The sequence below is a fragment of the Streptosporangium sp. NPDC050148 genome (assembly GCF_055586505.1).
Genome location: NZ_JBVJIA010000048.1, coordinates 1 through 50,005 on the forward strand (window position 1 = coordinate 1; position 50,005 = coordinate 50,005).

Sequence of the window (50,005 nt, forward strand, 5' to 3'; positions counted from 1 at the left end):
CCACCCGGTATGAAAAGACCGCCGAGTCCTACCAGGCCGCAGTCACCCTCGCGTCACTGCTGATGTGGCTATGAAACTTTGACGACACGCCCTAGGGCTATCACGGGGTCCCGGGTCTTCAAGCCGAAGGGCCGAGCCGTCAAAGATCGCGAGTTCTCAAGTCGTCGCTGTTTCACGTGAAACATGGCTCGCCACCGTGCGGGCCATGTTCGTTTCCGAAGGGGAGACGGCGCCCAGCCTCGCACGCCAGGATGTCTGTCTTCGTTCCGGCGAGCATGCCCTCTGTCCGGCTGATCCTTTAAGGAAGCCCGGCTTCTTCGTCCGAGGAGAGCAAGACGATGTCCCCCACGTCTCCCGCCTCTCCTCCGGACGGCAGGAGAACGGCAGCCTTCTCCCCGCTGAATCCCGAGGCGAGCCCTTCTACGGGTGGAGCCCCGGGGAGACCGACGAGAGATCCGAGTCGGGACCAGGAGGGATCCAGATCGGCTTGACCTTTCGGCTTCACGCCTGTCGCTCCGCCTCTTAGGAGGCGCCCTTTCTGTCGATCCATCTCGCACCACGGCTCCCTCCGGCCATGTTTCACGTGAAACATGGCCGTCCAACCGCGCGGGTGGACCGGGTCCGGCCTCCCGGACAGAGGAAAGCATCACTCGTCGCTTACGGAGGCGTCCACCGGGCTCCGGGACAGAAGGCTGGCCCTCTACAGGGAAACGACAGGCCCGATCAAAGGGCCGGCGTCTCTGGCCGCTGTGAGCGCTGGGGACGACGCTCCAGAAGAAGACCTAGTCCTCAGCCGACCCGTCGTTGTTTCACGTGAAACAACGACGGGCGATCCCTGGGCGGGGCGGCCGGGAGATGGTCTGGCCCCGGAACAAGAACTTCGGGCAGAACCCGATGCCGACCGTTCCGGCAAGGCGCGACCCAGGGGAAGATCTCAGAATCGCGGATCATCAGAGGCCGCCCTGAGAAGGGTCCGAAGCAGAGCCGTGAGGACGGAGCCTGGAAGGTAAGAACTTCCGGGGGTGGACCTCGAATGAGAGCGGACCCTCGAACGTCTTCGACGCAAGGACTCCGAAACGGCCGACCGGTGCGCGATCACGGACTACCGAAGGCCGCGCCTGAGAGGAGCCCGAAGGAACCATGGGAGTTGAAGCCTGAAAGGCAGGGGCCTCCGGGAGCGAACCCTCCGACGGGAGCGAGCCCTCAAGGGTGTCGGCGAAGGGACTCCGAAGCGGTCGAGCGGGAGCGATCACGGACGACCTGCCGAGTGGCCGGCCCTCGCCTCCGGATGGTCGAGCGGTCGGCCAGGACCCGCCTCCCTCCGACCGGACAATCGGCCAGGATCCGCCTCCGGTTACCGGCGCGTGGCCATGCCTCGCCTCCGGTGATCGGACCGGTCGGCCTGGACTCGCCTCCGGATGACCGGACGGTCGGCCCGGACTCGCCTCCCGCCGGTCGGGCAATCGGCCAGGACCCCCTTCAGGCCGGAGTCCGGCCCGCGATCGGGCCGGACCACGAGCGCGGGTCACCCCTCCGTCGGCTGCAGCGACCCCGGGGCCATCGTGCCGATGATGCGCTCCAGATCGTCGATGGTCGCGAACTCCACCACGATGCGCCCCTTGCGCCGGCCGAAGTCGACCTTCACCCGGGTCTCGAAGCGGTCGGAGAGGCGGTCGGCCAGGTGCCGCAGGGCGGACTCCTCGGCGGGCTTCGCCCGGGGGGCGCGCGGGGCCGGTGCCGACGCGGCCTTGGCGTCGCCGACCGCGACGATCTCCTCGACCGCGCGGACCGAGAGCAGCTCCGCCACGATCCGGCGGGCGAGGTGCTCCTGGGCGGCGGGATCCTCCAGCCGGAGCAGGGCCCTCGCGTGCCCGGCGCTGATCGTTCCCGCCGCGACGCTGCGCTGTACCGTGGCCGGCAGGTTCAGCAGGCGGATCGTGTTGGTCACGTGCGATCGGGAACGGCCGATACGGGTGGCGAGCTGCTCGTGGGTCGCGCCGAAGTCGTCGAGCAGCTGCCGGTACGCCGCCGCCTCCTCCAGCGCGTTGAGCTGCTCGCGCTGAAGGTTCTCGATCAGGGCGTCGAGCAGGAGCTTGTCCTCCTGGGTGCTCCGGACGATCGCGGGGATCTCCGACAGCCCGGCGAGCTTGGAGGCGCGCCAGCGACGCTCGCCCATGACCAGCTCGTACTTTCCCTCACCGGTCGCGCGCACCACGATCGGCTGCAGCAGGCCGACCTCGCCGATCGAGGTGGCCAGTTCCCTCAGGGCGTCCTCGTCGAAGACGTCCCGGGGCTGGCGGGGGTTGGGGACGATGTCCTCGACCGGGATCTCCATGAAGTAGGCGCCCATGACCGCCCGGGGACCGGGCTGCTCCGGCACCACCGGCTCGGGGGCGGGCAGCGTCACGGTCATCGACGCCGGCGTCTCCGTGACGACGGCGGGACCGGTCGGGATGAGCGCCCCCAGTCCCCTGCCCAGCCCTCTCGGTTGCTTACTCACGGCCCCTCCCGCGGCTCAAGGTGTCACCCAGACTGACATGTCCGCGGCCACGACCGCGATGCTCCCGGTGCTCATACGGTCACGGCGCGGTAAGCGATCTCTCGTGCGGCGTCCATGTAGGCCATCGCACCGCTGGAACCCGGATCGTACGTCATCACGGACTGCCCGTAGCTCGGGGCCTCGGAGACCCGTACGCTCCGGGGGATCAACGTGCTCAGCACGGTGGCTCCGAAGTGGGAGCGGACCTCCTCGGCAACCTGGGAGGCCAGGCGGGTACGCCCGTCGTACATGGTCATCAGGATGGTGGAGAGGTCGAGCGTCGGGTTCAGGTGGGCCCGTACCAGATCGACGTTCCGCAGGAGCTGGCCGAGCCCTTCCAGGGCGTAGTACTCGCACTGGATGGGGATCAGCAGCTCGTTCGCGGCCATCAGCGCGTTGACGGTCAGCAGGCCGAGCGACGGCGGGCAGTCGATGAGGATGTAGTCGAACGTGACGGCGTCGTACGCGGCCAGCGCGCGCTGCAGGCGGGCCTCGCGGGCCACCATGGAGACCAGCTCGATCTCGGCACCGGCCAGATCGATCGTGGCGGGAGCGCAGTAGAGGCCCGGCATGTCCGGGACCTCCTTCACCACCTCCGCGAGCGGCAGGTTCTCCACGAGGACCTTGTACATGTCCGGGACGTCGCCCCGGTGCTCGACGGCCAGGGCCGTGGAGGCGTTGCCCTGCGGGTCGAGGTCGACCACGAGGACCCGCTGGCCGTGCATGGACAGGGCGGCGGCGAGGTTGACCGAGGTGGTGGTCTTGCCGACCCCGCCCTTCTGGTTGGCCACGGTGAAGATCCGCGTCTTGGCGGGCCGTGGCCAGTCCCCGTCCCGGACGCCCGCGGAGGCTCCGGGTGCGGCGGCGGTCTTCTGGGCCGATGTTTCACGTGAAACCACTGAACTGAGTGCCTCTCGTACCAGCGGCGAGTCGCCGGGGTTAAGGGGGGTCTGGGTCACGGTCGTCGTCCTTTCAACCGGCCTGACTGGGGCACCGGGAGTCGGTGCCGGCCAGCCGAGACCGGAAAGGCGTCCATGTGGCGGAGCCGGGGAGTGCTCCGGCCAGCCGAGACCGCCGGTCGCGCTGGCGATCGCACGTGTACGGTCGTTCACTGGCCTCGTACTCGCTTTGCTCGGTTCATCCACTGGCCTCGCGCTTGCCCCGCGAGGCGCGATCCTTCCGGCCAGAGGCCTTCCGCGCTCCCTGGGGAGCCCGACCGGCGACCACCCGGATGAGAGTTGCGGGCGGCTCGACCTTACCGTGCCCGACCGATGCGAGCTCGGCGGTTTGCACCCCACTCGCCCGCAATTGCTCCTCGGCGTCCGCGAGTTCCTCGGTGGCACGCTCGCCCTTCATGGCCAGCAACTCGCCTCCCTCGCGCAACAGCGGTAACGACCATTTCAGCAGACGCCCCAGCGGCGCCACCGCGCGGGCCGAGGCGACGTCGAATTCGCGCTTCCCGGCGAACTCCTCGGCGCGGCCGCGCAGCACCTCGACGTTGCCGAGCTTCAGCGACGTCATGCACTCCTCCAGGAAGACCGTCCGGCGAAGGAGCGGCTCCAGCAGGGTGACGGTGATGTCGGGCCGGACGATCGCCAGGACCAGGCCCGGCAGGCCGGCGCCCGAACCGATGTCGACCAGGCTCACCCCCGGTCGTACGACCTCGGCGACCACCGCGCAGTTGAGCAGGTGGCGATCCCACAGGCGCGGCACCTCCCGCGGGCCGAGCAGTCCGCGCACCACGCCGGGACCGGCCAGCAGCTTCGCGAACGCCTCCGCCTTGCCCCAGGCGTCACCGGTGAAGACCTCGCGCGCGACCTCGGGCGGCTCGGGGATGTGGTCACTCACTCGACGTTCACTCTTCCCTTGGAAATGTCGGGGTCAGGCCGGTCTCAAGGCTAACGGCCCGCCTCGGCGTCGTCGTACAAGCCGCGCGTACGAGTGCCCGTCCGCAAGTGTCCGGCCGGGACCCGAGCAGGGGGAGGACGACGGCCCGGGACAACGAAAAACCGCCGTCCCCGGAAGAACCGGGGACGGCGGCTCGTGGCTCACCGGCGCGACCGTCACGCGGACGGACCGCACGCGGACGGACCGCACGCGGACGGACCGCACGCGGACGGCACCGTCAGGCGGGCAGGATCGTCACGCGGGCAGGACGACCACGAAACGGCGGGGCTCCTCGCCCTCGGACTCGCTCCGCAGGCCCGCCGCCGCGACGGCGTCGTGCACGATCTTCCGCTCGAAAGGCGTCATCGGCTGCAGCGACTTGGGCTCGCCGTCCCGCTTGACGTCCGCCGCGATCTTGGTGCCGAGCTCGCTCAGCTCGCTCCGGCGGCGGTCGCGGTAGCCGCCGATGTCGAGCATGAGGCGTGACCGCTCGCCGGTCTGGCGGTGCACGGCCAGCCGGGTCAGCTCCTGGATGGCCTCCAGGATCTCCCCGTTGGGACCGACCAGGTCGCCGCCCTTGATGTCCACGACCGACACCACGGCGCGGTCACCTTCGACATCCATGTCGATATCACCATCTATGTCGGCGATGTCGAGCAGACCCTCGACGTAGTCCGCCGCGATCTCGCCTTCCTGCTCCAGGGCGGCGAGATCGGGAGCCGCCTTCGCGGGCTCCTTCTCGGCCTCGGCCTCGGTCACGTCCGGCCACTCCTTCGTGCTGTCGGGATGGGACGTCAGGACTTCTTGCTGCCGGTCCGCTTGCTGCGGGGCTGGCGGGTGGGCTGCTGGCGGATGACCTTCGTCTCCGGCACGGGCGGCGCCTCGGGCTCGGGGGCCGGCTTCTTGACCTTGCTCAGCAGTCCCGGCTTGGGGTCGGGGATCGTGACGTTGCCCTTGGCGTCGGTCACTGGGGCGGGGTTACGGCTGTAGAACCAGTGCTGCTGGCCGAGGGTCCAGACGTTCGTCGTCACCCAGTACAGGATCAGCCCGAGGGGGAAGTTCAGCGAGAAGATCGCGAACAGCGGCGAGATGTACATCAGGATCTTCTGCTGCTGCGCCATCGGGTTGTCCGGCATCTGCGCGATCGAGCGGGTCACGCTCTGCCGGACGGTGAGGAAGGTGGTCAGCGAGCTGACCGCCACGAAGATCGCGAGCACGACCTTCGTGATGATCGGGTCGGCGCTCAGCTTGACGATGTCGGCCGAGCTCGTGAAGAACGTCGCGGGGACGGGGGCGCCGAAGATGTGCGCGGCCCGCGCGTCGTTCACCAGTTCCTGCGTCATGCCGAACTTGACCTGCCCGGCGGCCATGGCCTGGAGCACGGTGAACATCGAGATGAAGATCGGGAACTGCGCCAGGATCGGCAGGCAGCCCCCCAGCGGGTTGGCGCCCTGCCCCTGGTAGAGCGCCATGACCTCCTGGTTCATCCGCTGCTTGTCGTTCTTGTAGCGCTTGCGGATCTCCTGGACCTTGGGCGCCAGCTCCTGCATCTTCTTCGAGGAGTTCATCTGCTTGAGGAAGAGCGGGAAGATCAACAGCCGCATCAGCACGGTGAGCGTGATGATGGTCAGCGCCCAGTTGAGCCCGTTGTCCTTCGGGATGAAGGTGCTGTAGCCCTGGTGAATCCAGGTGATTACTTGGGCGACGGCCGTGTACAGCCAGTTCAGCCAGGACAGCTCCACCGAGCTAGCTCCCTTGCGTTTCGTCGGACCGGCCCGGGCGTGGGGGCACCGGGTCAAAGCCTCCGGGATGGAATGGGTGGCAACGCCCGATTCTCCGGATCGTCAACCATGTGCCGCGAAGCGCGCCGTGAACGGCCACGGCCTCGAGGCCGTAGGCGCTGCATGAGGGGTGGAAGCGGCAGCGGGGACCCAGCAGAGGGCTCACGAACGACCGGTAGAACCGGATCGGAGCCATCAGGATCCTGGCAGCCGGAGAAATTCCAGCGGTCTGCTGCGCCGTCATCATCGCCCATCCGTGCGAGCCCCGCGAGGCTCTAGCCGCCTGAGTAAACGATCCAGCGCGGCATCGAGTTCGGCGGCTAGGCGCTCGCTCCGCGCGGACGCGGCCGGTGGGTTGGCGCGTACAACCAGCAGGCTACCTCGCGGAAGCCGTCCGAGACGGTCTCGCATGAGGTGTCTCAGCCGACGTTTGACCCTGTTTCTGGTGACCGCATCCCCAACGGCACGGCTCACCACGAATCCGACCAGGGGGGGAGCGTCGTCGCCTGAGCGCATGCCGAAATGCGCGACCAACGTGGGGCGGCCTGCTCGGCTCCCCTTCTTGATCGCGCCGGCGAACTCGTCGCCCCGGCGCATGCGGGACGCGGGCGGCAACACCGAAGACCTTGTGGATCCTGGGCGGTAGCGCCCGTCGCCCGCCGGCGGTGATGCCGGCGGGCGACGGGCGTACTGCCTCGCGCCCGGGCGGCCCGGGCGCGACGGATACGTCAGACGGTGATCTCGGCGCGGCCCTTACGGCGACGGGCGGCGAGGATGGCGCGGCCGGCGCGGGTGCGCATGCGGAGCCGGAAGCCGTGGGTCTTCGCACGACGGCGGTTGTTCGGCTGGAAAGTACGCTTGCTCACGAGTGGGCTCCAGGCTCAAGACGCATCCCCAGCACATGGGGACGCTCGACAGTGGCTGGCCTGCCGGGTGCGGGGCATGCGAAATAGCCGCCGCGTGGCAAGCCGACCGTCGTACGTTACGGGTCGGGCGCGTCCCAGGTCAAACCGGAGAGCTTCCGGGAACACGTAGAGAACAGGTTATCCACGTTTCCACAGGCACGTTATCCACCGGCGCCCCGCCGTCCACAGGATGTGCGCATCGTCCCACCCGTACTGCCCTAGGCTGTGGACAACGTCTTGTACACAGCTGTGGACGCGGCTACTGTCGTCCCTTCCAGACCTTCTCTCCACTGCAAGGATGCGTTGGACCGCAGGTACGAGACTGTGCACAACCTGTGGATTCGATGTGGATTTCCAGCGGCGCCCGCCGGGGCGCACGGGGGTCCGCGGGGACGCCGACGTGTGGACGACGCCGAGATCCGGTCCGCCCGGCGGCCATCGATGTGGATAAACGGATCGCGTGTGCCGGCGGGGCCGCGTCGGGAGGAGAGGAGCCGGACCATGGACGGAACGGACCTCAGCGCGGTCTGGGCGCGGGCGCTGGAGAACTCCCTCAACGAGAACGTCCCCTCCCAGCAGCGGGTCTGGCTCAACATGACCCGCCCCTTCGGCCTCATGAACGACACCGTGGTGCTCGCCGCGCCGACCGATTTCGCCAGGGATGTCCTGGAGAACAAGCTTCGTCCCCTGATCAGCCACGCGCTCTCCCAGGAGTACGGCCGGCCGATGCGGGTGGCGGTCATGGTCGACCCCAGCGCGGCCGGTCCCGAGCCGGGTCTGGCCTCCCGCCAGGACCCTTATCCCCAGGCTCCGCAGCAGGGTTATCCCCAGGCCGGCGGGAACCAGCAGGGTTATGCACAGCCTCCGTCGCCCCAGCACCACGGGGGTTCCGGCCCCCAGCACCCCTATCCGGGGGGTGCCCCCGGTAATCCGTCGTCCACCGACTATCCACAGCACCAGCCGTTCTCCTACCCGTACCAGCAGCAGGGCGAGGACTCCTCCGCGCCCTACCTGCCCGCGGACGCCTCCCAGCCCTCGCAGGGGGAGCAGAGACCGGGCTACGCCCGCGGCGGCTACCCCTCGCAGCCGTCCCAGGCGCGGTCCGAGCCCGACTCCTTCGACCGGGGCTCACCCGCCGCGGCGCCGCCCGGGGCGGGCGGCGCGGGCGGGGTGGGCGGGTCCGGCGGCGCGGGCACCGTGCAGAACAGGTGGGACGGCCGGGGGAGCCGCACGCAGGGGGAACCGGCCCGGCTGAACCCCAAGTACACCTTCGACACCTTCGTGATCGGCTCCAGCAACCGGTTCGCGCACGCCGCGGCGGTCGCGGTGGCCGAGGCGCCGGCCAAGGCGTACAACCCCCTGTTCATCTACGGCGACTCGGGGCTGGGCAAGACCCACCTGCTGCACGCGATCGGCCACTACGCGCAGAGCCTCTACGACGGCGCGCGGGTGCGGTACGTGAGTTCGGAGGAGTTCACCAACGACTTCATCAACTCCATCCGCGACCACAAGGCCGACAACTTCCGGGGTCGCTACCGGGCCGTGGACATCCTGCTGGTGGACGACATCCAGTTCCTGGAGGGCAAGGAGCAGACGCAGGAGGAGTTCTTCCACACCTTCAACACGCTGCACAACTCCAACAAGCAGATCGTCATCTCCAGCGACCGGGCGCCGAAACAGCTGGTCACACTGGAGGACCGGCTGCGCAACCGGTTCGAGTGGGGCCTGATCACCGACGTCCAGCCGCCCGAGCTGGAGACCCGGATCGCGATCCTGCGCAAGAAGGCGATCCAGGAGGGCCTGGCCGCGCCGCCGGAGGTGCTGGAGTACATCGCCAGCCGCATCTCCACCAACATCCGCGAGCTGGAGGGCGCCCTGATCAGGGTGACCGCGTTCGCGAGCCTGAACCGGCAGTCGGTGGACCTGCAGCTGACCGAGGTGGTGCTGAAGGACCTGATCACCGAGGACGCCGGTTCGGAGATCACGGTCGCCACGATCATGGCGTCGACCGCGGCCTACTTCGGGCTGTCCATCGACGACCTGTGCGGCGGGTCGCGCTCGCGGGTGCTGGTGACGGCCCGTCAGATCGCGATGTACCTGTGCCGGGAGCTGACCGACATGTCGCTTCCGAAGATCGGCCAGCAGTTCGGCGGGCGGGACCACACCACGGTCATGCACGCCGACCGGAAGATCCGTTCCCTCATGGCCGAGCGACGCTCGATCTACAACCAGGTCAACGAACTCACCACGAGGATCAAGCAGCAGTCGCGTAATGGGTGAGATCGTCCCGGGCGTGATGCACAGCCTGTGGAAAACCTTGTGGATCAACGATTCACGGGTGTGGGGGAGTCTCCGGGACCGTCAACCATGATCATCTGCGAAGACGCCGGTCCGAACCGCGTTCGGCACCTGTGGACGACTCTGGGGAGAACATGGGGACAACCTGGGGACAACTCGTGGATAACCTGGGGACGCCCTGTGAAGAGAGTTGTCCACAGGGACAAAAGGGTCTCTTACCCGGTGGATAACCTGGGGAAACCTCGTGGACAACTTGGGGACGAAGACCCCCGGATCTGGGGACGGCCTGTGTGTACCGCGCGGTTCTCCCCAGGCCCAAGAGTTGTCCACAGTGACCGCCCACAGCCCCGGTGGATGAAAAAACAGCACTTGACCTGCGGAAACAACGGCTTTCCACAGTATCCACACCCCCTATTACGATGGCCACTTGTATCTCTAACTAGGAAACCCAAGAGCCATAAGAGGGTTCCGGGAGAGCTCAGGTGCGCGACAGTGAACACTCGAACCCCAGGCACCGAGAACCCAGACGAACCCCAGCGCCGGGCGCACGACGCCCGATGCACAGCTCGACACACAGGAGGCGGATCCACGTGATGTTCCGGGTCGATCGCGACGTGCTCGCCGAGGCGGTGGCGTGGACCGCGCGCAGCCTGCCGGCACGCCCCTCCGTGCCGGTGCTCGCCGGCATGCGTCTCGAGGTCACCGAGACCGGCCAGCTCAAGCTCTCCGGTTTCGACTACGAGGTCTCCGCTCAGGTGACGCTCGAGCTGCAGACCGGGGAACCGGGCGTGGTGCTCGTCTCCGGCAGGCTGCTGGCCGAGATCACCAGGGCGCTTCCCGCACAGCCTGTGGACGTCGTGGTGGAGGGCGCCAAGGCGGTGGTCACCTGTGGAAGCGCCAGGTTCACCCTGCTGACCATGCCCGTGGAGGACTACCCCTCGCTGCCGACGATGCCCCCGGCCGCGGGCCGGGTGGGCAGCGACGTCTTCGCCTCGGCCGTCGGCCAGGTGGCGGTGGCCGCGGGCAAGGACGACACCCTGCCGATGCTCACCGGCGTGCGGGTGGAGATCGAGGGCGACACGGTCACGCTCGCCGCGACCGACCGCTACCGCCTGGCGGTGCGGGAGCTGAAGTGGCAGCCGGGCCAGCCCGACTTCTCGGCGATCGCGATGATCCCGGGCAGGACGCTCGCCGACACGGCCAAGGCCCTGGGCGGCACCGGCGCCGAGGTCGAGATCGCGCTGAGCTCGGCCGGCGGCACCGGTGAGGGCATGATCGGCTTCTCCAGCGCGGGACGCCGTACCACCACCCGGCTGCTCGACCCCGAGTTCCCCAAGTACCGCTCGCTGCTGCCCACCGAGTTCTCGGCCCGCGCGCAGATCCCCACGGCCGCCTTCGTCGAGGCGGTCAAGCGGGTGGCCCTGGTCGCCGAGCGCAACACCCCGGTGCGGCTGGCCTTCCGCGGCGACGAGGTCGTCCTGGAGGCCGGCAGCGGCGACGAGGCCCAGGCGGTCGAGGTGCTCCCGGTGGAGTTCGAGGGCGACGACATCAACATCGCCTTCAACCACCAGTTCCTGCTGGAGGGGCTGGGCGCGATCGACTCGGACGTGGCGCGGCTGCAGATGACCACCTCCACCAAGCCCGCCATCCTCACCGGCGGCAAGCCCGCCGACGACGGCGGCGTCCCCGACTACCGCTACCTGATCATGCCGATCCGGCTGTCCAGCTGATGGCGGACGCCCCCGCGCCCGACCCCGATCGTCCCGGCCGCCCCAACGGCGGCGACCGCGAGGGGCCGGAGGCGTCCCCGGGCCGCGGGGAACGTTCCGCCGCGGCGCCGACATGGCTCAAGGCGTGCCTGAACGGCGCCAGGAGGCCCGACGAGCACCCCGCCCTCCCCGTGACCCCCCTGCAGCTCGCTGAGGCGGCCCGTGAGGCGCGTGGGGCGGGTGCGGACGCTGTGCATCCATCCCCGCGACGAGGCGGGCAGCGAGTCGCTCAGCGCCTCGCACATCGGCGCGGCGGTCCGCGCCGTCCGCGCGGCCTGCCCGGGTCTCCCGGTCGGGGTGAGCACCGGCCTGTGGATGACCGGCGGGGACGCCGACGCCCGCCGGGCCGCGATCCGGGGCTGGGAGGCGCTCGACGCCTCCGGCCTGCCCGACTTCGCCTCGGTCAACCTCGCCGAACCCGGCTTCGCCGACCTGTGGAAGGATCTGCGGCGGCTCGGGGTCGAGGTGGAGGCCGGGGTGTGGACGCCGGAGGGCGCCGAGGCGCTCGCCGCCACCGGGCTCGAGTGCGCGCGGGTGCTCGTCGAGATCATCGGCGGACAGGCCGGCACCGCCCTGGCGCGGGCGCACGCCGTCCTGGACCGCCTCGACGGGCTCGGCGTCCCCGGTCCACGGCTCCTGCACGGAGAGGAGGAGCCGACCTGGATTCTCCTGGACGAGGCGGGGCAGCTTGGACTGGCCACGCGCATCGGCCTGGAGGACGTCCTCCACGGTCCGCAGGGGGACCCGGTGGACGGGAACACCGAGCTGGTGAGGCTCGCGCGGGCGCGTCTGGCATAGGTGGATGACCGAAGACCCTGAAGGGGGTGCTCGTATGCAGATCGGCATGGTCGGACTGGGCAAGATGGGCGGCAAGATGGCCGAGCGGTTGCGCCGCGGCGGTCACGACGTCGTCGGGTACGACCGCGATCCCGCGGTCAGTGACGTCTCCAGCCTGGAAGAGCTCGTCGGACGGCTCCAGGCGCCGCGGGCGGTGTGGGTCATGGTGCCCTCCGGCGAGCCGACCAGGGCCACGATCGAGGCGCTCGCCGGCGTGCTGTCGTCCGGCGACCTGATCGTCGACGGCGGCAACTCGCACTACGTGGACGACCAGAAGCACGGCGCCGCGCTGAGCGCCAAGGGCATCGGCTTCGTCGACTGCGGCGTGAGCGGCGGCGTGTGGGGACTGGAGAACGGCTACGCGCTCATGGTCGGCGGCGAGCCGGCCGACGTCGAGCGGGTGATGCCGATCTTCCAGACCCTCAAGCCCGAGGGCGAGGACGGCTTCGTGCACGCCGGCAGCATCGGCGCCGGCCACTTCGCCAAGATGGTCCACAACGGCATCGAGTACGGCATGATGCAGGCCTTCGCCGAGGGCTGGGAGCTGCTGGAGGCCTCCGACATCGTCAAGGACGTGCCCGGCGCGTTCAAGAGCTGGCGCCAGGGCACGGTCATCCGCTCCTGGCTGCTCGACCTGATGGTCCGGGCGCTGGAGGAGGACCCCGACCTGGAGCGCCTGGAGGGCTACGCCCAGGACTCCGGCGAGGGCCGCTGGACGGTCAAGGCGGCCGTCGACCTGGCCGTCCCGCTGCCGGTGATCACCGCCGCCCTGTACGCCAGGTTCGCCTCCCGTCAGGACGACTCGCCGGCCATGAAGGTCGTCGCGGCCCTGCGCAACCAGTTCGGCGGCCACGCCGTCACCTCCCGGGCGGGCTCGGTCGAGAAGGGCGCCGACTCCCCCGGTGCCGACGTCGCCCCGCCCCCCGAGGCCACCGGCTGAGACGTGCCGGTACGGCCCGCGCCACGCCCGCCGAGGGCCGGACGCGGGCCGTACACGGGCCCGGTGAGCGCGTGTGAGGGTGCGGCGCGGCCGCAGGCACGGCGCGGGCGTGACGGCCACGCGGGCCCGTGCCGAGGGCGTGGCGCGACCCGGCCCGCGGCCGTACCGGGGACGGAACGCCCCGCAGGACGGTGGGGGCGACTAATCTTCCTGGGGTGCATGTCGCCCATCTCTCCCTGACCGACTTCCGGTCCTACGAAACCGTCGATCTCGGCATGGAGCCGGGGATCACGGCCTTCGTCGGGCCCAACGGCATGGGCAAGACCAACCTCGTCGAGGCGCTGGGGTACGTGGCGACGCAGGCGAGCCACCGGGTCGCCAACGACGGGCCGCTGGTCCGCCAGGGCGCGGCGCGCGCGATCGTCCGCTCGGTCGTGGTGCGCGACGACCGGCGCGCGCTGATCGAGCTGGAGATCAACCCCGGCAGGGCCAACCGCGCCAGGCTGAACCGCTCCCCCGTCCCCCGCCCCCGCGAGGTCGTCGGCCTGCTGCGCACCGTGCTGTTCGCCCCCGAGGACCTCGCCATGGTCAAGGGCGACCCCTCCGAGCGCCGCCGCTTCCTGGACGACCTCCTGGTGGCCAGGACGCCCAGGTTCGCCGGGGTGCGCGCCGACTACGACCGGGTGCTCAGGCAGCGCGGCGCCCTGCTGCGCACCGCCGCGCAGGCCCGCCGGGGCCGCGGCCGGAGCACGCGCCGGGCCGAGAGCGACGCGGCGTTCGCCGAGGCCGGCGCCGGGGACCCGCTGAGCACCCTGGAGGTCTGGGACTCCCACCTGGCCGAGCACGGCGCCGAGCTGCTCGCCGCCCGGCTGGAGCTGGTCGAGACGCTGCGCCCGCTGGTCGCCGCCTCCTACGCCCGCCTGGCGCCCGACTCCGCCGCCGCGGACCTGGAGTACCGCGGCACCCTGGCCGCGGGCGCCGGCACCGACCGCGCCAAGCTCGCCGAGCTGCTGCGGTCGGCCCTGCTGGAGGTGCGCGCCTCCGAGCTCGAACGCGGGGTGACCCTCGTCGGGCCGCACCGCGACGACCTGTTCCTGGGCCTGGGAGAGCTGCCCGCGCGCGGCTACGCCAGCCACGGCGAGTCGTGGTCGTTCGCGCTGGCGCTCAGGCTGGCCGCCTACGACCTGCTCAGGGCCGACGGCGGCGATCCGGTCCTGATCCTGGACGACGTCTTCGCCGAGCTGGACAACAGGCGCAGGCGCCGCCTGGCCGAGATGGTCGCCCCCGCCGAGCAGGTGCTGATCACCGCCGCGGTGCCCGACGACGTGCCGGTGGAACTGGTCGGGGGACGCTTCGACGTGACGGAGGGGGGCGTGGCCCGTGTCCGGTGACGACCCGTCCGCCCCGGCCGCGGGTCCCGCGACCGGGCCCGCGGCCTCCGGGACGACAGGGGGCGGCGCGGGCACCCCGACACCCGGCGGCACGGAGGGCGCAGGTCCGGGCGGGGAGCGTACCGGAGGCGACGGGGTGGCGCCGGGGTCGGCGAAGAGCGCGGCCGCCCGGGGGGCGGCGATGGCCAGGGAGAAGCTGGCCCAGGCCAAGGCGGACGCGGCCAAGCGGGGGCAGCTGCCCCGCCGCGAGCCCAGGCGCCGGGCCTCGGGGACGCGCAGGGACTCCGGCGACCCGCAGCTGTTCGGGCGGGCCATCGCCGACCTGCTGGCCGACCGGGGCTGGGAGCAGCCCGTCGCGGTCGGCGGGGTCTTCGGGCGCTGGCAGGAGATCGTCGGCGCGGACATGGCCGCCCACACCAGGCCGGAGACCTTCGCCGAGGGCGAGGTGGTCGTGATCGCCGACTCCACGGCCTGGGCCACCCAGGTCCGGATGCTGGCGCCGACACTGGTGAGAAGGCTGAACGAGGAGCTCGGGGACGGCACGGTGCAGCGCGTCAAGGTCCGCGGGCCGCAGAACGGGCCCCGCCGCAACGGGGGCCTGCGCGTCACCGGAAGCCGCGGCCCGGGCGACACCTACGGGTGACCCGCGGGCCTTCCGGCGGTCGATCCGCCGCCCTGGAACGGATCAGCGGGCCCTCTGACGCGACGGACCCCGTCCGCGTAGGGGGATGTTCACGATGATGATCGTCGCGCGACAGGCCATTCCAGAGGCCGTCAATGCCACAGGATGTGCTCTGAGCCGCTAGAATGAAATCGAATTCCGGACACGTCCGTTTGCGTGTCACCCCCGGCGTCCCTGCCGGTTCCCCTGGGTGAGCGCATCGGGGCATTCACGACGGTGACGGGCACGGCGGGGCAACACGGTCTCCCTGCCGCGTGTCCGCGGCAGGAGGATTTCGCACTTGTCCTACGACGCTAGCTCAATCACCGTTCTCGAAGGGCTCGAGGCGGTCCGCAAACGCCCCGGCATGTACATCGGCTCCACCGGAGAACGCGGTCTGCACCACCTCGTCTACGAGGTCGTGGACAACTCCGTGGACGAGGCCCTGGCCGGTCACGCCGACCGGATCGAGGTGACCCTGCTCGCCGACAACGGCGTCCGGGTCGTCGACAACGGCCGTGGCATCCCGGTCGGCAACGTCCCCGGCGAGAACCGTCCCGCGGTCGAGGTCGTGCTGACCGTGCTGCACGCGGGCGGCAAGTTCGACGACAAGTCCTACGCCGTCTCCGGCGGTCTGCACGGCGTGGGCGTCTCCGTGGTCAACGCCCTCTCCAGCAGGCTGGAGGTGGAGGTCCGCACGGAGGGTCACTGCTGGCGGCAGACCTACGTCGACACCCGGCCGACGGCTCCCCTGGTCAAGGGCGAGAAGACCGACGAGACCGGCACCTCGATCACCTTCTGGGCCGACGAGACCATCTTCGAGACCACCACGTGGCACTTCGAGACGCTCTCGCGCCGCTTCCAGGAGATGGCCTTCCTCAACAAGGGCCTGACGATCTCCATCAAGGACGAGCGGCCCGACTTCGTCAACGGCGAGCCCAAGGAGGTCGTCTACCACTACGAGGGCGGCCTGTCCGACTTCGTCCAGCACCTGAACTCCAAGAAGGAACCCGCGCACGTCTCGGTGATCGACTTCGAGGAGCAGGGCGAGGGCATCGCGGTGGAGATCGCGATGCAGTGGAACAACTCCTACAGCGAGTCGGTCTACACCTTCGCCAACACGATCAACACCGCCGAGGGCGGCACCCACGAGGAGGGCTTCCGCGCGGCCCTGACGTCCATCGTCAACCGCTACGCGCGCGAGCAGAAGTTCCTCAAGGAGGGCAAGGACGACAACCTCGCCGGTGAGGACATCCGCGAGGGCCTGACCGCGATCATCTCGGTGAAGCTGGCCGACCCCCAGTTCGAGGGCCAGACCAAGACCAAGCTGGGCAACACCGAGGCCAAGTCGTTCGTCCAGAAGGCGTGCAACGACCACCTGCGCGACTGGTTCGAGCGCAACCCCGGCGAGGCCAAGGACATCATCACCAAGTCCCTGCAGGCCTCCCGCGCCCGTCTGGCGGCCCGCCAGGCCCGCGACCTGACCCGGCGCAAGTCGCTGCTGGAGTCGGGCTCCGGCCTGCCCGGCAAGCTGGCCGACTGCCAGTGGAGCGACCCGGAGAAGTGCGAGCTGTACATCGTCGAGGGCGATTCGGCGGGCGGCTCGGCCAAGGGCGGCCGCGACTCCAAGTTCCAGGCGATCCTCCCGATCCGCGGCAAGATCCTCAACGTCGAGAAGGCCCGGATCGACAGGGTCCTGCAGAACAACGAGGTCCAGGCGCTGATCACCGCCATGGGCACGGGCGTGCACGACGAGTTCGACATCGCCAAGCTCCGCTACCACAAGCTGATCCTGATGGCGGACGCCGACGTCGACGGCCAGCACATCACGACGCTGCTGCTGACCCTGCTGTTCCGGTTCATGCGCCCGCTGATCGAGGCCGGGCACGTGTACCTCTCCCAGCCCCCGCTCTACAAGATCAAGTGGGACCGCAGGGGCGACGACGCCTCCTACGCCTACTCCGACCGGGAGCGCGACGCGATCATCCAGGCCGGTATCGAGTCGGGCAAGCCCGACCCCCGGCCCCGTGACAACGTGCAGCGCTTCAAGGGTCTGGGCGAGATGAACGCCTCCCAGCTCTGGGAGACGACCATGAACCCCGACACCCGACTGCTCCTCCAGGTCACCCTCGACGACGCGGCCCAGGCCGACGAGCTGTTCAGCGTGCTCATGGGTGAGGACGTCGAAGCCCGCCGTTCCTTCATCATTAGGAATGCCCGGGACGTCCGTTTCCTCGACGTGTAGCGGTAGCCGTACCAGAAAAGGATCTTGACCTGTGACGGAAGTCAACACTCCGCCCGGCCCTCCGGTGGACCGCATCGAGCCGGTCGACATCCAGTCCGAGATGCAGCGCAGCTACATGGACTACGCGATGTCGGTCATCGTCTCGCGTGCGCTGCCGGACGTCCGCGACGGCCTCAAGCCGGTGCACCGCCGCGTGCTGTACGCCATGTACGACGGCGGTTACCGGCCCGACCGCGGCTACTTCAAGTGCTCCCGCGTCGTCGGTGACGTCATGGGCTCCTACCACCCGCACGGCGACTCGCCGATCTACGCGACCGTGGTGCGGATGGCCCAGCCCTGGTCGCTGCGTTACCCGCTGGTCGACGGCCAGGGCAACTTCGGCTCGCCGGGCAACGACCCGCCGGCGGCGATGCGCTACACCGAGTGCAAGCTCGCGCCCATCGCCATGGAGATGCTGCGCGACATCGACAAGGACACCGTCGATCTCGTCCCCAACTACGACGGGCGCTCCCAGGAGCCGACCGTCCTGCCCTCGCGCTTCCCCAACCTCCTGGTCAACGGGGCGACGGGCATCGCGGTCGGCATGGCCACCAACATCCCGTCGCACAACCTGCGGGAGGTGGCCTCCGGCATCACCTGGTGCCTGCAGAACCCCGACGTGACCGACGAGGAACTGCTCGAGGCGCTGATCGCCCGGGTCAAGGGCCCCGACTTCCCGACCGGCGCGCTGATCGTCGGCCGCCGCGGCATCGACGACGCCTACCGCACCGGCCGCGGTTCGATCACCATGCGGGCGATCGTCGAGGTCGAGGAGGACGCCAAGGGCCGCCAGTGCCTGGTCGTCACCGAGCTGCCCTACCAGGTCAACCCGGACAACCTCGCGCTGACCATCGCCGAGGCCGTCAAGGAGGGCCGGATCACCGGCATCGCCGACGTCCGCGACGAGAGCTCCTCGCGCGTCGGCCAGCGCCTGGTGATCGTGCTCAAGCGCGACGCGGTCGCCAAGGTGGTGCTGAACAACCTCTACAAGCACACCCAGCTGCAGACCACCTTCGGCGCCAACATGCTGGCCCTGGTCGACGGCGTGCCGCGCACGCTCAGGCTCGACCAGTTCGTCAAGCACTACGTGGCGCACCAGATCGAGGTCGTGGTCCGCCGGACCCGCTACCTGCTGCGCAAGGCCGAGGAGCGGGCGCACATCCTGCGCGCGCTGCTCAAGGCCCTGGAGCGGATGGACGAGGTCATCGCGCTGATCCGGCGCTCGCCCTCGGCCTCGGCGGCCCAGGGCGGCCTGATGACGCTGCTGGAGATCGACGAGATCCAGGCGCAGGCCATCCTGGACATGCAGCTGCGCAAGCTGGCCGCCCTGGAGCGCCAGCAGATCACCGACGAGTACGACGTGCTGATGGCGCACATCACCGACTACCAGGCCATCCTCGCCTCGCCCGAGCGGCAGCGCACGATCATCCAGGACGAGCTCGCCGAGCTGGTCGGACGCTACGGCGACGAGCGCCGGACGGAGATCATCGCCTACGAGGGCGACATGTCCATCGAGGACCTCCTCGCCGAGGAGGACATGGTCGTCACGATCACCCGGGGCGGCTACGCCAAGCGCACCAACACCGACCTGTACCGGGCGCAGAAGCGCGGCGGCAAGGGCGTGCGGGGCGCGCAGCTGCGCCAGGACGACATCGTCGACCACTTCTTCGTCACCACCACGCACCACTGGCTGCTGTTCTTCACGAACAAGGGCCGCGTCTACCGGGTCAAGGCCTACGAGCTGCCCGACTCCGGACGCGACGCGCGCGGCCAGCACCTGGCGAACCTGCTGGCCATGCAGCCGGACGAGATCGTCATGGAGGTCCTGGACCTGCGCGACTACGAGGTCGCCCCGTACCTCGTGCTCGCCACCCGCAGCGGCCTGGTGAAGAAGACGCGCCTTTCCGAGTACGACTCGCCGCGCACCGGTGGCCTCATCGCGATCAATTTGCGCGAGGATGACGAGGTGATCGCAGCCAGGTTGGTGTCGGAGGAGGACGACCTCCTCCTCGTCTCGCGCGGTGCCCAGTCGATCCGCTTCACGGCCTCGGACGAGGCCCTGCGGCCGATGGGCCGGGCGACCAGCGGTGTGATCGGCATGCGCTTCCTCGACGGTGACGAGCTCCTGTCGATGAACCGCATCGCCGACGGCGACGACGTGCTCGTCGCGACCGAGGGCGGGTACGCCAAGCGCACCCCCGCGGACCAGTACCCCGTCCAGGGACGGGGCGGGAAGGGCGTCCTGACGGCCAAGATCGTCAGCGCCCGTGGCAAGCTTGTGGGTGCGGTCATGGTGAGGCCCGAGGACGAGGTCTTCGCGATCACGTCCGCCGGGGGCGTCATCCGGACCAGTGCCGGAGAGATCAAGCAGTCCGGCCGCCAGACGATGGGGGTTCGGCTGATGAATCTCGCGGAGGGGGACAGCGTCGTGGCGCTGGCCCGTAACGCCGAGGCCATGGAGAACGGCGAGGACGGCATCGGGATCGTCGAGGCGCCACAGGACGGCGCGACCGCCGGGCTCGCAGAGCTCGCGGAGCCCGGGGAAGGGGACAACCCGTGAGCGCTCAGGGAAAGCCGGGCTCACGTCCCGCCGCATCACGACGCGACCAGGCGATGGAGAAGATGGACAAGACCGCCGAAGCCGGTGACGTCGAGACGGCCTCCCCGCAGGTCAACGGCGGTTCGCCCGCACCGGGAACCGAGGAGCCGGCAGCCGACGCCAAGGGCAGGAAGAAGGTGTCGGCGGCCGACGACGGCAAGCAGGCCGAGACCACGGTGCGGATCCGTCCCGGATCCTCGCCCTCGTCCCCGCCTTCGTCCCCGCCTTCGTCCGCGTCCGGGCAGGCCCGGCCGTCCGGGCAGCCGCCCAGGCCGTCCGGACCGGGTGGCCCGCCGCCGCGGTCGTCGGCGCAGCCGTCCGCACCCTCCCAGCCCTCTGTCGCACCGCCGTCCTCCCCGTCCTCCTCGCCGCAGCAGGCAGGGCAGCAGAACCGGGCGGCCTGGTCACCGGGGAGCATGTCGTCCTCCTCGCCCTCACCGGACGGGTCCGGCCGCAAGGCCGGTGACGCTCCCGCCCCGAGGGCGCCCCGCAAGGCACACCTGGTGCTGCGCAGGATCGAGCCGTGGTCGGCCATGAAGTTCAGCTTCGTGGTGTCGCTGGTCTGCTTCGTGGTGCTGTTCATCGCCGTCGCGGTGCTCTACATGGTGCTGTCCGGCCTGGGGGTGTTCGAGAACATCATCCAGCTGGTCAACCAGCTCACCGTCGCCGACGGCAAGTCCACCAGCGGCATCGACGTGGCCTCCTGGTTCGAGCCGGTCCGCATCCTGGGCTACACCGCCCTGATCGGCGCGGTCAACGTGGTGCTCATCACCGCCCTCTCCACCCTCGGAGCGGTGATCTACAACGTCGCCTCCGACCTGGTCGGCGGCGTCGAGGTCACCTTCAGCGAGGCCGAGTAGCCGTTCCCGTCCTCTCCCCGGCCCTGCCGGCCGGGGAGAGCACGGTGACCCCGCCCCGGGCGCCCCGGGAGCGCGACACCGGCACGGTGGGCCCAGGGCGGAAGCCCGGGGCGGTACGGCGAAAAGCATGGCGCAAGCAGGTGCCGAAACAGGGTAAGCTTTTCCCTGTTCGAGCGGACGGGTTCGCCTCCACCAGATGGACGCGGGGCCGTTCACGTGTGTGATGCGGGGCTATAGCTCAGACGGTTAGAGCGCTTCCCTGATAAGGAAGAGGTCCCAGGTTCAAGTCCTGGTAGCCCCACCCAGCTCAGAGGCCATTTCCCGATTCGGGAAGTGGCCTTTTCGGTCTTTCGGGTGACCGGGGTCGTGTCTCGTCCGGCGGTCATGGTCCACAGCCGGAGCGCTGAGCGTCCCTGCCCGGAGAACGAGCGGGGGAGATGATGAAGCACCGCGCGCTGTTGTGCTGGACGGGGGCCGTCCTGCTGTCCACCCTTCCGCACTGGGCCTCGTCACCGGTGGGTGCGGAGATCTCCATCTGCGCCTATTCGAACACCGAAGACGGGCATACCGGTCGTGATGTGCTCGGCCTGGGCTTCGGCGCGATGGCCGCTCTTCTCCCCCTCGCTCTGGTGGCGCTGGCCGTGGCCGCGTGGCGGTCACCGCCCGCGCGGCGTCGGCTCCTGGCCTGGGCGGGCGCGGGCGGAGCCGTCGCGACGGCCGCCTACCACGCGCTGTCGACCGTTGCGTTCTTCTCTCCCTACTGCCCCGAGGATTCGCAGGGTCCCGGGTTCGTGCTCCCGCTCTACGGCGCCGTCGCCGCGCTCGTCCTGATCGCCGGCGTGCCACGAGCCGGCGACGAGCCCGGCGCGGAGACCGGGACACGGTCGTGAACGGCGGGCGAGCCCGCAGGAAGATCTGATCCGTCGCCTCGGCTTCTTCCCGTGGTAGCGGGCGGAGTCGCTCCGTCATCGGCCGGAGATCTGCTCGGCCGGGCACCGTACGGGCGAGGACACCAGCGGCTCCCGTCCGTCGCCCGGGACCGTGCACCGATCGTGCACCGGTGACTCGGCACGGTGGCCGGGCCGGCCGACGCCGGGTGCGCGGCCGGGCGAGGGACCCCTTCCGCAGGAGAAGGACCGTGCCGGTTCCCCGGGAACGCTCTCCCGACCGGAGCGGGAGCGTACTTGATCACGGTTTGGTGTCGTGCGATCAACTGATCTTGACGCGACAGTACCCGTAAGACGTTATTGGAACATATGTTCCCATATGTGCAGGAGGTCTTCGTGCGCCATCGACTGGTTCGCCGATTAGCCGCTCACTGCGGTGCCGTCGGTTTGATCGCCGGCCTGCTCACCGTCGCGGCCCCCGCCGCCTCGGCGGCCGACACCACGACCGACCTGGGGGTGAACTTCGGCTCCTACTCCGCCGATCTGGCTGTCGGCGGCGGCCGGGTGTTCGTCGCCGCCGAGGACCGGATCATCGTGGCCGACACCGGCGGGAACCTCACCGGCGGTGTCGTCACCGGCCTGTCCGACGTCCAGGAACTGGCCATGAACGCGGACCACACCCGCCTGTACGCGGCGCTCACCGGTTCGAACGAGGTGGCCGAGATCGACACCGCGAGCCTCGCCGTCACCCGGCGGATCGACCTGTCGGCCCACCCGTGCCCGTTCACCCTGGCATTGCTGGGCGAGCGGCTGTGGGTGGGGCACGGGTGCGACGACGGCCACGGCGGCGTCGTCGGCCTGGATCTGAGCGCGGCCGCACCGGCGCCGGTGGCGGTCGGGGGCGAGGCACCTGCGCGCTCCCGTGCTCGCGGCCGCCGGCGACACGCTCGTGGTCGGCCGGACCAGCATGCATCACGCCGACATGCTGGTCTACGACATCGGCGGCGACACCCCGGAGCCGCGCGGCACGATCGACGGCAGGAAGTGGCGCATGGACTACCTGCGCGACCTCGCCCTGACCTCCGACGGCACCACCCTGTTCGCCGCGGCCGACACCCCCGGACACTTCACCAGGTACGACACCACGACCCTGGCGGCGACCGGCACCTACGGCGACGGCGACGGCTGGGACGGGTATCCGTCGGCCGTGGCGCTCGGCGCGGACGGCGCCTACGTCGCCGCGGGACGCCAGTGGGGCAGCGCCGACCTCACGCTCTACGACGCCGCGACCGGCGCGGAGATGTTCGCCGCCGACCAGCCGGACGCCGAACTGCTCCCGGACGACGGCGTCGCGTTCTCCGGCACGGACGTCTTCGCGCTGTTGCTGAGCCCCGCGAACCGGCTGCTGCTGTGGCGGGTGACGGGCGTCGCGCTTCCGGCGTCCAGTCTGACGGTGAAGGCCCCGGCGCGCACGTACGCCGGCTCGCCGGTCACCGTCGAGGGGCGGCTCACCCGCACCGACGGCAAGGCGCTCGGGCTCAAGCCGCTCACGGTGACCCGGCGCCCGGTCGACGGGACGAAAAAGCCGATCACCGGTGTGACGACGCAGAAGAACGGCACGTTCACCTTCAAGGACACGCCGCCGGACATCGGTGAGGTGACCTACTCGGTGTTCTGGGACGGCGACGACCAGTACCGCCGGAGCAACGCCTCCGTCACCGTGACGGTCAGGCACGTCTCCACCCTCACCATGGACGGGCCGAAGTCAGGCGTCGTCGGCACGGCCATGGAGCTGACCGGCGTGCTCACGGCGGGTGGCAGGCCGCCCTCGCCGGGGGCCTCGCTCACCGTGCAGCGCAGCGTGTACGTCGACGGCGTCAGCGACGGAGGCGTCAAGCTGCCGCCGGTGAGCGTGAACGCCGACGGCACGTACACGCTCACCGACACGCCCGCCGTCGCCGGCAGGTACAGCTACTTCGCGTCGTGGCCGGGGGAGGTCACGGCCGGACCGGCCAAGGCCACCCATCAGATCGTGGTCGAGTGACCAGACGGCCGTGCTCGTCCTTCGGGCCGGGCACGGCCGTCAGCCCTTCGTCGCATCATCGGCGTCGTCGGCAGTGGCCGGGGCCGGGACACGGCAGGGCTCGCGGCGGACGCGGTGCCCGCCGGGCGGCGTCCGCACGGCCGGTGATGTCCGCCGGGCGAACGGGGTGGGTCAGGGAACCGCGGCGACGGCGGTGATCTCGACGAGCTGGCCCGTGTATCCCAGGCAGGAGACGCCCAGCAGGGTCGAGGTGTGCGGTCCCGCGGCGAGCTCGGAACGGCGCACGACCTCCCACACCCGGCCGAGATCTCCGGGGGTGTCCGCGACGACGTACACGGTGCTGGAGATCACCTGGCTCAGATCGCTGCCGACCGCTGCCAGCGCGGTCTCCAGGTTGGCGAGGACCTGCCGGGTCTGGACCACGGGATCACCGGCCCCGACGAGATCGCCGTCCACGTCCAGGGGGACGGCCCCGGCCATGAAGGCCAGGCGTCGGTTCGCCTCGATCACGGCCGCGTGCGCGTAGTCCGGTGGCGGGAACAGGCCCGCGACGATCGTTCGGTGAACCATGACGTTCCTCCTCGGTGAGCCGACGCGACGATGATCCCGGTGTTCCGCCCGGTGTGTCATGTGGGTTTTCCCGGCGACGTCGTCCGGCGTGGACGCCGTGCGGTGACCCGTGTCGCAGCAGGGCGGACGCCGCCCGGCGCGGCACTAACGCGGCTCGTCCCGGGGCCCGTGGCCGGCCGGCTCGGCAGGGCGCGGGCTTCGCCGTACCCTGCGCCAGGTCAGGGCGGCCAGGGAGAGGACGGCGAGCGCGAGCGCCGTCCCGCCGGCGCCGATGCTCTCGATCCGGTCCGCCAGGATTCCCTGTACGGCGGTCGCGGTGCCGACGATCGGGTCGTCGGTGGAGGCACCGGAGAACACGCGCAGCTCGTACCAGCCGTAGTAGGCGACGTACAGGCCGGCGAGGACGAGCAGGGCGCCACCGGCCCGGGAGACGTACGGCAGGAACCGGCGCAGCCGGGTCACCGCGGCGGCCCTGGCCAGGGCCACGGCCAGGGAGAGGAAGGTGACTACCAGGCCCATGCCCAGCGCGTACGCGGCGAAGACGGCCAGGGCACCGAGGACGCCGTCGCTGGTCAGCGAGGCCGAGGTGATCGCGAGGAAGGGGCCGACCGTGCAGGACAGGGAGGCCACCGCGTAGGACAGGCCGTAGCCGTACAGCGAGACGACGGAGGTGGTGGGGCGGCCACCGGCGAGGGCGTACGTGCGTACCGGCAGTTCGCGACCGGCCAGCAGCCATCCGCCCAGCACCACGAGGGCCGCCCCGATGACGATCGTCACCCATGGCAGGTACCGGCCGATCGAGACCGCCAGCGGGGTGATGACCAGGCCGAACAGGCCGAAGACCGTGACGAATCCGGCGGTCATCGCGGCCGACAGGGTCAGGGCCCGCAGGACCGGCCCGCGCGAGGCGGACCCGTCGTCGAGCAGCATGGTGAGGTAGGCCGGGAGCATCGCGAAGCCGCAGGGGTTGAAGGCGGCCACCAGGCCCGCGGTGACGGCCAGGGCGAGCGGCAGGTCGGCGCTCATCTGTGAGGTCCGAGGTGTCCGGCCGGCATGCCGGGGCTATCCGGCCCGTAGTTTCCGCACATGTCCGTCCAGTGCGGCCGAGGTCAGAGGGCCCGCGGCCTTGGTGGTGGAACCGTCGGGTCTCATGAAGACGAAGGTGGACTGCGCGCTGACGCCCAGCCCGGTCCACACCGACCCCTTGGCGTCGGAGAGGTGCACGAGGGAACCGGTACCGGTGCGCCGGACGAACTCCTTCATCGCGGCCTCGGTGTCCAGGCCGGCGACCCCGACGAAGGCGACATCGCCGTGCTCGGCCGCGGCGGCCTTGACCGCGGGTGCCTCGGAGAGGCACTTGGGACACCACGGCGCCCAGAACCAGAACACCACCGGCCTGCCCGCCAGGCTCGCGCCGTCGAAGGGGGCACCGTCCAGGGTCTTCGCGGTGAACCTCAACGACGCCGGGACGGAGGTCGCTGCCGCCTCCGAAGGCCCGGCTTCCGGGGATCGGACTTGCGGGGACCCGGTTTTCGAAGGCGACGCCGAGGTGGGGTCCGCGGGTGCGGGCGTCATGGTGGCCTGGAGCGTCGCCCGGCCGTCCACAGGACCGGACGCGCCGGCCCCACCGGTCCCGCCGCACGCGGTGACCAGCAGGGACGCCGACAACGTGACGGCCACCACCGGGAGTCTGATCATGTGGCCAGCGTACGGCCGCGCTCCGCGGCCCGATCTTACGAGGTGATTACAGCCGCCCCGTCCGAGAACGGCGTCCACCGAGGTGGCCTACCCGGGGCCGCTCACCCCGGGGTGCCCTCGGCGACCCACCGGGCGAAGACGTCGACACGGTCGGTCGGCCAGGGGGCGTCGCACGGCATGTCGCCCCGGCGAAGGCGTACCAGGATGGCCTCGGCGTGCCGGGCGACGTCGGTGTGGGACCACAGGTCGAAGGCGGAGCTCATCGACCTGCGGTCGGTCTCGCGGAACAGCGGCCTGATGTGCGCGGCGAAACCGAGGGGTTCGCCGGGGCCGGGCAGGCCGGCCGCCGGTTCCTCGGCCACCGGGGCCAGGGCGGAGACGCGGGAGCCTGGGGTGGCCGAGCACACCCACCACCAGCGGGGTACCGGCATGTGCGGTGGCGGGGCGGCGCCCGGCTGGGAGTTCTCGACCGCGATCCGGGAACCCCACTCCACGTAGGAGACGAAGGCCGCCCGGAACTCCGGGTCGGACGGCAGGCCGGCGTCGTCGGCGGCCCGTACGATGAGCCGGGCCCAGCGCGCGCGCCACTCCTCGGTCAGCGCCTTGCCCGCGTGCTCGGCGATCATGTGCTCGTAGCCGCCGTAGCGTTCCGTGTAGAGCCTCGGGCCGCCGAAGGTCTCGCACAGCCAGGCCGCCACGCGCTCGGGATGGTCGGGTGACATCCGGGAGAACAGCGGCGCGAGCAGCGGATCCTGCGGGACGTACGTGCCGTAGAAGATCTGCGTCATCCGGGTCAGCGCCGGCAGTCCGCCGGCCCACTCGTACAGCGTGGGGTTCTCGGAGAGCGGTGGGTCGGTGAAGCCGACATCGTGGTGCATGCCGCTGCAGAACGGCTTGTTCCGGGACCGGCCGCACCGGCAGAGGCTGTAGTGCTCGGTCGAGGCGCCGGCGTCGCGCGGCTCGGGCCGGCCGTCGTCACCGGTCAGCGGGATGCCGCCGGTGATCCGGTAGGGGCCGTCCCTGGAGATCTCGACGACCGTCTCGCGGCGCTGGGGGGCGGGTTCCTGCCCGTCGATCGCGTAGCCGAGCGCGCCGGAGGGGCAGGTGCGCACCGCTCGCACGATCTCGTCCATCCGGCCGCCGCTGGGCGCCACGAACGGTTCCCTCCCCTGCCGGAACACCGTCGGCAGCCGGTCGGTGCAGAACCCCGAGTGGGCGCACAGGCCACGGTCGTCCAGGACGGTGATCTGGACGCCCTCGTGGCCCTCCCGGTGGCCGGGCACCCGCCGGGGGTCCTTGTCACCGCTGAACCCGGTGCGCGCGTGGCTGCCGTCGCACAGCGGTTTCATCGCCGAGGCCCCGCACCGGCACAGCGCCATCTGGGGGAGGACCGTGATCGGCTCGCCCAGCCAGTCGGTGATCCGCGAGGGGTTGGTGACCAGGTACGGCCCGTCGGCCGCGACCTGGATCTGCGGTGTCAGGGCGGCCTGGATCTCCCGTAGCTCGGCGACCCGTGCCGCCCTGGTCCCGGCGTCGTCGGTGAACAGCCAGGCCAGATGCTGCAGCGCGGCCGTCGCCTCCTGGACGCCGGTCGGCAGGCCGGGCAGGGTGCGCAGCCGGGTGGCGTCCACGGCCAGCCGCCACAGGCGCTCTCCCGGCGTCCCGGGCTCCGGTTCCGCCGCCCGCCCGTCGTCCTCGCCGGCCGGTGTCCCGGGCTCATGCCCGTCGTCCTCGACGGTCAGGTGGGCGAGTGCCTCGGACAGCGGCCGGACGACCGAGTCGTCCAGCGGTTCGGCGCCCTCCTCGACGGTCATGAGACGGGTCAGGTCCCGGTCGAGCAGGCGGGCGCGCCCCAGTAGCGCCCGTAGTTCCGTGATCGCCGCCTGCCGCGCCGACCGCGCCGTGCTCGCCGCGTCCACCGGCGAGCCGGTCATCGGGCCGTCCCGCTCTGGCGGACGACGTAGTGCTTCATCTCCTGGATCTGCGGGATGAACGGCCGTACGGCGGCGAGGAACACGCGGAAACCGGGACTGCCGCGGAAACCCTGTTCGTGCCCCTCCACCGAGTCCCACTCGATCCGCACCACGTAGTTCTCGGGTTCCTCGACGCCACGGGCGATCTCGTAGGCCAGGCAGTGCGGGTCGGCGTCCAGGACGGGGGAGGCGGCCCGGTAGGCCCGCTCGAACTCGTCTGCCTGGGAAGACGGAACGGTATAACGGATGTACTCGATGACCACGGCCACCATCCTCGGCTCGAATGCGATTAATCAATACAATACAGTATTGGATTGGAGCGTCCGGTGTGAGTCAGAAGCAGGGCCGGGCTCGTGACAGCGCGATCGACGATCGGGTCCTCGCCGTCGCGGCCAGGCATCTCTCCCGGTACGGGTACGCGGCCATGTCCCTGTCGGCGGTCGCGGAGGAGGCCGGCACCACCCGCCAGGCCCTGTACCGGCGCTGGCCGGGCAAGGCCGACCTGGCCGCCGCGGTGATCGCGACGCTGGAGGACGAGGAGGGCCCGGACTCACCGGCCACCGACCCGTTCGCCGCGCTGGTGGCCGAGCTGACCGACTTCCAGCGCGGGGTGTCCATGCCCGGAAGGCTGTCGCTGGTGGGCACCATGCTCCAGGACACCACCGACCCCGATGTCCGCGCCCGCTACCGCGCCCGTGTGGTCGCCCCCCGGCGCGCCAGACTCCTGGCCGTCCTGGAGACCGCGCGGCGGCTCGGGCGCATCGACGCCGAGGCCGACCTGGAGGTCGCCCTCACCATGTGCACCGGCTCCTGGTACGGCCGCGAGCTCGCCGGAGCCCCCCTGCCCCCGCGCTGGCCGGAGCGGACGGCCGCGCTGGTGTGGCGGGCGCTCGGCGGCCGGGTTCCGGCCGGACGGCACGATGCCGCCGAGGACGACTGAGCCGTCCCCGGCGGCACCTTCCCTGCACGTCCCTGAGCGTCCCCGCGTGCCTTGGTGCGGTAGGAAGCCCGGGGCGGGAGCCTGAGGGCGAGGGGCTCCGGACGGGGGTCTTCGGAGGTCTCCGGACGAGAGCCTCAGGACGAGAGCCTCAGGGCGTGCCGAAGTCGACGTCCGCGGTCGTGACCGTCCCGGCCGTCCGCCCGGGCGCCGTCTCGTAGGTCCAGTACAGGTTCGTGTGCGCGATGACCTTCTCCGGGGGCGGCGCCCCCCACTCCGTCTGGTCCTCGGCCGTGTGGGCGTCACTGACCAGGATCGTGTCGTACCCCCGGACGAGCGCGCCGTGCAGTGTCGCGCGGACGCACTGGTCGGTCTGCGCGCCGGTGACGACGAGCCGCCCGACGCCGAGGTCCGACAGCACCGTCTCCAGGGTCGTCTCCTCGAAGGAGTCGCCGTAGTGCTTCTCGACGACCGGCTCGGTCTCGTCCGGAGCCAGCTCGGGGACGATCTCCCACCCCTCGCTCCCCCTTTCGAGGTCCTCGTCGGAGTGCTGGACCCAGACGACCGGGACCCGTTCGCGCCGTGCCTTCCCGATGAGGCCGCCGATGTTCGTGACGACCGCGTCGCGTTCGTGGCCCTTCTCGACGACGGCGTTCTGCACGTCGACGACGAGCAGGGCGGTGTTCGGCCGGTTCTTCAGCGTGGTCATACTCTCCCTTTTGTACCGACGGGGACTTGTGTCCAGGATCACAGTAGGCATCGCCACCGGCAGAGCGACACCGGTTATCGCCCCGGCTCCGATGTCGTACCGGGGCCCGTGTACGCCTCCAGCCGGTCGGCCAGCTCGCGGGGACGGGCGAGGGCGACGGCGTGGCCCCCGTCCATCTCGTCGGGGACGATGCCCAGGCGCTCGCGCACGACGCGGCGGGTGAACTCCGCCGGGAGGAAACGGTCGTCGCGGCAGAGCAGGAACCGCGTCGGCACGGCAGGCCAGGAGGTGAGCGGCCAGGGCTCGGTGAACGGGGTCGCGGACTGGTCGCGGCCCCTGCGCCGGGCCTCCGCCGCCAGACCGGGCGGGACGTCGTGCAGGAACAGGGCGATGTCGTCGTCCGGGGCCCGGCCGTCGAGCTCGTCCCGCTCGCGCCGCGCCCGCTCCCAGCCGGTCGCGGCCCACCAGTCCCCGGCCGTCTCGCCCGGTGAGGGGATCATCGCCGTCAGCAGCACCAGCAGCTCGACCGGTACCCGCTCGCACACCAGCGGCGCGGTGAACCCGCCCAGGGACTGCGCGACCACGACGAGGCCGGTACGGTCGCCCACGGCCCCGACCACGGCGTCCGCGTACTCGGACAGCCCGGCCGAGTCGTCGTCGCACGGCAGGTCGGGCGCGACCACGTCGTGGCCGCGCGCCCGCAGCTCGGCCTCCAGCAGGTGCCAGTACCACGAACCAGACGCGGCGCCGTGGATCAGTACGTAGGTGGTCATGCCGGGTTCCTCCTCGTCGGCCGCGCTCGTCGCGACCCTCACCGTCGAGACGGCGGGACACCGGAAAAGGGGTCACCCGTACGGCGGGCCGGTGCGTCGCCCGGCCGGACACGGGATCACCGGTGACTCCCCCACGGACGGCGGCCGGACACGAGACCGCCGACCACGGACGGCCGGACGCGGGACGGTCGACCACGGACGGCCGGGGCCCGTCGACCACGGGCGGCCGGACGCGGGAATCGCCGACGGTCAGGGCGACGTCGCCGGCAGCCCGAACGCGGCGAACAGGTGCGGCTCGAAGACGGTGATCTCCACGATCCTCCCGTCCTCGATCCGCAGCACGTCGATCACCTGGGCCCGGTACTCGCGGGCCCCCGGCGGTCTGACGTACCCCGCCACGGCAGGCTGCCGGTTCGCCCGGGTGGGCACGCTCCGCCACCGTCCCCCGTACAGCGGAGAGCCGGGTCCGAAGGCGTCCGCGGCGAAGGCCGTGACCGCCTCGCGCCCGGCGAACCAGAACGGGAGGGGGGGCATCGTCATCCGCACGTCCTCGTGGAGCAGCCGGGCGAGCGCTGAGGCGTCGGCCCGCTCGTGGGCCTCCATGAAGCGCCGCAGGAGCTCCCGTTCCCCGGCGCTCGGGGCCGTGGACGGCGCCCAGTCCAGGCGGCGTTCCGGCAGGTGCGTCCGCAGCGTCGACCGTGCCCGCCGCAGAGCGCTCTTGACCGAGTCGACACTCGTTCCGAGCAGCGCGGCGGTCTCCTTGGCAGGCCAGCCGAGCACGTCCCGCAGGATCAGTGCCGCCCGCTGGCCGGGGGGCAGGTGCTGGAGGGCGGCGAGGAAGGCCAGCTCGATGGTCTCCCTGCCCACCACGGCCGCGTCCGGTTCGGCACCGGGCGCGAGGGGTTCCAGCAACCGGTCCGGGTACGGCTGGAGCCAGGGGATCTCGGCCGGCACGGCCGGTGCGTCCGTTTCCCGGGGTGCCTCGCGCGGCCGTGGCCGGCGCGGATACCGGTCGAGGAAGTCCAGGCACGCGTTCGTGGCGATCCGGTAGAGCCAGGCACGGACGGTGGAGCGGCCCTCGAAGGTCCCGCGTCCGCGCCAGGCCCGCAGGAACGTCTCCTGCACCAGGTCCTCGGACTCCTCCAGCGAGCCGAGCATCCGGTAGCAGTGCACCCGCAGCTCCCGCCGGTGGCGCCCGACCAGCTCGGCGAAGGCCGTCTCGTCGCCCGCCCGGACGGCGTCGGCGAGCGCTCCGTCCTCGTTCATGATCCCCCCGGTGTCCACGCCACTCGTCCCCGTTGGGACGGGCGAACGGCCGCGAAGGGGTCGGTCCGTACCCGGGTGAGGTCCGTGACGTCGAACCGTTCGGGGCGAGGATACGTGATGAGGGCATGAGACACAGGTTCGTCGCCGTCCCGGCCGCCGTCGTCGCCTTCGCGGCCGTCATGGCCGGTCCCGGTACGGCGTGCGCCTGCAGCTGCGTGGCGTCGGGCCCCCGGGAGCGGGTCGAGCGCGCGGCGGTCGCCTTCACCGGGACGGTGGTCGCCCTCCGCCGGGTGCCCGCGGCCACCCCCGGGCCTCCCCCGTCGATCGTGTACGTCTTCCGGGCCGATCAGGTCTACAGGGGAAGGACCGGGACCCGCATCGAGGTGGCGAGCAGCACGAGCGGGGCCGCGTGCGGATACTCCTTCGACGTCGGCTCCCGGTACCTGGTGCTCGCCTCGGACGGGGGGAGGAGCCTGGCCGGGAGCGATCCGGGCGTCGCGCTGAGCACCGGGATCTGCCACGGGAACCTGCCCGTCCGGGCCGGTGACCGGCCGTTGCGCGAGCGGGACGGGATCCACCGGGGGGAGCCGCTCCGCCGGGAGCTGCTCGCCGCACTCGGCACGCCCGAGCCGCCGTCCTCGTCCTCGTCGGATGGGGGGATGCGGCGCCGCGGGCGGTGAGACGTCCCGGCCGGCCTCATCGGGGGTGCCGGTCGGGACCACACCCCCTCGTGAACCGCCGGGCGGCCACCTCTCCGGGTGAACCACCGGGGACCGGCCCGCGGTGACGGGACGTCCGGCGCGTCCGGCGCGTCCGGAAGGGCCGGCGAGAGGCGCGGGGAGGGGTGTGGAAGGAGCGGGGCGCCACCGTGACCCCGGTCGGACAGGTGTCACGGTGGCGCCCTCGGCCCGCCCCGGTTCCGCCGGACCGGATCGGACCGGGCCGGCTCAGGTCAGCTTGTCCTTGAGCTTGCCCAGCGGGCCGGCCTCGGTGCCGAGGGCGGGGCCGCTCGGCGCGCCCATGCTGCCGTCGTAGGTCGCGTAGAGCAGCGGGTCGGGCGGCGGCGGGCTGGCGGGACCGCCGAGCGGCTGAGGGTCGAGAAGGTAGGAGAACTCGTGCCGTCCGTCCGGCATGAGGCCGGACGCCCAGCCTCCCTGCGTGCCCTCGGTCCCCTCCGACAGGTCCCAGATCGCCGAGGCGTGCTCGGCGTACTCCTCGTCGAACAGCGCGTTCGGGGCGACGACGTCCTCCAGGCCGTCCGCCTGGAGCTCCTCGATGGCCTTCAGCCACATGTTCTGGTGCAGGGTGTCGCGGGCCAGGTTGAACCTGAGCATGTCGCGCACGCCCGGGTCGTCGGTCATGTTGTAGAGCCGCGCGGTCTGCAGGCGGCCCTGCGCCTCGGCCGCGACGTTGGCGTGGAAGTCGGCCAGCAGGTTGCCGCTCGCCACGATGAAGCGGGCGTTCCACGGGTAGCCGTTGCTGTCGGCCAGCAGGGGTCCGCCACCGGCCACGATGGCCTGCTGCGGATCCATCCCGCCCAGCACGGCCCCGACCACCGGATCGGCGGCGGCCATCTTCGTGGTGGCGGTGGCGGGCGCGCCCTCCAGAAGACGAGCGATCATGGTGGCGATCATCTCGACGTGACCGATCTCCTCGGTCGCGACGTCCATGATCAGATCCTTGTACTTACCGGGCATCCGGCAGTTCCAGCCCTGGAACAGGTACTGCATGGTGACGGTCATCTCGCCGTAGGCGCCACCGAGCAGCTCCTGGAGTTTGTGGGCGTAGACCGGGTCGGGCTTCTCGGGCTTGGCTTCGAACTGCAAGGGCTTGGTGTGCAGAAACATCAACCGCTCCTCGTGTCGGACTCTGGATCAGAGCCCGCGGAGCCATATGCCACCTTCCGGCGCAGAGCTGACCCCGCTGATGGATCTGATGGGGGTCGTCCAGAAATTCCAGCAGCTCCGTCGCCGAGGGAGGCGGAGTAACACGCCCGTACATCTCACCGACTGCTTAAAGTTCCTCCCATACGGAGGATCTCCCTCATATGCGGAGATACGTCTCTGCTTCTCGTACGTGCCGCTGCTCGCCATGAGGAGACCGGTGCCCGAGGCCCCACGGCCCGCCCTCCAGGGCCAGGGCCCGGACGGTCCCGGGACGGCGGGGCCGGGTACGGCGGTCCGGCTCAGACCTCCAGGCAGCTCTCGGCGGGCAGGAGCTCGGCGCTCATGTTGCGCTCCATCATCCGCATCGACGCCTCGGCCAGGTCGGAGTGGATGTGGGCCACGCAGTCGCGGGCCACCCGCAGGGAGAACTCGCGGACGTAGGCGTCCAGCGCGCTGTAGAGCACACACTGCTCGGTCACCTGACCGGCCAGCACGACGGTGTCGATCCCCTCGCTGCGCAGCAGGTAGTCCAGCGGCGTGCCGTAGAACGCGCTGTGGCGCACCTTGGGCATGAACGGGGAGTCGGGCGGCGCGAGCACCGGCTCGACCAGGTCGGGGCGCCTGCCCTCGAGCGCGCGCCGCTGCAACTCCTCGCGACCGGCGGTGAAGTCCCCGTGATTGTCGTTGACGAATATCAGCCGAGCGTGGGAGCTCCGGTGGGCCCGCCGGATCAGGCCCGAGAGGGGCTCGACGATCTGCTCGACGCTCTTCTCCAGAAGATCTGCATCATCGTGGTCGTAAGGGTTCAGCATGTCGACCACTACCACGGCAATGTTTCTCATCCCGCCTCCCTGCCCCAGGATGTCGGTTTCATCGCGGGGAGGGAGGTAAAGGTGAGGAAGGTAAAGAGGGCGGGCTGAGCCCTCACTCCGATGGGCGGGGCGTTCCGGTGGCCTTCTCCGCGCGGGACCGCTGGAGCTCGGCGTTGATGCGCAGCGCCTCGGCGAGCTGGTCCTCCAGGATGATGATGCGGCATGCGGCCTCCAGGGGGGTGCCCTGGTCGACCAGCTCCCGGGCCCGGGAGGCCAGGCGCAGCTGGTAGCGCGAGTAGCGGCGGTGCCCGCCCTCGGAACGCTGCGGTTCGATGAGGCGGGCGGTTCCCAGACTGCGCAGGAAGGCCGGGGTCACTCCCACCAGCTCCGCGGCCCGGCCCATGCTGTAGGCGGGGTAGTCCTCGTCGTCGAGCTTGTCACCGGCTCCGGGGCCGGACGTCTGATCGGCCATGCCGGCCGTGTCCTGCGAACCGGCCCTCGATGGGAGGGCCGGAATTATCGGCGCTTGATCCATACAACCTTCTCGAACGCGAACAGGGGCCCCGGTGCCATAGTGCACCGGGGCCCAAACGAGGTTCAACACCATCTACCGGCCGGTTGGCCGATCTACTTCCACGTGGTCCGCCCGACGGGGCGGAGACGCGGGGAGTCGCGTGTGCGTGACCGTAGATCACCGTCCAATCCGTGGGACTGCGGCACCCGTGCGGTGAGAAACGACCGGCAACGGGCGATCCTGATGGCGTTCAACGCTCCCTTCTCTATCCCTGTATCTCTGACCTCAGGTGATGCCTCGACAGCGCGTCCACGGCCAGGACCCCTTCACTGCGTCGGCCCCGGCACGTCCGACCTTCTGTCGTCCGACTGCTTCGTCCACGGCGGGGGCCCTTTCACTGCTCCGGCCCCGGCACGTCCGACTCTTTTTCGTACCACTGCTTCGTCCACGGCCAGGACCTCTTGACTGCGTCGGCCCCGGCACGTCCGACTTTTGTCATGCACTTGCTTCGTCCACGGCCGGGGCCCTTTCACTGCCTGGCCCCGGCACGTCCGACCTCTGTCCTACAGCTACGTCGTCCACATCATCCACTTCGTCCGGGCAGTTCGTCGTGATGCTCGCGTACTGCTCTGCCCTGTGGATCCGTTCCTTGCGATGTCAGAAACTCTACCCCCGGTCGGGAGCAATGTCTACCGTGGCCACTACAGATTTTCGATTCCCGGGACGGGAGGTCCGTGGGACGACGACACGGGACCGCCGGTGGGCCGGAACGGAGAGGGGGAAGGGGGCGCCCGCTTCCGCCGGGACGCGGTCGCGGCGTCCCGCGCCGCGAGACGGAGGATCGGGGGCCCGGCCCAGGACGGCTCGGCTCTCGCGGGCCTCCTCGTCCCCCGACCTCGGTGCGCGTGGCGGTCCCGCTCAGTCCCGGGTGGGGGACAGCTCCGCCATTCGCGACCACCCCTCGCCGGGCACCTCCACATTGACGATCTCCGGTGTCTCCGCGATCACCCCGGGCATCCAGGACATGACGGTCCTGAAGTGCTCGGAGTTCACGTGCGCCTCGCCCGCGGCGGGCGAGGCGCACGCCTCCAGCAGGACGAACCGGTCGGGTGCGTCGACGCTCCTGGACCAGTCGAAGAAGAGGTTCCCGGGCTCCTGCCGGGTGGCCCGGGTGAAGTCCTCGACGAGCGAGAGCCACTCGTCGGCCCGCTCGGGACGCACGGTGAACCTGACCGCGATGAAGATCATGCTGTGCCCTCTCTCGCTCTGCCGGAGCCTGCGGCCGACACCGCCGCCGCTCGTGTGCCGAAGGTGTACGGAACTCCCCGTGCCCGTGGCGTACGAAACCCCGTACACCCGTGGCGTACGAAACCCCGTACACCCGTGGCGTACGGAACCCCGTGCCGTGTCGTGCGGAGCGGTGACGGCCCGCCTCCGTGGCCGCGCCGGCCCGGGCGGACCCCGGGCCGTGGGATCCCCGGCACGCCACGCCGACCTCCTGCCGCCGTCCCGGCGGCATGTCCGCTCTCCCACGGGGAAGATCGGCACACGACGGGCGGTGACGGTCCGGACGGTACGCCGTGGCCGCCCGGCATCATCCCCGGACCGATGGGTCCACGGAAAGGAGCACCCGGGAACCGTCGCCCGGGAACCGTCGCCCGAACCGCCGTACCGGTGGCACCGCACTTCCGCAAAGGAGCCGACCATGCAGGCCCCGCCGTCCCCGCACGTGAACCGGCCGGTCATGTACCACCGCTGGTCCGAGATGACCTTCATGCACTGGCGGTACCCGCCCGCCGAGATCCAGCGGCTGCTGCCCGACGGGCTCACCGTCGAGACCTTCGACGGTACGGCCTGGGTGGGTCTGACCCCCTTCCTGATGGAGGACGTGCGGCCCCCGGGCCTGCCCGCCCTGCCCTGGATCTCGCGTTTCCCCGAGACCAACGTGCGCACGTACGTACGGGACGAGCAGGGGCGCGACGGCGTCTGGTTCCTGTCGCTGGACGCCGGTCTCCTGCCGGCGGTGCTCGGCGCGCGGGCCGGCTACCGGCTGCCCTACTTCTGGTCCGACATGGCCGTCCGGGCCTCCGGCGCGCGCCGTGGCTACCGCTGCCGGCGGCGCTGGCCCGGACCGGCCGGGGCGCGATGCGACGCGGACGTGGAGGTGGGGCCGCCGCTGGAGGAGTCCGAGCGGGACGAGCTGGCGCACTTCCTCACCGCCCGCTACCGGCTGTTCACCACCGTGGGGGGAAAGACGGCCAACGCCCAGATCGAGCACGCCGACTGGCCGCTCCGCCACGCCCGGCTGCTCCGCCTGGACCAGGACCTGCTCCAGGCGAGGGGGCTCACCGCCCCGGACGGCCCCCCGTTACTGCACGCCTCACGCGGGGTGACGGTACGGATCGGGATGTGGGGCCGGTGACCTCGGCGCATGATGTGGGGCCGATGTTCCCGGTGCGGGAATCAGGGCCGATGACCCCGGCGGGGCGCAGGGCCGATGACCCCGGTCACCCGTGACGCCCCCCGGTCACCCGTGACGCCCGGGACTCAGCGCGAGGACTGAGTCCCCTCCTGGCCGGGGTCCTCGCGCACGGAGCCGGCCGGGCCGCGCGATCCACCGTGGGGCGACGGGACGCGCAGGTCCATCCGCAGCCGGACCCGGGACCCCTCGGTGATCTGCTCGATCGTGAACTCGTCGCACAACTGGGTCATCAGCCACAGGCCGAAGCCCCGCACGGTACCGGTGGGGCGCTGCGCCGGGACGTGCTCGCGTCCCAGCAGCCCCATGGTGTCGGTGACGTCGACGGTCAGGTGGGTCTCGTTCCGCCAGATGTCCAGCGTGCCCTTGCCGCCGCCGTGCTCCAGGACGTTGATGACCGCCTCGTTGGTCGCGAGGAGCAGATCGTCCAGGCGTTCGCCCCGCATGCCGGCTTGGACGGCTTGATCGTGCAGACGCTCCCGCAGCGTGCTGAGATCCTCGTCGATCGGCCAGTGCTGGCCGTGGTCGGCGGTCACGACACCCCCTTGACGTCGCCTTATCTGGCAGTCACCGGGGGGCGAGCCGACTTGCTCCAGAATCAGGGCGTTGCTGACGAGTTACACGATGCTAGACACCTGCCCGCTCGTTGCCAACTTACGACCGCCACGGCCATCGGATGTTCGTTCGGCGGGATCCGTCTCGAATATCCGAAGGCCGGGCCGATCGGCTACGACGGCTGGCTCGGGCGAAGGGAACTGACGGCGTCGGCGACGGTGGGCTGGACGCCGAAGGCCTGCAGGAGACCGGTCAGGTGGAAGAGCCGCTCCAGGCGGGGATGCAGGTTGACGAGGACGATGCTGCCCCCGCGGTCCTGGACGGTCTTGCGGGCGTTCAGGAAGGTCTGGATCCCGGTGGAGTCACAGAAGGCCAGCTCGGTCAGATCGATCACAAGATCACCACCGGCCTGGCCGATGGCCTGATTCAGATCATGCTGAAAGCGTTCGGCATTGCTGTAGTCAAGTTCGCCGGCCACGGCCAGCAGGAGCATCTCCTTCACGGCGGGGTCGGACACGTCGGTCACGCGGACGGCAGCGCTCACGGATATACCTCTGCAGACGGTCGGGTGGAGGGGAAGGCGGCCGAGACGCCGCCGGGCCGGCCCAGAGCGGAACGGGAGCGTGAGGACCCGATCGGAGTCGTCCCGGGCGGAAGCCCGGTGACGGGGGACGGGGTCGATCCGGCTGCTCTCAGCTGTGGTCCTCCGAATTCCTCTAGAGAACACTTACGGTACAACTGAGGAGCAATTTGTAGTTATCCCACCAGAAGATAGGTTCTCCGGACCGGCCGAAAGTACCTCCGTCCAGCCGCACAGCTCCACGATCCGGCGCGTGTGCGGTGAGAGCCCCTCGACGACCAGCCTGCGGCCGCCGGCCATCCCGGACGCCGCCTCCACCAGCACCCTCAGCCCGCCCACGTCGACGAAGCCGACGTCGCGCAGGTCGGCGTGGAGATCACCGGTGCTCCTCTCCAGCGCCATGTTCAGCGCCCGGACCAGGACGTCCCGCGTACACAGGTCGATGTCGCCCTCGCAGCGCACGCCAGGCGGGCGGCCGGTGAAAAGAACGCGTAGTGAGCCGTGGTCGATGTCACCCGTCATCGCGATCACCTTCTAGGTGCGCATGAAGGTCAGCCGACGTCTGCCCCGGACAGCAGCAGGTGTGTCTGCTGATCGCCATGGATACCGGCAGTGCCGGACCTGCTCTCATCATCCTTCAATCGGGCTCCCCGCGATACGGCTCGCCGCTTCCCAGTTTCCGGTACGTACGAATCGGCGGACCGTTCCTCCGGGGCGGCGGGATCCGGGAGCGGTCCGGTGAAGCGCAGGGGATCGAGGGGGCGACGGGAATGAACGCCGCGCGAGATCGGCTGAGGATGACGACATGGCCGGGCACCCTCGGCGGGCATCCGCCCCCGTCCGGCCCCGGACCCGCGCAGGACCCCGTACGGCCTCTGGTGAAGGAGAAACCCATGCAGGTGGACGTCAGGCTCTCTCCCGGTGGTGACTCCTTCGTGGCGGAGGTGGACGGCAGGCCCGCGGGACGGCTCGATCTCGTCCGGCGCGACGGGGTCATCGTCTACCCCCACACCAAGGTCCAGCCGGAGTACGAGGGCAGGGGGGTGGGGTCCGCGCTCGTCCGCACGGCGCTGGACGCGGCCCGCGCGGAGGAGGCCAGGATCGTCCCGCTCTGCTGGTTCGTGAAGGAGTGGATCGACCGCCACCCCGACTACGCCGACCTCGTCCAGGCCACCTGAGCCCCGCGAGAGCGGTTTCCCCGCCCCGGGCCTGTCCGGTGCTCCCGCCGCCGGTTCTCCCGTCCTCGGCGTTCCCGGGCCGTACTGCCGGGCCGTGGTTCCACCGGGTCCTGGATCTCTGCCATCGGGATTGATAACGAGCGGGTCTGCCCTGTTCGGTCACGTTCGTCCCTGGCCGGATCATGCCGGAGCGGCCGGAGCCGCCGGTCACGAGGGCGTCCGCCCGGGCATGGCCCGCCGCGGTCCGGTGGCCGTGACCCGGGGGCGGCGAGGTCAGGTCCGCGCGGGGGTTATCGTGAGAACGAGGACGGTTTCGCGGCAAGGGTCACGGCGGATCGTGATCATCGGAACGCTGAGCGTACGGCATGATGGTGGCAATCACCCGGTTGGCGTAGATCGGCCCTGGCGGCTCGGTCAGGCGAACCGGATCATGGCCCGGTCCCTTGCTAGGCTGCAGGGAACCGTTCGAACCGGGCGTTGTCTCACCCCGGCAGGTGAGACTTCTCAAGAAGATGGGGTCACACCGTGAAGAAGTTGCTCGTTCTGGCGATCGTCGCCCTCGGGGGGCTGCTGGTCTGGCGCAAGGTGCAGGCCGACCGCGCCGAGCTCGACCTGTGGACCGAGGCCACCGGCAGCGAGAACTGACAAACGCGGCTACCGATTCGGGTGCTTTCATGATCCTTGCTCACGATGGAGTGACACCCATCAGGCTTGTCTGCCTGGATCTGGCAGGCACCACGGTCGGTGACGTCGCCATGGTCGAGCGGGCGTTCGCCGAGGCGATCGCCACGCAGGGCATCGTGCCCGGGACCGGTGCGTACGCCCGTGCCATGGTGCACGTGCACCGGTCCCGGGGATGCTCCACGATCGACGTCTTCCGGGGCATCTTCCCGGACAACGAGGCCCAGGCCCAGGCGGCCAACCTGACGTTCGAGCGTTCCTACGAGGGAGCCCTGGACCGCGCGGGTCTCGTCCCCCTGCCCGGGGTCGTCGAGGCCCTCGACAAGCTCCGTGGCGCCGACGTCAAGGTCTGCCTCGTCACCGGCTTCAGCCGCGCCATGCTCGGCCGGGTGCTGGCCGCCCTGAACTGGGCCGACAAGATCGACCTCGCCCTGTGCCCCGAGGACGCCGGCCGTGGCCGCCCCATGCCCGACCTGGTCCTCACCGCGGTGATGCGCCTGGGCATCGAGGACGTCCGCCAGGTCGCGGTCGTCGGTGACTCCGAGAGCGACATGCTCTCCGGCCGCCGCGCCGGCGCGTCCCTGGTGGCCGGGATCCTGACCGGTGTCCACAGCAGGGAACGTCTCCTCAAGGGCGGCGCCACCCACATCCTCGACTCCGTCGCGGATCTTCCCGAGCTCCTCCTGGTGGACACCCTGGTCGAGCCCCCGGTCGCCGCCGCCGCCCACTGAGGCCCCGCCGGGCCCGTCCGCTCCAACCGCGTCCCGCGCCCGTCCCCGGCGCCGCCCGCCGCTTCCAATCAAGTGGCGTAGGAGTCGGTCCTGTTGCTACCGTGTACGACTGAAGCAGGCCGTGTGCGGGGAACATCTCCCCAGGCCACCGGCTTGAATCTCGGGGCCTTAGCTCAGTTGGCAGAGCGCCTGCTTTGCAAGCAGGATGTCAGGAGTTCGAATCTCCTAGGCTCCACCACCCTCACGGACACGAAGAAGCCCAGGTCAGGCATGGTCGCCGCAACCTGGGCTTTGATCTTCATTCGGCCTTCTTCCGCTCCCGTGCCCGTTGCGTGCCCGATCCCTTCGCAAGTGCCCCACGGGCGAGGCCATCGAGCTTCCGTGCCACCTCTCGCTGCCGCTCGTCGGTCGAGTGCTGGTAGACCATCGCGGCCCGCGTGCTGGAGTGGCCCATGCGCTCCATCAGCTCCCGGATCGACGCCCCGGCGTTCGCGGCGAGGGTGTTTCCGGTGTGCCGCAGGTCGTGAAAATGGATCTTCGGAAGACCCGCCTTCACGAGAGCCTGAGCCCAGACACGGCGGTTGAAGTTGGTGTTCCGGAGTGGCCCGTCATCCGGTCCCGCGAAGATCAACCCGTTGTCGCCGTCCTGGGTGAAGTCCTTCACGTGCGCCCGCAGATCCTCGATGATCAGATCGGGGATCACCACGGTCCGCTTGCCCGCCGCCGACTTGGGTTCGGTGAAGACGAGCCCCTTGCCGGTGAGCTGCATCAACTGACGTTCCACGCGCACGGTGCCGGCGTCCAGGTCGAGGTCTCGGCGCTGAAGGCCGGCAAGCTCACCCCACCGCAGACTGCCGAAAGTCCCCAGCAGCACCAGCGCTCGATAACGCGGCTCGATGGTGTCGGCGAGCGTGTAGACCTGGGTCACCGTGAGCACCGGCCGTTCCGGTGACTTCTCCTGACCGGCGCCCTTGATCCGGCAGGGGTTCCGCTTGATGAGCTGGTCGTCCACGGCCGTGGTGAGAATCGCCTTGAGGAGCCGGTACGCCTTCGCCACGGTGACCTCACTGACCCCCGCGTCCAGGAGCTTCTTCCGCCACCGTCGGACGTGCGGGTCCTTGATCTCGCTCAGTGCCTTCTCGCCGAAGGTGGGGGCGAGGTGGGCGCGGAGGAGATAGCCGTACAGCTCGACCGTACGCAGGCGGAGGTTCGGTCGCTCGTCGATCCAGGCCCGCCCGTACTCCCCCAACGTGATCTTTCCTGCGTCAGGATCGATCCACTCGTCATCGAGGATCTCCGCTTCTTTCCTGGTCAGCCAGACCTCAGCGTCGGTCTTGGTGGCGAAGGTCTCCGGTGCCGGGCGGTCCACCCCATCCGGGCCGGTGTAACGGGCCTGGAACCGGCCGGAGGGCAGTTGCCGAATGCGTCCGAAGCGCCTCTTGGCGGGCTTTCTCTTGCGCGGGCGCCGAGGTTCCTCGTCAGGAGTAACCGGTGTGGTCTTGGCCATTACGCGGCCCTCCTGCGTCGTGTGGTGGTGATCGGTTCGACCAGCCCGGCGGCGATGAACGCCTCAAGCGCCGCTTCGGGGATGCGAACGTTGCGTCCGACGTGGATGAAGGCGATCCGTCGTTCCTCGATCAGGCGCCGGGGGAAGCGGACCGAGGTGTTCAGCCGTTCGGCCGTCTCTTCGACGGTGAGCAGCCGGCCCCGCGCCAACTCCGGGAGGAGCGAGGCGGGCTCTTGCCTTGTCTTCTTGGTCATGCCGCCACCTCCAGGGGCGAAGTTGCCGAAAGATCTGGAACAGGGATGCCGTCTGCTCTGGCCTGGAGTTCGGCCAGGCGTGCTTTGGTGCGGTGGCGATCAGCGACCCCGCGTAGCAGTCGTTTGGCCAGCGGGGTGCGGTTGGGGTCGCTGGTCGAGACCGGCCGCCAGACGTAGCGGTGGGGGTCGGTCACGGTGTCGTCGGGCAGGCCGAGCATGTCGAGGACCCAGGCCCGGCGGTCGGCCTTGTGCTCGCGCAGGGTCTTGTTCGACCACTTGCGCGAGACCAGGACGCGACGGCCCGCGTAGCCGAGGTGTTCGGCCTTGTGCGCCTTGCCGCGGCATCGGCCCGGCAGCATGCCGGCCTTGGCTCCCTTGGGCTGGATTCCGTAGCGCAGCCAGTTCGCACACGCCGGGGAGCAGGGTTCGTAGCGCAGTGCTTCGACCATGCGGGTGGCGTGGTCGCGGCGGGCGAGATCGGTCGCGGTGGGATCGTCGGGGTCGAGGGGTTCGCCGAGGCTCTTGGTCAGGTACTTGGTGAGGTAGCCGATGCGCTTGTGCGCGTCCGGCGATCCGGCCACGATGCCCTGAACATCGACCTGCGGGCCGAAGCGGACCACGTGCAGCGGTTCGGCCATGTCATCGGTGTCGAGCTGGTCAAGTGCTTGATCCCAGGTGGGCAGGAGTTCCCCGGTGGCGGGGTCGAGGTAGTCGCCGCTTTGGCCGTCCGGGTAGGTGGCGCCTTCGCCCAGGTCGGCCCGGGGCGTCCATATGGGCAGGTGGTCGCCATCGAAGCGGACTTCGTCAACCGGTGGCCACCACACCTGGTGATAGGTAGCGGCGGCGATCGCCTTGATCTCCGCGCGGGGCATGGTGCCGCGGATCGCCATGTGCAGGTGGGGAGCGAGCCGTTTTTGTGGTTCGACGGTGGCGAAGTACTGCACGTCGTAGCCGGCCACCCGGCGAAGGTTCTGCACGAAGCGGTCGACGAGCTTGGAGAAGTGCAGGGCGTCGCGGGCCGCGCGGGCATAGTCGTAGGTGCTCGGGTCGACCGGCACGCCCAGGCCGGAGCGGATCTTGCCGTAGGAGGGCAGGGTGAGGGTGACGAACAGCGAGGGCCGATACACCCTGCCATCGGGGGCGAGGAAGGTCCGGCCGAGGGTGGTGTCCTGCTTGGCCCGCTTGGGCAGGTCCGGCGCGTCCTGGCGGCGTCTGGTCGAGCGGGATCGCTTGGGGGTTGATCGGCCGCCCAGGACGTTGCCGCGCATCCCGGCGGCATTGATCTCCGCGTCGATGCCCGCGATGGCCTCGTCCCAGTCGGTGACCTCTTCGCCGTTCCTCTCGGCCTCGTCGCGCTTGGCCTGTACGTCGGCCCGGAACTCAATCAGCCACCGCTGGTCGTCGGTGGAGGGGTGGGGTTCGGCGACGGGTTCGGCCTCCAGGTGCCAGCCTTCACGGCACTGTGCCCGGCGCAGCTGCTGATTGCGTTTGGCGCACGGTGGGCACTTGGCCTCTTGGGTGGTGCCGCAGGGGATGTCGAACGGTTCGCTCTGGCCGGTATGGGTGTCCAGGCGTCGCATCTCGATGGGGCGGATGCACACGCCGTTGAGCTTGGCGACCTCGATGGCCACGTCCAGGGCGACGGGCAGGGTGTCGCGCACGAGGCGGGGAAGGGTGCGGTCAGCGCTGTTGGGCGGAATGTCGGTCGAAGAGATATCAGGGGTGGACAGGGGAGCGAGGGTGTCGGTCACATGGCCTCCTTCGGGTCGACGAGGTCGGCGCAGATCCGGTAGGCGTCGCGGTAGGGGTGTTTGCGCAGCCGCGCGGAGCCGAGGTCGACGATCACCGTCACTTCGGCGAGGTCGCAGCCATCGAGGGCAGGCAACCGGCGGAAGGGCAGGCTCTCGATCTGGGCGGGGGTGGCGTGCAGGATGATGCGCATCAGGCCGCCCCCTCCATCTCGATCGGCAGCGTGTCACCGGTCATCAGGACCGCCATGTCTCTGATGTCGGCATCGGAGACGTAGGCCGCGCGCACCCGGATCGGATCGGGTGAGGTCTCCAGTCGCACGTAGGCGACGCCCGCGCCCTGTTCGGGGATGGGTGAGATGTGATCGGCCAGCGCTCCCCTGTCGCGTGCGCCGTCGCCGAGGACCATGTCCACCTGTTCGGACTCGTCCAGTCGGAGGGCGATCTTGTCGGGGAACAGGTTGCGGATGTTCATGACCTCTTTGCGAGGGTCCTGGAGGGCGGCCATCACGCCGAAGCCGACCGCCCGGCCTTGGGTGGTCAGCGTGGCTAGCGCGGCGGAGATGCGGAGCTTGAGGCCCTTGTCGGACTGGTAGGCGGTCAGGAACGCCACCTCGTCGACGAGCACCAGGACGAACGGGTCATCGAGAGTGGGGGTGTGGCTGCGCTGGAGTCCGGCGTAGCGGTCGGCTCGCTCCTGCATGATCTTCACGGCCGCTTCCAGCAGATCCGCGCAGGCGGCCGGATCGGCGGCGTAGCGGTCTTCGAAGATCTCGCGTCCGTAGGACAGCTCCATCCGCTTGGGATCGAGCGCCCACACCTCAGCCAGGCCCGCCCGGACCGCCGGGAGTAGGCCACGGATGGCCGACCACAGGAACGAGCCCTTGCCCGCGCCCGTCGCGCCCGCGATCAGGACATGCGTGCCGTGGACCTTGAGCAGGTACGGACGCCCGTCCTCGCACTTGCCGATCTCGACCGGTCCCACTGAAGCGGTCGCCGGGAGGGGAACAGCCGGCAGGGGGACGGCGAGTGGGTCACGGCGGGGAAAGGTCAACTGAAGACGACCGGCCCGCATGACGGCCACCCGGCAGGAGGTGGCGCCGAAGCCGTGCGCGAGGTGGTCGATCCGGTCGGACCAGTCCTTGGCCGACTGTCCGCTGATCATCTTCACGGTGACCACGTCGGCCCAGGAGGTACAGCGGAGGCTGACGAGGTGGGGCAGGTAGTCGCGGCCTTGAAGGTGACGGCCGAGTCCGGAGACGATCATTACCGGTTGCCAGTGACGGCGGTAGATCCATGTCAGGCGCCAGAAGGCCAGCAGTCGCCAGCCGATCCAGCGGTTGAAGGAGGACCTGTCGAAGAACGGCCAGGGCGCCAGCAGCGACAGGGCGACGAGGGTGACGACCAGGGCGAGGCGCCAGCCGTACAGGAGGGTGAGCGTGACCGGGACAGCGGCCAGGGTCAGGGCGATGGGGTGGCGCCAGATGAGCTGGGTGATTGCGGTCAGCAGGCGCCACAGGAAGATGGTGATGGTGAGGATGGCCGGGGTGCGCACCACGGCCGGCCGGAACACTACGGCGGTGTCGGGGGTGGTGGTGACGAGGGTGCGTGCTTCGTCACCGGGCAGTTTTTTGAACATTAGGCTTGGGTCCTCTCTTGATTCGCTGTCTGGGGAGATTGAGGGGCCGCCGGAATGCCAGTTCTGGCGGCCCCGCTTGCGTGTCAGGCCGCAGTGCTCTGCTTGGTCGAGGCCGCAGCGGATCGGGGAGCGCGCATCGCTCGTGCGCGCAGGGACCAGGCCAGGCGGCCGGTCTTTTCGGCGACGTAGGCGGTGGCGGTCATGCCGTCGAACTCCACCGGCACGAACGGCAGGCCCGGGAGCGGGGGCGGGGGGACTGGCTGGACCGGGGAGAGGATCTTGACGGCGACGGTCTTCTGTCCGGCCTTGAGGGTGGGGTCGGCGTCCATGACGGCGACCTGCCAGACGAGTTCGCCGGTGGTCTTGTCCTTGGCGTAGACGGTGCGTCCGCCGGTGGAGGCGGTGAAGTCCTTGACCTGCTCGACCTCGCCGACCACGTAGCAGCCGTGCGGGAAGACCTGGTCGAAGCTAACGGGGATGGGGCCTTGGAGGGCCATGATGTTCTCCTGTTGTCTGGTTGGTATGTCGCTAACTCGTACTATCAAGTTGAAGCTAACCGATGAACGAATACTCGACAAGACGAGTTTTCGTTTCGGCTTGTGACCTAGGTCACATCAGAGGGAATAGGTGTCCTCCAGTTCGTGAAGCGTCCCAGGTAGGGCAACCTCAATGACCATGACCTGACGGTTCCCGGCGAAGACCCGCGCCGTCACCCCCAGCACCGCCGCAGTTTTGCCCAGCCCCAACAGCTTGATCTCGTCGGTCGTAGGGTGCCGGGCTGCCAAGCGCTCAGTGACGTGATCCAGCCGCAGCCCCTTGACCGCTTGAACGTGCTGGCGAATACCCGCCGTCAACGGCAATGCCTTGCCCAGATCGGTCCCCTCAGCCAGCTCGATCGGACACCAGAAGGTCACCAGCTCGCACGGGTCATCTCCGTCGCTCAGCAGGACCCGGCGCATCATGACCGGCGCTCCGGTAGGCAGAGCCAATGTCGCCGCGATGTTCGCAGGAGCCGGGCGCGGTCCCGCCTCCAAGACCGCAGCGCCCTGGCCGGCCTCCGCGCGATCCAAGACGGCGCGGCCGGGCCGGGAGAAGTCCTCCTCGGCCAGCGGGGGCGCCGCCTTCACATACGAACCCTTGCCATGCTCCCGGTCGATGAAGCCTCGTAGCTGCAACACCTGAAGCGCTCGCACCACCGTGGGACGACTGACCGCGAACTCCCGGATCAGCTGCGTCTCAGAAGGCAGCAGAGAGCCCGGCGGATAGGTACCGTCCGCGATCTTGTGCCGGATCGCCGCAACGATCTGGGCGTACTTCGGAGGCGCGTACTCCTCGCCGGAAGCAGACATATCAACAACCCAACTACTCGACTTATCGTCAGCATAGATGTGGATCTTCGGATTGAAAAGTGGGCGCTCCATCCCAGATGAAGAGTGTGGTGGTGCGAGACCTCCGGTGCCCTCCGCAACCAGTCACCGCACCACCACACTCGTCTACCGAGCCCGCCCGGCCAGCAGCGCCGACCAGACGGCCCGAGCTTCAGTGATCCGCCAGGGGCGGGTCTCATGGATTTGATGATCGCCATCACATCGAAGAGTCCGCCTGATGAGCCCCTGCCCGGCACCGACGTGGAGTTCGTAGACGGTGGCCCGGCACCCGCAGGTCCAGGACTCCGGTTGCGTCCGCCCCAAGGCCCCGTTCGGCGCCCGCCACTCCAGACGCAGGTGACCGCGTTGAGCCATGACCACATGCGGACTGATCCCCAGGCACTCATCAGACAGGATCGGCACGACGCACCCCCACCGCCTCAGCGGGCAACGGATGGTCCTTGCGGAGATCGGCGTAGCGGAAGGCGATCCGCCGCGCGGCCCGGTCTGGCTCCTGGGTCGTGTGCCGGGCATACAGCAATCGTCCGTGCTTGGCGTCTCGTTGCCCTGTCCCCCACCAGAAGGTCAGGCCATCGGACCAGACGGTCAGTCCTCTCCAGACCGACACCACGGCCAACCCGTAGCCGCCATTGACGTCGGCATCGATCCCGCAGCGCCCCAACGCTGCCTTCAACGCCTGTGCTGCCTTCACCGAGGAGCAGACCTCATCGCGGACCACGTGCTTCGCGGGCAGGAAGGTACTCACGTGTCGGCCCGTGTCATAGAAGCCGGAGTGATCCCCTGGCCTTGGCAGAGTGAGCAGTCGTCCCGTACACGGATGAAGGCCAGAGTCGCCCCGGGCAGGCCGCCGATCATGCCGCGTCGCACGCTCACGTACTTCCAGCCTTTGCCGTCGCACGAAATACATGCCTGCCCGGTCATGACGATGCCCCTCAAATCGATGCCTCGCGCTCGCTCGATCGCCTCCAGTAGACGTCTGCTCGACTAGAGGAGTAAGCGCGTAAGACATTTACGACTCCTCTAGAGGAGTACGTCAAGTCCTACCGCGCAGGCAGTTCGTACGAGAGCACATAGGCATCGCTGGACATCACCGTGTCGCACACCTCCACTGCGCGACCATCGGTGGCGTACGCCGTACGGACCAGGTGAAACACCGGCACGCCCGGCGCCAGCTTCAGCGCCCGCACCTCGTCACGCAGCGGCATCCGCGAGCGGATCTCCTCCACGAAGTGATCCAGCCGAAATCCCAACTCCTCCAGGCGGGCATAGATCCCACCCGGACCACTGTCTGGCTGCGCGATCTGCGTATCCCGCGCGATCTCCGCCGGAATGTACGACACGGCCGTCTCCACCGGCTGACCGTTGATCAGATACCGGCGTGAGCGCCGGATCACGTGATCTTCTGGAGAGAGCCCGAGCTTCTCGGTCACCTCCGCCGACACCCGCTCCTCGGTGATCTCGATGGAGTCGACGGACGGCTTGCCGCCGGCCCCTTCGGTCTCCGCGATGAACGCCGCCTTGCCCCGCTCCCGATGACGACGGGCGAACCGATCGGAGGCCAGCCGCCGCACCGGAGGATGCGAGCGGACGAAGACACCACGCCCATGCTCGGCCACGGTCAAGCCCTCGCTCTGGAGGACCTGGAGCGCGTTGCGGATGGTCATCCGCGCGACGCCGTAATGTTGCATCAGCTGAGCTTCCGAGGGCACCTTGTCACCTTCGGCAAGGACGCCCTGCTCGATCGCATGCCTGATGTGATCAGCGATCTGCCGAAAGACGGCCCGATCGCTGGTCGGGTCCAGATCCGGCAACGGCAGCTCGGCCACGACCAACTCCTCAACTCGTACATACGTGTACCGCAGCTTGAGAATAGCGATCAGCAGCCCCGGAGGACATCCGATGGATCACCACCACACGCAGCACTCCGTCAGCGTGGCAGGCGTGATCATCGACGACCAAGGCCGCGCCCTTCTCACCCAGCGCCGAGACAACGACCACTGGGAAGCACCCGGCGGAGTCCTGGAGCGCGACGAGGACATCACCACCGGCCTCCTCCGAGAGATCCACGAAGAGACCGGCCTGCACGTCGAGCCCGTCACCCTGACCGGCGTCTACAAGAACATGACCCGCGGCATCGTCGCCCTCGTCTTCCGCTGCAAGGTCATCAGCGGCCAGCTCACCGAGACCGGCGAAGCCCGCGCGTTCCGCTGGGTCACCGCGGACGAGGTCCAGGAACTTGCATCCGAGGCATTCGCCATCCGCGTCCTGGATGCCATGCACCAGCACCAGGCGCCGGCCATCCGCCACCACGACGGCACTCATCTACTTGGGTCGTCACAGCGCAACGAGTTGTCGTGACTCGCTTGATGCTTGACGTAATGGCATCGGATGATGCTTGACACTCCTAGCTGGTCTTTCGCTGTTTAGTATGCGCTTTGGACTTGA

The 50,005-nt window shown here is 69.9% G+C and carries 50 protein-coding genes, 2 tRNA genes and 1 pseudogene; 20 read left to right on the plus strand and 33 right to left on the minus strand.

Annotated features, from left to right (window positions below; all coding sequences use genetic code 11):
• Nucleotides 1-1,525: 1,525 nt before the first annotated feature.
• The 8 genes from ACZ6RT_RS34315 to rpmH all read right to left on the minus strand — a co-directional run bounded on the left by ACZ6RT_RS34315 (nt 1,526) and on the right by rpmH (nt 7,073).
• Nucleotides 1,526-2,500 carry a ParB/RepB/Spo0J family partition protein gene (locus tag ACZ6RT_RS34315; RefSeq protein ID WP_470158124.1) on the minus strand — a complete coding sequence of 325 codons (975 nt, stop codon included), beginning with the start codon at nt 2,498-2,500 and terminating at the stop codon, nt 1,526-1,528.
• Between the two features lie 71 nt (nt 2,501-2,571).
• Nucleotides 2,572-3,438 (minus strand): ParA family protein, encoded by an 867-nt coding sequence (locus ACZ6RT_RS34320; protein ID WP_399190318.1) that lies wholly within the window; start codon nt 3,436-3,438, stop codon nt 2,572-2,574.
• Nucleotides 3,439-3,676: 238 nt separating this feature from the next.
• Nucleotides 3,677-4,387 carry a 16S rRNA (guanine(527)-N(7))-methyltransferase RsmG gene (rsmG, locus tag ACZ6RT_RS34325; protein ID WP_399190320.1) on the minus strand — a complete coding sequence of 237 codons (711 nt, stop codon included), beginning with the start codon at nt 4,385-4,387 and terminating at the stop codon, nt 3,677-3,679.
• 294 nt (nt 4,388-4,681) lie between these two features.
• A complete protein-coding gene (locus ACZ6RT_RS34330; RefSeq protein WP_344892405.1) occupies nt 4,682-5,185 on the minus strand; it encodes a Jag family protein in 504 nt (167 codons plus the stop codon).
• A 35-nt stretch (nt 5,186-5,220) separates the two neighbouring features.
• A complete protein-coding gene (gene yidC / locus ACZ6RT_RS34335; RefSeq protein WP_399190322.1) occupies nt 5,221-6,168 on the minus strand; it encodes a membrane protein insertase YidC in 948 nt (315 codons plus the stop codon).
• Between the two features lie 4 nt (nt 6,169-6,172).
• Nucleotides 6,173-6,454, minus strand: a complete 282-nt coding sequence (gene yidD, locus ACZ6RT_RS34340; RefSeq protein ID WP_425582575.1) for a membrane protein insertion efficiency factor YidD — start codon at nt 6,452-6,454, stop codon at nt 6,173-6,175.
• Nucleotides 6,451-6,825 carry a ribonuclease P protein component gene (gene rnpA, locus ACZ6RT_RS34345; RefSeq protein WP_399190324.1) on the minus strand — a complete coding sequence of 125 codons (375 nt, stop codon included), beginning with the start codon at nt 6,823-6,825 and terminating at the stop codon, nt 6,451-6,453. The genes yidD and rnpA overlap by 4 nt, the downstream gene beginning before the upstream one ends.
• A 110-nt stretch (nt 6,826-6,935) precedes the next feature.
• Nucleotides 6,936-7,073: a 50S ribosomal protein L34 gene (rpmH, locus tag ACZ6RT_RS34350; RefSeq protein WP_184543430.1), complete on the minus strand. Its 138-nt coding sequence runs from the start codon at nt 7,071-7,073 to the stop codon at nt 6,936-6,938.
• A gap of 540 nt (nt 7,074-7,613) precedes the next feature.
• Here rpmH and dnaA point away from each other — a divergent pair.
• The 11 genes and pseudogenes from dnaA to ACZ6RT_RS34405 all read left to right on the plus strand — a co-directional run bounded on the left by dnaA (nt 7,614) and on the right by ACZ6RT_RS34405 (nt 21,641).
• Complete coding sequence (gene dnaA / locus ACZ6RT_RS34355) at nt 7,614-9,392, plus strand: chromosomal replication initiator protein DnaA (RefSeq protein ID WP_399190327.1); 1,779 nt, start codon at nt 7,614-7,616, stop codon at nt 9,390-9,392.
• A 608-nt stretch (nt 9,393-10,000) separates the two neighbouring features.
• Nucleotides 10,001-11,140, plus strand: coding sequence for a DNA polymerase III subunit beta (gene dnaN / locus ACZ6RT_RS34360; protein ID WP_399190630.1), 1,140 nt, complete (start codon nt 10,001-10,003; stop codon nt 11,138-11,140).
• Nucleotides 11,140-11,977: pseudogene (locus ACZ6RT_RS34365) on the plus strand (3-keto-5-aminohexanoate cleavage protein). The gene dnaN and the pseudogene ACZ6RT_RS34365 overlap by 1 nt, the downstream one beginning before the upstream one ends.
• Nucleotides 11,978-12,011: 34 nt before the next feature.
• Nucleotides 12,012-12,956: a phosphogluconate dehydrogenase (NAD(+)-dependent, decarboxylating) gene (gnd, locus tag ACZ6RT_RS34370; RefSeq protein ID WP_470158128.1), complete on the plus strand. Its 945-nt coding sequence runs from the start codon at nt 12,012-12,014 to the stop codon at nt 12,954-12,956.
• A gap of 215 nt (nt 12,957-13,171) precedes the next feature.
• A complete protein-coding gene (recF, locus tag ACZ6RT_RS34375; protein ID WP_399190333.1) occupies nt 13,172-14,347 on the plus strand; it encodes a DNA replication/repair protein RecF in 1,176 nt (391 codons plus the stop codon).
• Nucleotides 14,337-14,990: a DciA family protein gene (locus ACZ6RT_RS34380; RefSeq protein ID WP_470158129.1), complete on the plus strand. Its 654-nt coding sequence runs from the start codon at nt 14,337-14,339 to the stop codon at nt 14,988-14,990. The genes recF and ACZ6RT_RS34380 overlap by 11 nt, the downstream gene beginning before the upstream one ends.
• Before the next feature lie 319 nt (nt 14,991-15,309).
• The gene (gene gyrB, locus ACZ6RT_RS34385; protein ID WP_399190337.1) at nt 15,310-17,253 is read left to right on the plus strand and encodes a DNA topoisomerase (ATP-hydrolyzing) subunit B; all 1,944 of its coding nucleotides are present in this window, start codon (nt 15,310-15,312) and stop codon (nt 17,251-17,253) included.
• 31 nt (nt 17,254-17,284) lie between these two features.
• Nucleotides 17,285-19,852, plus strand: a complete 2,568-nt coding sequence (gene gyrA, locus ACZ6RT_RS34390; RefSeq protein WP_399190339.1) for a DNA gyrase subunit A — start codon at nt 17,285-17,287, stop codon at nt 19,850-19,852.
• Nucleotides 19,849-20,751, plus strand: a complete 903-nt coding sequence (locus ACZ6RT_RS34395; RefSeq protein ID WP_470158130.1) for a DUF3566 domain-containing protein — start codon at nt 19,849-19,851, stop codon at nt 20,749-20,751. The genes gyrA and ACZ6RT_RS34395 overlap by 4 nt, the downstream gene beginning before the upstream one ends.
• Nucleotides 20,752-20,978: 227 nt before the next feature.
• Nucleotides 20,979-21,052, plus strand: a tRNA-Ile gene (locus ACZ6RT_RS34400).
• Nucleotides 21,053-21,188: 136 nt separating this feature from the next.
• The gene (locus tag ACZ6RT_RS34405) at nt 21,189-21,641 is read left to right on the plus strand and encodes a hypothetical protein (protein WP_470158132.1); all 453 of its coding nucleotides are present in this window, start codon (nt 21,189-21,191) and stop codon (nt 21,639-21,641) included.
• Nucleotides 21,642-22,058: 417 nt separating this feature from the next.
• Here the strand turns inward: ACZ6RT_RS34405 and ACZ6RT_RS34410 are convergent, their stop codons facing one another.
• Nucleotides 22,059-22,481: a hypothetical protein gene (locus ACZ6RT_RS34410; protein ID WP_470158134.1), complete on the minus strand. Its 423-nt coding sequence runs from the start codon at nt 22,479-22,481 to the stop codon at nt 22,059-22,061.
• Nucleotides 22,482-22,560: 79 nt separating this feature from the next.
• Between ACZ6RT_RS34410 and ACZ6RT_RS34415 the strand changes: the two genes are divergently transcribed.
• Nucleotides 22,561-23,682 carry a WD40 repeat domain-containing protein gene (locus ACZ6RT_RS34415; protein WP_470158135.1) on the plus strand — a complete coding sequence of 374 codons (1,122 nt, stop codon included), beginning with the start codon at nt 22,561-22,563 and terminating at the stop codon, nt 23,680-23,682.
• Nucleotides 23,683-23,853: 171 nt separating this feature from the next.
• Here ACZ6RT_RS34415 and ACZ6RT_RS34420 read toward each other — a convergent pair whose 3' ends face one another.
• The 5 genes from ACZ6RT_RS34420 to ACZ6RT_RS34440 all read right to left on the minus strand — a co-directional run bounded on the left by ACZ6RT_RS34420 (nt 23,854) and on the right by ACZ6RT_RS34440 (nt 28,186).
• Nucleotides 23,854-24,252, minus strand: a complete 399-nt coding sequence (locus tag ACZ6RT_RS34420; protein ID WP_470158136.1) for a RidA family protein — start codon at nt 24,250-24,252, stop codon at nt 23,854-23,856.
• A gap of 144 nt (nt 24,253-24,396) precedes the next feature.
• Nucleotides 24,397-25,278: a cytochrome c biogenesis CcdA family protein gene (locus ACZ6RT_RS34425; protein ID WP_470158137.1), complete on the minus strand. Its 882-nt coding sequence runs from the start codon at nt 25,276-25,278 to the stop codon at nt 24,397-24,399.
• A 36-nt stretch (nt 25,279-25,314) separates the two neighbouring features.
• On the minus strand, nt 25,315-25,950 hold the full coding sequence (locus ACZ6RT_RS34430) for a TlpA family protein disulfide reductase (RefSeq protein ID WP_470158138.1): 636 nt from the start codon (nt 25,948-25,950) through the stop codon (nt 25,315-25,317).
• A 101-nt stretch (nt 25,951-26,051) separates the two neighbouring features.
• Complete coding sequence (locus ACZ6RT_RS34435) at nt 26,052-27,884, minus strand: CDGSH iron-sulfur domain-containing protein (protein WP_470158139.1); 1,833 nt, start codon at nt 27,882-27,884, stop codon at nt 26,052-26,054.
• Nucleotides 27,881-28,186 (minus strand): antibiotic biosynthesis monooxygenase family protein, encoded by a 306-nt coding sequence (locus ACZ6RT_RS34440; RefSeq protein ID WP_344892351.1) that lies wholly within the window; start codon nt 28,184-28,186, stop codon nt 27,881-27,883. The genes ACZ6RT_RS34435 and ACZ6RT_RS34440 overlap by 4 nt, the downstream gene beginning before the upstream one ends.
• Nucleotides 28,187-28,251: 65 nt before the next feature.
• Here ACZ6RT_RS34440 and ACZ6RT_RS34445 point away from each other — a divergent pair, with 65 nt between their 5' ends.
• Entirely contained in the window at nt 28,252-28,863 is a 612-nt protein-coding gene (locus ACZ6RT_RS34445) for a TetR/AcrR family transcriptional regulator (protein ID WP_399190351.1), read from the plus strand.
• 148 nt (nt 28,864-29,011) lie between these two features.
• Here ACZ6RT_RS34445 and ACZ6RT_RS34450 read toward each other — a convergent pair whose 3' ends face one another.
• The 3 genes from ACZ6RT_RS34450 to ACZ6RT_RS34460 all read right to left on the minus strand — a co-directional run bounded on the left by ACZ6RT_RS34450 (nt 29,012) and on the right by ACZ6RT_RS34460 (nt 31,608).
• Nucleotides 29,012-29,569 carry a cysteine hydrolase family protein gene (locus ACZ6RT_RS34450; protein ID WP_470158141.1) on the minus strand — a complete coding sequence of 186 codons (558 nt, stop codon included), beginning with the start codon at nt 29,567-29,569 and terminating at the stop codon, nt 29,012-29,014.
• A 74-nt stretch (nt 29,570-29,643) separates the two neighbouring features.
• A complete protein-coding gene (locus ACZ6RT_RS34455) occupies nt 29,644-30,342 on the minus strand; it encodes an alpha/beta hydrolase (protein WP_470158143.1) in 699 nt (232 codons plus the stop codon).
• Between the two features lie 249 nt (nt 30,343-30,591).
• On the minus strand, nt 30,592-31,608 hold the full coding sequence (locus ACZ6RT_RS34460; protein WP_470158145.1) for a sigma-70 family RNA polymerase sigma factor: 1,017 nt from the start codon (nt 31,606-31,608) through the stop codon (nt 30,592-30,594).
• 125 nt (nt 31,609-31,733) lie between these two features.
• Between ACZ6RT_RS34460 and ACZ6RT_RS34465 the strand changes: the two genes are divergently transcribed.
• Nucleotides 31,734-32,288 carry a hypothetical protein gene (locus tag ACZ6RT_RS34465; RefSeq protein WP_470158147.1) on the plus strand — a complete coding sequence of 185 codons (555 nt, stop codon included), beginning with the start codon at nt 31,734-31,736 and terminating at the stop codon, nt 32,286-32,288.
• 267 nt (nt 32,289-32,555) lie between these two features.
• Here ACZ6RT_RS34465 and ACZ6RT_RS34470 read toward each other — a convergent pair whose 3' ends face one another.
• The 4 genes from ACZ6RT_RS34470 to ACZ6RT_RS34485 all read right to left on the minus strand — a co-directional run bounded on the left by ACZ6RT_RS34470 (nt 32,556) and on the right by ACZ6RT_RS34485 (nt 36,068).
• On the minus strand, nt 32,556-33,455 hold the full coding sequence (locus ACZ6RT_RS34470) for a manganese catalase (protein WP_470158148.1): 900 nt from the start codon (nt 33,453-33,455) through the stop codon (nt 32,556-32,558).
• A 338-nt stretch (nt 33,456-33,793) separates the two neighbouring features.
• On the minus strand, nt 33,794-34,336 hold the full coding sequence (locus tag ACZ6RT_RS34475; RefSeq protein ID WP_470158149.1) for a cysteine hydrolase family protein: 543 nt from the start codon (nt 34,334-34,336) through the stop codon (nt 33,794-33,796).
• Nucleotides 34,337-34,418: 82 nt separating this feature from the next.
• On the minus strand, nt 34,419-34,778 hold the full coding sequence (locus ACZ6RT_RS34480) for a MerR family transcriptional regulator (RefSeq protein WP_470158151.1): 360 nt from the start codon (nt 34,776-34,778) through the stop codon (nt 34,419-34,421).
• A gap of 960 nt (nt 34,779-35,738) precedes the next feature.
• Nucleotides 35,739-36,068, minus strand: coding sequence for a putative quinol monooxygenase (locus tag ACZ6RT_RS34485; protein WP_470158153.1), 330 nt, complete (start codon nt 36,066-36,068; stop codon nt 35,739-35,741).
• A gap of 457 nt (nt 36,069-36,525) precedes the next feature.
• Between ACZ6RT_RS34485 and ACZ6RT_RS34490 the strand changes: the two genes are divergently transcribed.
• Nucleotides 36,526-37,242: a YqjF family protein gene (locus ACZ6RT_RS34490; protein WP_399190369.1), complete on the plus strand. Its 717-nt coding sequence runs from the start codon at nt 36,526-36,528 to the stop codon at nt 37,240-37,242.
• A gap of 125 nt (nt 37,243-37,367) precedes the next feature.
• Here the strand turns inward: ACZ6RT_RS34490 and ACZ6RT_RS34495 are convergent, their stop codons facing one another.
• The 3 genes from ACZ6RT_RS34495 to ACZ6RT_RS34505 all read right to left on the minus strand — a co-directional run bounded on the left by ACZ6RT_RS34495 (nt 37,368) and on the right by ACZ6RT_RS34505 (nt 38,956).
• Nucleotides 37,368-37,835, minus strand: a complete 468-nt coding sequence (locus ACZ6RT_RS34495; RefSeq protein ID WP_470158155.1) for an ATP-binding protein — start codon at nt 37,833-37,835, stop codon at nt 37,368-37,370.
• A 191-nt stretch (nt 37,836-38,026) separates the two neighbouring features.
• A complete protein-coding gene (locus ACZ6RT_RS34500; RefSeq protein WP_399190373.1) occupies nt 38,027-38,398 on the minus strand; it encodes an STAS domain-containing protein in 372 nt (123 codons plus the stop codon).
• Between the two features lie 183 nt (nt 38,399-38,581).
• Nucleotides 38,582-38,956: an STAS domain-containing protein gene (locus ACZ6RT_RS34505; RefSeq protein ID WP_399190375.1), complete on the minus strand. Its 375-nt coding sequence runs from the start codon at nt 38,954-38,956 to the stop codon at nt 38,582-38,584.
• A 371-nt stretch (nt 38,957-39,327) separates the two neighbouring features.
• Here ACZ6RT_RS34505 and ACZ6RT_RS34510 point away from each other — a divergent pair, with 371 nt between their 5' ends.
• From ACZ6RT_RS34510 to ACZ6RT_RS34525, 4 genes are all read left to right on the plus strand, one after another.
• A complete protein-coding gene (locus ACZ6RT_RS34510) occupies nt 39,328-39,612 on the plus strand; it encodes a GNAT family N-acetyltransferase (RefSeq protein ID WP_344892311.1) in 285 nt (94 codons plus the stop codon).
• Between the two features lie 525 nt (nt 39,613-40,137).
• Nucleotides 40,138-40,257 (plus strand): DLW-39 family protein, encoded by a 120-nt coding sequence (locus ACZ6RT_RS34515; protein ID WP_279778966.1) that lies wholly within the window; start codon nt 40,138-40,140, stop codon nt 40,255-40,257.
• Between the two features lie 50 nt (nt 40,258-40,307).
• Nucleotides 40,308-41,024 carry an HAD family hydrolase gene (locus ACZ6RT_RS34520; RefSeq protein WP_470158157.1) on the plus strand — a complete coding sequence of 239 codons (717 nt, stop codon included), beginning with the start codon at nt 40,308-40,310 and terminating at the stop codon, nt 41,022-41,024.
• Between the two features lie 162 nt (nt 41,025-41,186).
• Nucleotides 41,187-41,262, plus strand: a tRNA-Ala gene (locus tag ACZ6RT_RS34525).
• 60 nt (nt 41,263-41,322) lie between these two features.
• Here ACZ6RT_RS34525 and ACZ6RT_RS34530 read toward each other — a convergent pair.
• The 9 genes from ACZ6RT_RS34530 to ACZ6RT_RS34570 form a co-directional block, all read right to left on the minus strand.
• Complete coding sequence (locus ACZ6RT_RS34530) at nt 41,323-42,531, minus strand: tyrosine-type recombinase/integrase (protein WP_470158159.1); 1,209 nt, start codon at nt 42,529-42,531, stop codon at nt 41,323-41,325.
• Complete coding sequence (locus tag ACZ6RT_RS34535; RefSeq protein WP_470158160.1) at nt 42,531-42,785, minus strand: excisionase family DNA-binding protein; 255 nt, start codon at nt 42,783-42,785, stop codon at nt 42,531-42,533. Before ACZ6RT_RS34535 ends, ACZ6RT_RS34530 begins: the two co-directional genes overlap by 1 nt.
• Nucleotides 42,782-44,536 carry a replication initiator gene (locus ACZ6RT_RS34540; RefSeq protein ID WP_470158161.1) on the minus strand — a complete coding sequence of 585 codons (1,755 nt, stop codon included), beginning with the start codon at nt 44,534-44,536 and terminating at the stop codon, nt 42,782-42,784. Before ACZ6RT_RS34540 ends, ACZ6RT_RS34535 begins: the two co-directional genes overlap by 4 nt.
• Nucleotides 44,533-44,727 (minus strand): hypothetical protein, encoded by a 195-nt coding sequence (locus ACZ6RT_RS34545; protein WP_470158163.1) that lies wholly within the window; start codon nt 44,725-44,727, stop codon nt 44,533-44,535. Before ACZ6RT_RS34545 ends, ACZ6RT_RS34540 begins: the two co-directional genes overlap by 4 nt.
• The gene (locus ACZ6RT_RS34550) at nt 44,727-46,172 is read right to left on the minus strand and encodes an FtsK/SpoIIIE domain-containing protein (RefSeq protein WP_470158164.1); all 1,446 of its coding nucleotides are present in this window, start codon (nt 46,170-46,172) and stop codon (nt 44,727-44,729) included. Before ACZ6RT_RS34550 ends, ACZ6RT_RS34545 begins: the two co-directional genes overlap by 1 nt.
• An 83-nt stretch (nt 46,173-46,255) precedes the next feature.
• Nucleotides 46,256-46,669 carry a plasmid replication, integration and excision activator gene (locus tag ACZ6RT_RS34555; protein WP_470158166.1) on the minus strand — a complete coding sequence of 138 codons (414 nt, stop codon included), beginning with the start codon at nt 46,667-46,669 and terminating at the stop codon, nt 46,256-46,258.
• A 117-nt stretch (nt 46,670-46,786) separates the two neighbouring features.
• Nucleotides 46,787-47,593, minus strand: a complete 807-nt coding sequence (locus ACZ6RT_RS34560; protein WP_470158167.1) for a GntR family transcriptional regulator — start codon at nt 47,591-47,593, stop codon at nt 46,787-46,789.
• 352 nt (nt 47,594-47,945) lie between these two features.
• The gene (locus ACZ6RT_RS34565) at nt 47,946-48,305 is read right to left on the minus strand and encodes a hypothetical protein (RefSeq protein ID WP_470158169.1); all 360 of its coding nucleotides are present in this window, start codon (nt 48,303-48,305) and stop codon (nt 47,946-47,948) included.
• Between the two features lie 295 nt (nt 48,306-48,600).
• A complete protein-coding gene (locus ACZ6RT_RS34570) occupies nt 48,601-49,386 on the minus strand; it encodes a GntR family transcriptional regulator (protein ID WP_470158171.1) in 786 nt (261 codons plus the stop codon).
• A 73-nt stretch (nt 49,387-49,459) separates the two neighbouring features.
• Between ACZ6RT_RS34570 and ACZ6RT_RS34575 the strand changes: the two genes are divergently transcribed.
• Nucleotides 49,460-49,918, plus strand: coding sequence for an NUDIX hydrolase (locus tag ACZ6RT_RS34575; RefSeq protein WP_470158172.1), 459 nt, complete (start codon nt 49,460-49,462; stop codon nt 49,916-49,918).
• Nucleotides 49,919-50,005: the final 87 nt, after the last annotated feature.

Excerpts from the sequence above, each read along its gene's own strand:
- yidD (WP_425582575.1), bottom strand. The coding sequence starts at position 6,454 with ATGATGACGGCGCAGCAGACCGCTGGAATTTCTCCGGCTGCCAGGATC.
- dnaA (WP_399190327.1), top strand. The coding sequence starts at position 7,614 with ATGGACGGAACGGACCTCAGCGCGGTCTGGGCGCGGGCGCTGGAGAAC.
- gnd (WP_470158128.1), top strand. The coding sequence starts at position 12,012 with ATGCAGATCGGCATGGTCGGACTGGGCAAGATGGGCGGCAAGATGGCC.
- ACZ6RT_RS34405 (WP_470158132.1), top strand. The coding sequence starts at position 21,189 with ATGATGAAGCACCGCGCGCTGTTGTGCTGGACGGGGGCCGTCCTGCTG.
- ACZ6RT_RS34420 (WP_470158136.1), bottom strand. The coding sequence starts at position 24,252 with ATGGTTCACCGAACGATCGTCGCGGGCCTGTTCCCGCCACCGGACTAC.
- ACZ6RT_RS34425 (WP_470158137.1), bottom strand. The coding sequence starts at position 25,278 with ATGAGCGCCGACCTGCCGCTCGCCCTGGCCGTCACCGCGGGCCTGGTG.
- ACZ6RT_RS34430 (WP_470158138.1), bottom strand. The coding sequence starts at position 25,950 with ATGATCAGACTCCCGGTGGTGGCCGTCACGTTGTCGGCGTCCCTGCTG.
- ACZ6RT_RS34435 (WP_470158139.1), bottom strand. The coding sequence starts at position 27,884 with ATGACCGGCTCGCCGGTGGACGCGGCGAGCACGGCGCGGTCGGCGCGG.
- ACZ6RT_RS34450 (WP_470158141.1), bottom strand. The coding sequence starts at position 29,569 with ATGACCACGCTGAAGAACCGGCCGAACACCGCCCTGCTCGTCGTCGAC.
- ACZ6RT_RS34455 (WP_470158143.1), bottom strand. The coding sequence starts at position 30,342 with ATGACCACCTACGTACTGATCCACGGCGCCGCGTCTGGTTCGTGGTAC.
- ACZ6RT_RS34460 (WP_470158145.1), bottom strand. The coding sequence starts at position 31,608 with ATGAACGAGGACGGAGCGCTCGCCGACGCCGTCCGGGCGGGCGACGAG.
- ACZ6RT_RS34465 (WP_470158147.1), top strand. The coding sequence starts at position 31,734 with ATGAGACACAGGTTCGTCGCCGTCCCGGCCGCCGTCGTCGCCTTCGCG.
- ACZ6RT_RS34470 (WP_470158148.1), bottom strand. The coding sequence starts at position 33,455 with ATGTTTCTGCACACCAAGCCCTTGCAGTTCGAAGCCAAGCCCGAGAAG.
- ACZ6RT_RS34475 (WP_470158149.1), bottom strand. The coding sequence starts at position 34,336 with ATGAGAAACATTGCCGTGGTAGTGGTCGACATGCTGAACCCTTACGAC.
- ACZ6RT_RS34480 (WP_470158151.1), bottom strand. The coding sequence starts at position 34,778 with ATGGCCGATCAGACGTCCGGCCCCGGAGCCGGTGACAAGCTCGACGAC.
- ACZ6RT_RS34485 (WP_470158153.1), bottom strand. The coding sequence starts at position 36,068 with ATGATCTTCATCGCGGTCAGGTTCACCGTGCGTCCCGAGCGGGCCGAC.
- ACZ6RT_RS34490 (WP_399190369.1), top strand. The coding sequence starts at position 36,526 with ATGCAGGCCCCGCCGTCCCCGCACGTGAACCGGCCGGTCATGTACCAC.
- ACZ6RT_RS34505 (WP_399190375.1), bottom strand. The coding sequence starts at position 38,956 with ATGACGGGTGACATCGACCACGGCTCACTACGCGTTCTTTTCACCGGC.
- ACZ6RT_RS34510 (WP_344892311.1), top strand. The coding sequence starts at position 39,328 with ATGCAGGTGGACGTCAGGCTCTCTCCCGGTGGTGACTCCTTCGTGGCG.
- ACZ6RT_RS34530 (WP_470158159.1), bottom strand. The coding sequence starts at position 42,531 with ATGGCCAAGACCACACCGGTTACTCCTGACGAGGAACCTCGGCGCCCG.
- ACZ6RT_RS34535 (WP_470158160.1), bottom strand. The coding sequence starts at position 42,785 with ATGACCAAGAAGACAAGGCAAGAGCCCGCCTCGCTCCTCCCGGAGTTG.
- ACZ6RT_RS34545 (WP_470158163.1), bottom strand. The coding sequence starts at position 44,727 with ATGCGCATCATCCTGCACGCCACCCCCGCCCAGATCGAGAGCCTGCCC.
- ACZ6RT_RS34550 (WP_470158164.1), bottom strand. The coding sequence starts at position 46,172 with ATGTTCAAAAAACTGCCCGGTGACGAAGCACGCACCCTCGTCACCACC.
- ACZ6RT_RS34555 (WP_470158166.1), bottom strand. The coding sequence starts at position 46,669 with ATGGCCCTCCAAGGCCCCATCCCCGTTAGCTTCGACCAGGTCTTCCCG.
- ACZ6RT_RS34560 (WP_470158167.1), bottom strand. The coding sequence starts at position 47,593 with ATGGAGCGCCCACTTTTCAATCCGAAGATCCACATCTATGCTGACGAT.
- ACZ6RT_RS34575 (WP_470158172.1), top strand. The coding sequence starts at position 49,460 with ATGGATCACCACCACACGCAGCACTCCGTCAGCGTGGCAGGCGTGATC.